Genomic DNA, 55,301 nt, shown 5'->3' on the forward strand with positions numbered 1-55,301 from the left:
TCTCCGCGTCGCGCACGACGATCTCCGCCGTCGGGTTCAGCGCAGCGATCCGCGCGTGCAGCATCTGCAGCCGGTTGGTGTCGGCAAGATCCGCCTTGGTGACGATCACCCGGTCGGCGAACAGCACCTGCCGGCGCGCCTCCTCGTGGGCGGAGAGGTCGGCGTCGGCGTGCAGCCCGTCGACGGTGGTGGCCACCGCCTGCAAGTCGAAGCGCTGGCGCACCCCGGGGTCGGCGGTGAAGAGCGACACCAGCGGACCCGGGTCGACCAGGCCGCTCGTCTCGATCACCACGTGGGAGAGCGGCGGCAGCGCCCCGGCCGCGACGCGCTCGGAAAGGGTCATCAGGGTGCTCCTGAGGTCGCCCCGCACGGCGCAGCAGGCGCAGCCGTTCTCCAGCACCACCGCGCCGTCGAGCGCCCGGTCGACCAGCAGATGGTCGAGGCCGACGGCGCCGACCTCGTTGACGATGACGAAGATGCCTGTCTGGGCAGGGTCGGAGAGTAGGGCGTTCAGGAGCGAGGTCTTGCCGGAGCCGAGAAAGCCGGTCAGCAGCGTGACGGGGATCCGTCCGGCCGCTGGCGCCGCCTCGGACCTCGCCCCCGTCATCCGAGTTCGACGGTGCCGGGCCGGATGTCGGGCACCGGAAAGAAGCACAGCATCACCAGCGGCTCGGTCCCGGTGTTGCTGGTGGCGTGCGGCTCGTCGGCCGGCACCAGGATGGTGTCGCCGGGACCGACCGGAAGCCGCGTGCCGCTGCCGGCCCGCATCTCGCCGCGGCCGGAGAGGATGTGGATGCACTCCTCGTAGCCCTGGTGCAGGTGCTGGGTGCGCGGCTTCGCGCCGGGGTCGGGAACCGGGATCTCGACGCGGCGGAACGTCACCTGGGCCGAGCCGCTGCCGCCCCAGACGATCTCGCGCGCGCTGCGGCCCGCAAGGCCGACCTGCGGCGCATCCTCGAGGCGGATCACCTTGGCCATGTCCGTGTCCCTCCGCCGGTGCGTCCGCACCGGTCCCATGCGGCGTGTCAGGCCGTCTTCTTCAGGTCGGCCACGCGGGTGCCGCCGCCCTGCACGCTGTCGAGCTGGCGGAAGATCTCGCGCGCCTCGGCGGCGATGGTGTCGGCGATGTCGACGATCATCTGGCGGCCGCGTTCCACGGTCGCCGGCTTCGGGTCGCCGTACCAGCCGCGCGGCTCGATCGACCGGATGTCGGTCAGCACCGGCTGATAGTTCCGGTTGCGGCGCAGCTTGTCCATCTTCGAGCCGAGCGTCTTGTTGCTGCCGTCCTCAGCCCGGTCCAGGTGGACGAGGTCGGGCCGGTGGGCGAGCACCGCCAGCGCCTCGATCTCGCCGGCGTGGGTCAGTCCCCCGCAGGTCGGACCGTAGAGGTCGGCGGCGACGTAGCAGGCCTGTACCGTCACCACCGACAGGCCGTGGTCGCGGTGGAGCGATTCCGCCGCCAGCGCCAGCGGCGCGCTGTTGCCCTCGTGCCAGTTGACGATGAGGAGCTGCTTGGCGCCGTGCCGGGCGGTGGAGATGCAGGTGTCCTTGACCACCTGCATGTAGGTTTCCGGCGAAAGGGAGATGGTGCCCTCGAACGGCATGTGCATGGGCGTGACGCCGAGCGGGCCGCCGGGCAGCACGAGGCCGTCCATCCGCTCGGCGAGCGCGTGGGAGACCTCGTTGGCCGCGTAGATGTCGGTGCCCGTCGGCAGGTGGTTGGAGTGCTGCTCGACGCTGCCGGCCGGCAGGATGACCAGCGGGTTCTTGGCGAGCTGGGCAGCGATCTCGGGCTGCGTCAGTTCGATGAAATAGCGCGTGGGAAGCGCGCCGGGTGCGGACGCCGTCATGCCGGTACCGTTCTCCTGGGTGTCCGGGGCCGGGGCGGGGGGCGGTTCAGCCCCGCACGCCGATCCGGCCTCGGGATTGGTCCGATCAGGCGGCGTCGCGCTCGGCTGCGACGTCGGCCCGGGCTTCGTCCATCACGTCCGACAGCGGGACGAGGGCGCCGTTGCGGTCGACCGAGCGCAGCGCCGCGTAGACGACGGCCAGCGCCACGTTGCCGTCCGATGCCGACAGCTCCTTGATCTCGCCGGTGCGGCAGACCTCCGCGAACATCTCCAGCTCGTCGACGAACATGTTCGCCTTCGGCATCTCGATGACCTCGCGCTTGCCGTAGCCGTCCTTGCCGCGCTGGATGTACAGCGTGGACGTCTCGTGCAGGTTCGACGGGTCGTCCCAGCTGCTGAAGTCGAGCTCGTAGTGCATCAGGCCCTTCGAGCCGAACACGCGGATCGAGTAGATGCCCGGCGAGGTCCAGCAGCAGCCGACATAGGCGACCTTGCCGTCGGCGAACTTCATCAGCGTCATCGACTGGTCGTCGACCTCCGCGCCCACCGGCGACAGCTTCGAGGCGATGGAAGACACCTCGGAAATCTCGCCGCCCAGATAGTGGAGCGCATCGAACTGGTGGATGCCGAGCTGCGAGAGCGGGCCGCCCGGCGCCTTGTCGCGGTACCATCGCCACGTCGACGGCGTCAGCTCGAGCGCGCGCTCGTTGGAGAAGTTCGCCTCGATGAAGGCGACGCGGCCGAGCTCGCCGGCGTCCATCGCCGCCTTGATCATGCGCGTGCCCTTCAGGAGCCGGGCGCTGTGGCCCACCATCAGGCGGATGTTGTGGCGCTTCTGGAGCGCGTCCATCTTCAGGCCGTTGGTCAGCGTGTTGGCGATCGGCTTCTCGGTGTAGATGTGCTTGCCGGCCGCGGCGACCTGCTCTGCCACCGGCAGGTGCTGTTCGTTCGGCACCGTCAGGATGCAGCCGGAGATCTCGGGGTTGGACAGCAGCTCGTCGAGCGAGGCCACGGTGGCGATCCCGAAGTCGGCCTCGTAGGAGGACCGCTTCTCTTCCGAGCGGCTGTGGCCCGCAACGATTTCGAACTTGTCGCTGGTCTGGGCTGCCCGCGTCAGGACCTTGGCCCAGCGGCCCAGTCCCACGATCCCGATCTTCACCGGCTTGGATGTCATCGTCTGCTCCCCGATCGATTGTCGGGCGCCGGATGCGTCCGGTCGCCCGTTCCGGCCGTTGTCCCGGCCTTTTGCGTACAAATATCAAACTCTGCATGCCGGTGATTCCACCGGGATGCGGGATGCTCTAAGGCTAGGGTCATGGTCTGACTGAAGCATACCATAATACCGTATTATGAAGCGGTCAATCAGCCGAAGGAGACACGCAGTGGCTGTGGAAGACACCAACGCTATCGACATCGTGAAAGCGGTCGCGCCGCTGCGGCTTCAGGTCGTCGAGGGGCTGCGGCGCGCCATCATCGCCGGCCGGCTGGCGCCGGGTCATCGCCTGACCGAGCGGGAGCTGATGGCGATGATGTCGGTGTCGCGAACGGTCATCCGCGAGGCGCTGCGGCAGCTGGAGACCGAGGGGCTGGTGGCGATCGTTCCGAACCGCGGCCCGATCGTGCGCGAACTCACCAAGGCGGAGGCCAACGACCTCTACCAGATCCGCTCGGTGATGGAGGGCTTCGCCGCCCGCCTGTTCGCCGAGAACGCCTCGGAGGCCGACGTCGCGCGGCTGGAGGGCGAGCTGAACGCGGTCGAGAAGGCCTACGCCGCCGGCGAGACCGAGACGATCCTGGAAACCAAGAACGCCTTCTACCGGATCATGTCGGAGGGGGCGGGGTCGCCGACGCTGGCGCAGATGCTGGACACGCTACACGCGCGCATCTCGCGCTGGCGTGCGCTGGGGCTCAGCCACCCGGACCGTCGGGGCGGACGCTCGGCCGAGACGGTCGACAATCTGCGGGCGGTGATCGCCGCCATCAAGGCGCGCGACCCGGACGAGGCGGAGGCGCGCATGCGCGTGGAAACCCGCCAGGCCGCCGAGGAGGTCCGCCGGCTGCTGGGTTGAGCCGCGCGGCAGGGCGCAGGACTGTCTCCGGTCGGGCGCGCCCGGCCGCGGCGATCAGCTCCGTCCGCGCAGCGGCCGTTCCTCCAGCTTGATGAGCGCGACGAGCGCCGCCGACAGCGTGACGGCGGCGACCGCGAAGATCCACCGGAAGGCCGACACCAGTCCGGCCGGGTCGTCGATCTGCCGGCCGAGGTTCTCGATGCTCGCGTCCTGTCCGGCGGCGGTCAGCAGGATGGCGCCGAAGACGGCGGCCATGATCGCCCCGCCGAACTGGCGGAAGAAGGTGGACGAGGCGGTGGCGGTGCCCATCTGGTGCGGCTCGACGGCGTTCTGGATGGCCACGATGGTGACCGGCAGGGCCGTGCCGATGCCCAGGCTGACGAGCCCGAGGGCCGCCGACAGCAGCGCCCCGGACATGTGCTGGAAGCCGAACGCCATCACCGCCATGCCGACCACCGCCCACGCGAGACCGATGATGGCGACGCGCTTGTAGCGGCGCAGGTAGTACATGCCGTGGCCCGCCACCGTTGCCCCGACGACGGCGCCGATCATCAGCGGGATGACCGCCAGGCCCGACTGGCTCGGCGAGTAGCCCAGCAGCGTCTCGAACAGCAGCGGGGTCACCACGGTCAGGCCGATGAAGCTGCCGGTGGAGAAGAAGGCGGCGATGGCCCCCGTGGCCACCACCGGGTTGCGCAGGATGATGACCGGCACCAGCGGCTCGGGTGCGACCCGCAGCCGAAAGGCGAACAGCCCCCACAGCACCAGCGCCGTGCCGAACAGCGTCAGCGTCGTCGACGACAGCCAGCCGTGGCTGTTGCCGGACCAGGTCAGCGGCAGCAGCATGGTCACCGTCGCGGCGATCAGCAGCACTGCGCCAATGCCGTCCAGCCGGTGCGGCCGCTCGTGGCGGGGCAGGCGTCCCAGCGCCGGCCAGCCGATCACCGCCGCCACCGCCGCCAGCGGCAGGTTGATCCAGAAGATCAGCGACCAGTCGAAGAAGTCGGTCAGCGTGCCGCCGATGACCGGCCCGGCCAGGCTGGCGAGCGCATAGACCGCCGTGATGTAGCCCTGGTAGCGGCCGCGATCGCGCGCCGGGATGGCGTCCGCCACGATCGTCATCGGCACCGCCATCAGGCCCCCGGCGCCCAGGCCCTGCAGGGCGCGCGCCAGCACCAGCGCCAGCATGGTCGGCGACAGCGCGCAGGCGACGGAGCCGACCGTGAAGATGCCGAGCGCCAGGAACAGCGCCACCCGCCGGCCGCGGATGTCGGCGTACTTGCCGTAGAGGGGCGCCGTCGCCGTCGCCATCAGCATGTAGGCCGTCACGACCCACGGCAGGTAGGCCTCGTCGCCGAGGTCCGCGGCGATCGTCGGCAGGGCGGTGACGATGACCGTCTGGTCGAGCGCCGCCAGGAACATCGCCAGCATCACGCCGATGAGCACGATCCGGAGGTCCCGGCCCTCGAGAAAGGATCCGTGTGTCGGGGCGGACGGGGAGGCGGGAGACGGATCGGACGGCATGGTCACCTGCGACTGCGAACGAGGGCGCTTCGGCCGATCCGCCGGTCCCGCGACCGGAATGGCCTTGCGGGAGCGGCAGGAAGACCGGTATTACGGTCATACGGTCTACGTCGGAACGCCGCGACCGGATCGGTGCCGCGGGCGGAGGCGTCGGCGCGCATTGCGGCGATCATCCGCAAAACAGCCGGACAGAAAAGCGGAGGGTGCGCGGTCCACGGGCCCTCCCGCAGGTCTCGAATCGCCCGGATCATAGCGCGATCGCGGGGCGGACGGGCGGCTTCGATGGCCCGCCATCCAAGCGGCCGCACGGCCGATCCGGCGTCGCCGGGACCGCAACGAGGGGGAACTGCCGAATGAGCTGCGATGTCGTCTGCCTGCGGCCGGAAGCCGATTTCCTGAAGGTCGGGGTGACACCGCCCGAAGGCCTCGCCGTCGCGTATCGCGCGCCCGACGCGGAGGATGTGCCCGCCCTCGTGGCGTCGGCGAGGGCGGTGCTGATCCCGGCGGTGGGCCCGGCGCTCGCCGCCTCGCTCTTCGAGGCAGGCAGCGTGCGTCTGGTGCAGGTGACCGGCGCAGGCGTCGACCGGCTCGACCGGGCCGGGATGGAGGCGCTCGGCATCGCCGTCGCCAACGTGCCCGGTGGCAGCAACGACGCGCTCGCTGAATACGCCATCGCGACGTCGCTGGTGCTGCTGCGCCGGTTTGCCCAGTCGACGCGCGCGCTCCGCGAGGGCCGCTATGCCGCCCACCGCGCCGAACTGGTCACGGCGCTGCCGCGCGGCCTGGGCGAGCTCACCGTCGGCGTCGTCGGGCTGGGCACCATCGGCCTCGACGTCGCCCGCGGCTTCCACCGGATGGGCGCCCGCATCCTCTATTTCGACCCGGCGCCGCGCGACCCCGACGGCGCGGCGGCGATCGGCGCCGAGAGCACCGACCTGGCGACGCTTCTGCGCAGCGCGGACGTGGTCACCCTGCACGTGCCGCTGCTGCCGGCCACCCGAGGGCTGATCGGCGCGGATGAGCTGGCATCGATGAAGCCCGACGCGGTGCTGATCCAGGCCTCGCGCGGCGGCATCGTCGACGAGGACGCGCTGGCGGCGGCGCTGTCGGCCGGCGCGATCGCGGGAGCGGCCGTCGACGTCTACGCCGAGGAGCCGCCGGCCGCCGGCCATCCGCTGTTCGCCCTCGACGGGGACGCCGCCGACCGGCTGATTCTCACCCCCCACATCGGCGGCGTGACGCGGCAGGCGTGGGCGAGCCTGTTCCGGACCGCCTGGGACAACGTGCAGCGCGCCGTCGAGGGGGGAGCGATCCGGCACCGGGTCTACTGACCGGCCGCGCGCGGGCACCGGCTTCGGTGGATCGGTGGCGCGGGGGCATCCAAGTGCCTTGACACGAGGTGCCGGCGCACCCTACATCCGCGATGCTTTCCGAGGCCAGACGCCTCGCGAAGCCCCGGGGGCCGTAGCTCAGATGGGAGAGCGCTGCAATCGCACTGCAGAGGTCAGGGGTTCGATTCCCCTCGGCTCCACCAATCCCCCAGGAATTCCCGGCTGACCTGAAGCCGTTGAGTCCGAAGGCCCGGGCCGTCCGTGGGCTGTGCGGACGCGTGAGCCCTGCCGGGCATGGCGGCCATTGACCGCGTTGCACGAGGCCTCCGGACCAGCCCCACCGGGCGACCGGGGCGGCCCTTTTCAGAAGCCGCTGATCCTGTCGATCACCCAGAAGGCCGCGGTGCTGCCGATGGCGTAGCTCGCCACCCGGGTGCAGCGCGGCCCTTGCGCCGTGAGTACGGGGATCATCGCGCGCACCGCGAAGCCCGCGGCGAGCACCACCGCGATGAACATGAGCTGCCCCAGTTCCACCCCGGCATTGAAGGCGAACAGGGCGAGCGGCACGTCGCCTTCCGGCAGCCCGATCTCGCGCAGAGCGCCGGCAAATCCGAGGCCGTGGATCAGCCCGAAGCCGAAGGCGACGATCCAGGGAAACCGGTCGGTGAGCGGATCGCGCCGCTCCGGCGGCAAGGCCAGCTCGTAGGCGAGGAAGACGATCGACAGAGCGATCACCGCCTCCACCGGCGGCGACGGGATCTTCAGCAGTCCGAGCGCGGCGGCGGCAAGCGTGATGCTGTGGGCAAGCGTGAAGGCCGTCACCGCCCACAGGAGGCCGCTCGGCGTGCGGATCAGAAGGATCAGGCACAGCACGAACAGCAGGTGGTCGACACCTTCGAGGATGTGCGTGATGCCGAGCACGACGTAGCTGGTGAGCACCTCCAGTACGTCGGCGTCGGCCGGGACGACGAAGGCGGTTTCGGTCGCGGTGAGCCGGCGGACCTGGGTCTTGCCCGGCTCGGGCTCGTAGCGAACCAGCGCGTCGGTGCCCGTCCTGTCCAGCCCGTCGATGCCGATCCTGCCCCCCGACAGCCCGCCGGGGCAGGTCACGATCCACGAAGTCAGCCAGGCGCGCCCGTCGAACGCCGCCGCAGCGAGGGGCGCGCCGGAACACCCATCCGGCAGCTGCGCGGCAAGCGCCATCGGGCTGCCCCCCACGTCGGGCACCCGCCATGTGACGCGCCAGCGGTCCTGGCCCAGCGCTTCGAGGTTGAGGTAACCGGGATCGAGTGCATGCGCGGACACCGCCGAGGGCAGCAACGCGTTGAAGGTGAGGAACAAAGCCAAGACGAGGCGGGTCATTTCCCCAGAACCTCCTCGGCCGGCGGCAACGTGACCGTATAGCGGCCGAGCAATTGCTTTCCGAACGCCTCTCGCGTCTGCCTGGTCTGATCCGCGCGCCACTCGCGTTCGACGAGCGTGCGAATTTCCGAAAGCGGCGGGAGCCGGGCGGCGCTACGTCCGGTCACACGCACCAGATGCTGGCCATAGCCGCTCTTGACCGGCCCCTGCCAGGCACCCACCGGCAGTTTGGCAAGCGCCGATGCAAACTCCGCTCCGAAAATCCGGCCTATGACCGGAACCTGCGTCATTGGCATCGACGCCGGCAGCAAGCCGACCTCGCCCATTTGCGCTGGGTTGGAGCCGCCATCGAGTGCGACCTTTATCGCGACGGGATCCTCGGCCGGCGACAGCAGGACTTGCGAGAACGCGACCTCGGCTGGCTGCTCAAACCTGTCGGGGTTTGCATCGACATAGGCTTGCAACTGGGCATCATCGGGCTTCTGCGTTGAAGCGCCGGACTCTGCCAGAAACTGCATCTTCAAGACCACCCGCTGCCGGATGACCGGATCGCCGCGGTCCAGGCCCAATGTCAGCCCCTCGCGCATCAGGGCCTCTTCCGTGGCCCACTTGTGCATGAGCTCTTTCAGTTCTTCCGCACTGGGAGGGCGGTTCCATGCCGAGTTGAACTGGGCGACCAGGCGCGTTGCGTCATCCCGGCTCATCGTGATCGCATCGGCGGGCGACACAGCGGGCTTCGGGTCGATCAGTCGATAAGCCCCGAAAATACAGGCTCCGAGGACAAAAAAGTGCACCAGCGGCGATCTGAGGAAGGACTTGACGGCCATCAAGTATTTGTTCCCTGGTCATCCGTCTTACGAGAAGGTCGGGGCGGTTGCTCGGCCGTCCCGCAGGACGAGGGAACTACATTGCCGGCGTGTACCAGATCGGCGAGGTGTAGGCGCGCTCGGTGACCTCCATGGTGGCGTCGGCCGGGAAGTCGGCGTCCTTGAAATAGGCCGCGTCGTAGGCGGTCCAGCGCGGCGTCGGGATCTCGATCACCCGGGCGTAGTAGAAGGCCTTGAGCGACGGATCGAACTCCGGGTCCTGCCACACGGTGATCAGTTCGGGCGCGCCGATCGTGTTGGTCCAGGTGGCGTTCGCAACGTCCACGGTGTTCCCCACCAGCGGCACCTTGCCGTCGGCGTCGGGGGTGCGGTCGCCGGACCAGGCGACATCGAAAATCTTCTCCTGCAGCCCGCCGTCCGCATCGACCCAGCCCTTGATGATCTGGATGCGATCGAGATTTCCGGAGAACGGATCCTTGAGCGCGGCCACCAGGAAGCTGGGCGCCCCGGTGGGCTGCGTGGGCGGCGTCAGGTCTCCGCCCATCGGCACGCCCTTGGCGTAGCCGATCGTGGCCGGCGTGCGCCCGAGCGCATCCTCGGGAACGAAATCCCAACCGCCGAAGAAGCGCACGAAGATCCGCGGGCCGGTCGTGCCGTACACCTCCTTGCGTTTCATCGCGTCCCAGATCGCGGCGCGGGTGTTCTCGCTCGCCCAGACGGCGGTGAGCCCCGAGGCGCCGAGCTGCCAGTCCTTCACCGTGCGGCCCTCGAAGTCGAAGGCGTTGCCGGTCGAGCGCTCCGGTCCCGGCTCGCTGGCCGGGAACTTGCCGAAGAAGTTGTTCTCCTCCGCCGACGAGATGCCGGTGTGATCGTCGGTGGAGCCGACGAGCCCGAACTTGAACGGGTTGGTGCCGAGCTCGTCCTCCAGCTTCAGCCCGCGCTTCAGCGCCTCGCGGGCGTATTCGTACTGGATCATGCCCGGCTGTTTGGGCATCACGTTGAGGTTGCCCTTGTCCCAGATCTCGAAGTCGGCGAACTCGTCCGCCGGCGCCAGCGAAGGATGCTGTTCGGAGGTTCCCTTGCTCTGGGTCACCTCGTAGAGCGGCTCCCACTTGTTGCGCCGGATGGCCCAGTCGGCGTCGATCGGCTTGCCGTCCGGCGTTTCGGTCGCGAACATCAGGCCGTTCGACAGGTTGCCGTTGTGCGGGATGGCCAGCAGCCGCCCCCCGGTGGTCTCCTCGTAGGACTCCATCCAGTCCCAGAGCTTGTTCGGGAGCTCGGTGTCGAAGGTGGTCAGCGGCCGGACCTGGTCGGCGAGCGCCTTGCCGTCGCGGTAGATGATGTTGCGGTGGAGGTTGTTGCCGCCGCCGTAGTTGGAGGTCCATTCGTAGCCGATCAGGGCGGTGAAGGTGCCCGGATCGTCGTGGCTCTCGACGATCTCCGTCATCTTTCGCCAAATATCGAACTGGGTGTCCTTGTCGGTCATCGCGGCGGGAAGCTTTCCCGCGCCCTGAAGGATGATCATCTCCATCACCACGGCAGTCGCCGCGTCGCCGCCCTTCTTCATGCCGTCGTGCCAGCCCTTGAGAACCGGATCGGCCAGAAGCGCCGGGTCGCCGCCGTAGATGTTCGCGACGACGCCGAGCGCGTCGGAATGGTCGGCGACCACCATCCAGTCGTAGGGGCGCGAAAGCTTGACCCGCTGGCCGGTGTTCGAGGTGATCTCCTCCCCCTTGGCGTAGCGCAGCGCCTCGTCCGGGCCGACGCGTGTACCGCCAGCGAAGGCATCCGGCGACCACGAGGTGTGCAGATGTTGCTCTCCCCACAGCGGGCGGGTCGGGAAGTCGCGCCCCGCGTAGGGGGAATAGCCCGGCTGCTTGAAGAAGCGCTCGACCTGGGACGCCTCGATCGTGCCGGCGTCGGTGGTCACCGCGTCCTGGGCGAGCGCCGGGCACGCGACGAAGGTGGAGGCGAGAACGAGGAAAATGGAGCGCCGTGGCATGTGCAAGTCTCCCGCGTCACAAGAGAGCTTCGATGTCTGACTTCGGCACGCGTCTTTCGGCTGGGAGGGCCTATCTATCGTTGCATTTTAGCACATTCGTGATTTAGGGCGATTCCATTCGCACGGCGCTGCCCATCGGGGACCGGCTGACGCGGTGCGCGGGCATCCCGCGCTCGGCACGCGGTTTGGGCGCCCTTGCGACCGCAGGTGCAGGGTTGCGAACGGCCGGTCCGGGGAGGCATGCCCGGAAGGGGGCCCGGGCGCGCAGGGGGAGCGGCGGACTACTTCTTTTCGACGATCTCGATCGTCCCTTCGGGGAAGGTGATGTCGGCGAACTCGGGGTAGGCTTCCTTCAGGATCGCCTTCTGCTGTTCGTTGTCGAGACGCACGAGGTACCATTTCCCGCCATCGGCGAAGGCCAGCGTGTGGGTCTTCGTCTCGACCTTGCCGACGGTTTCTGCCTGCATCACCGTATGCGTCGGCACCAGAAGATAGGTGCGCCCGGTGGCGCTCTCGCCGACCTCGGCCGTGTCCAGGTCCATGCCGAACGAGACGATGGTGACGTCGGCCATCGCCTGCTCGATCTGGGTGGCGAGCCCTTCCTTCAGCTTGTCGAGCGGCACGCCGGCCTTGTCGGCGATGAATGCCAGCACCTTCGGCGGCACGACGTCGACGATCTGGTCGGTGTCGTTGGCGCGGATCGCCGTGTCGAAGGTCTCGACGCGCGTCTCCAGCGCCGCCCGATCCTGCGCCGGCAGTTCGAGGGCGAGGGCAGGGCCGGCGAGAACGAGCAGGGTGAGAAGGCCGAGGCCGGGAGCGCGCATGAAGGATCCTTTGTCGCTTGCGGGTGCCGGGGCGGCAGGGCGCCGGCCCGGATCAGGGGCGCCCCGCCGTATGCCGTGGCGGGACGGCAGCCCTTCAAGCCGGAGATCGTGACCGGGGTAAGACGCGGCCCGATATCGACGGTCCGGCGCGTCTCGCGGCGCCTTTCGGCGAGGGACTTGAGATGGCGCAAGGACATCCGAGCCCTCTTGCGCCCAGGTTGCCGGACGGGCATTGAGTAAAACTTGCCCTTGACCACCCCGTGCGGAAGCATGACTTACCTTTTCAGGCGCGGGCAGCACGGTCTACAAGCGCACCACGCCTGCGCGGGTCCCGGGACCCGCGCGCGGGCCACGACATGACGGCCAGAGCACCGCACAGCCCGGGCAGGGCGGCGGACGGCCACAGCGGGCGAGCGGCCCGCGCGACCAGAAGGACAGATTGATGGCGGCCATCAACGAAGAACGCGTCCTCTCCGTCACCCATTGGACGGATTCGCTGTTCTCCTTCACCACCACCCGCAGCCCGACCTTCCGCTTCGAGAACGGCCAGTTCACGATGATCGGCATGAAGGTGGACGGCAAGCCGCTGCTGCGCGCCTATTCCATGGCGAGCGCCAACTACGAGGAGGAGCTGTCCTTCTTCTCCATCAAGGTGCCGAACGGCCCGCTGACCTCGCGGCTGAAGAACATCGCCGTGGGCGACCCGATCCTGGTCGGCGAGAAGGCCACCGGCACGCTGGTCCAGCACGCGCTGCTGCCCGGCCGCACGCTCTACCTCTTCGGCACCGGCACCGGCCTGGCGCCGTTCCTGTCGGTCATCAAGGATCCGGAGGCCTACGAGCGCTTCGACAAGGTCGTGCTGGTCCACGGCTGCCGCCAGGTGCGCGAACTCGGCTACGGCGAGAAGATCGTTTCCGAACTGCTCGAGAGCCCCTATCTGGGGGACGTCGTGCGCGACAAGCTGCTCTACTATCCCACCGTGACGCGCGAACCCTTCAAGCACCGCGGCCGCATCACCGAGCTGGTCGAGACCGGCAAGCTCACGTCCGACCTCGGGCTGGAGCCGTTGTCGCCGGAGGCCGACCGGGTGATGCTGTGCGGCAGCCCCGGCATGCTGGCAGACTGCGGAAAGCTCCTGGAGGGGCGCGGCTTCGACGAGGGGTCGAACGCCAACCCCGGCCATTTCGTCATCGAAAAGGCCTTTGTTGAAAAATAGCGGGCCCGTCCGTCGGCACCCCGCCAGCCACGAGGTGCCTCGCCCATGATCGCCCGCCTGTCCGTGCTTACGCTGCTCCTCTTCGCCGTGCCGGCGCACGCCCAGGAATTCCTCGGCCACTTTTCCACCGGGCCGAGCTGCCAGGGGATGGACGCCGAGATCTCCAAGTCGCGGGTGGCGATCGGTCCCTTCGAGTGCAAGGTCAAGGAGATCCGCTCCCGCGCCGACGGGATGTTCCGGGTCGAAGGCATCCAGTGCACCGACGAGGGTGATGCGGCGGGAAGCGCGACGCTGTTCGGCAAGACGGCCGGCGGCAAGGTGTACTTCTCCTGGAAGGGGGATCCGGACATCCGCCTCTATCGCTGCGACCGGTGACGGAGACCGGCGGGGACCGCGCCGCCGTCTGGCGCACGGACCTCGACGCGCTGGAATTCGCGGTCGGGGCAGGGGCCGCCCTCGTGCACCGACTCGCCTTCCGCGCGCTGCTCGACGGCCCCGCCACAGCCGAATCCTGCATGGCCTTCTTTGCCGCCAACCACGGTCTTTTCCGGGCTGCCGCCGAGGCGAAGATCGCCAGGGCAGGCCTGCCTTCCGACGCCCGGTTTCACCTCACCAGCCGCGATCTCAGACGCGCCGTTTACCCCCGCTCCGATTGACATGCTGCGGCGCACCGGCTTATCTCGTTGGTGCGTTGGTTCTCGCGGGACGAGAGTCCCCGGGATGAAAAGGGAACACGGTGAGGACGACCCAAAAGGGGCCGAGACCGTGGCTGCCCCCGCAACTGTGAGCGGTGAGTGTCCGTTCGTTTCTGCCACTGGCCATTGGCCGGGAAGGCTGAACGGAGATGGTGACCCGCAAGCCAGGAGACCTGCCAAGCGCGACACTGGCCGGACGTCCGTCCGGCCCGTCCTTGCTCATGCTTGACCGGGAGGGTCAATATGTCCCCGACTTCAGCTTCCGCCTCTTCCTCTTCCATCCGCGTCTCCCGCTCGTCCAGTGCCGTCGTCCAGGCGCTGTCGGCGATGCTCCTCGGCGTGTTCGTCATCGGCGTGGCCGGGTTCACCCAGCTGCCCGCCGTGCACAACGCCGCCCACGACATGCGGCATTCGAACGCTTTCCCCTGTCACTGACATCCGGTCACCGACCGGGTCTGAGATTTTCCTGACGTCCGGACGCCCCGTGCGGACCGGCGTCTCTCATGTCATGATGTCGGCCGTGCGGCCGGACGCTCCGGAGGCCTTCCCGGTCGGGCGATGACGCCCGGTCGTGCGAAAACGGGTCCCGGGCGAGCAGCTTGAGCCTGTTTCCGCGCTCGGATGATCCGGGGTGGAGACGGTCAGGGTGCGTTCGGCGCGCAAGGCGGCCACAGGGAGCCGTTCATGTCCATTTTCCGTCCCATCGTCTTCACCGCCGTCCTCGCGGGCCTTCTGGTCGGCCTCGCGGTGACCGTCGTCCAGCACTTCGGAACCGTGCCGCTGATCCTCGCCGCCGAGGTCTACGAGAACGGCGGGGAAGCCGCACACGACCACGGCGCCGCCGGCAGCGACCATGGCGCCGCGCCCGCCGAGACCGAGGCGGCCGCCCACCACGAGCCGGCCTTCTGGGCGCCGGCCGACGGGCTCGAGCGCACCGCCTATACGACGCTCTTCAACGTCATAACCCAGGTCGGCTTCGGCCTGCTGCTAACGGCGGGGCTGGTGTTGTCGCGGCGCGCGATCACCTGGCGCGAAGGCTTCCTCTGGGGGCTCGCCGGCTTCGTGATCTTCTCCTGGGCGCCGGCGCTGGGGCTTCCGCCCGAGCTTCCCGGCATGCCGGCGGCCGAGCTCGGCGCGCGCCAGGCGTGGTGGATCGGCACGGTGGTGGCAACCGCCGTCAGCCTCGGCCTGATCGCCTTCGTCCGCTCGCCGCTGGCCGCCGCCGCGGCCGTGGTCCTCTTCGCCGTCCCCCACCTGATCGGTGCGCCGATGCTCGCCGAGATGGAGACCGCCGTGCCGGAGGCGCTGGAGCACCGCTTCGTGGTGGCGGCGCTGATGACGACGCTGTTGTCCTGGTCGCTGCTCGGCGGGCTGGTCGGGGCGCTCTTCCACCGCTTCGCCGCCGGCGAGACGGCGGACGGCATCGCGCACGCCTGACCTCCGGGTCTCAGCCCGTCCGGAACCGGCGCACGGTCTCGGACGGGCTCTCGCCGTAGCGCGCCTTGTAGCTTCCCGCGAACTTGCTCAGGTGGTCGAAGCCGCAGTCGGTGGCGACGTCGGTCACCGTGCGGCCGCTGCGGGCCGCCTCCATCAGGTCACGTCGGGCGAGATCCAGCCGCACCTGTCGCACATAGGCGATCGGCGTCAGCCCCAGATGGTGCTGGAACGCCTTGTGCAGGGTGCGCGGCCTGACCCCGGCCGCCTCGGCGATGTCGTCGAGGCGCAGCGGCTCGCGGGCGTGCACCTTGATGAACTCCTCCGCCCGCGACAGCGCCTGCGGCCGGGCCGATCCGGCATGGATCAGCCACCCGCCGGCCGAATGGTCGAGCGCCGTCAGCATCAGGTCGGCGAGGACCGCGCCGGCCCGTTCCGCCAGCCGCGGATGGGCCCAGCCGACGTCGCCCGCGCGGGCATCGCCGGCGAGCGCCCTCAGGAAGGCGAACAGGCTCGCGGTGCGGGCCTCCTCGACGGTGGGTGACGGCGCGAACAGCACCGGTTCGAGCGCCGTCCGATCGGCCTCCGGCATCCGGCCGGTCTCCTCCGCGCGCCATCCGGCGACCGCGGTGTCCAGCAGCGAGCGGTCCAGCCGCACGATCAGCTGGGTGCAGGAAGCGTCCCACGTCTTCTCGGTGCGGCGGTCGGGGTTGACGACGAACAGGCCGCCGGCGCGCACCGTCTGTTCGAGGCCCTCCTGCCGGTAGGTCGCTGCCCCCTCCAGCGTCCACTGCAGCATGTAGAAGTCGCGCAGCGGCGGCATCCCGATCACCGTCTCGGTGCCATAGGTGAGATGGTTCAGCGACAGCCCGCCCACGCTGGCATGGCTGTGGCGGAAGCCCGGCAGGTCGGTCGCGGTCGTCAGGTCGTGTGTGCGGAAGAAGCGCGCCACGTGCCGCCTGGCCAGCCCGGGCGAGGCGCCTTCGACGGCGGCGTGGGCCGAAAAGGGCTGGGGCGGATTCAGGACGGTCATGCGCTTTCCGGTCTCCGGTCCCGTGGTCGCAAGGCGGCTTTCGAGGCCAATCCACCGGCCAAGCCTGCCGTGATCCTGTGCGATCTGGCGCAATCTATTGCAGCGGGCCGAATTGGGCTAGAGGGGCGCGATCGGGCTAGTCAGCGGGGGCTGCGGCCGACATCATAACGGTTCCAGAGTGTGCTCCGGGTCCGCGCGCCGGATCCAGCGAAAGGGCTTGAATGGATTCCGCCGCCGTCAAAGCGCTCGCCATGGAACTCGGGGCCGATCTTGTCGGCATCGCCAGCGCGAAGACGCTGAACGCGTTCCCGCCGGATCCGCGCTGGCCGCAGACGCCCGAGCGCATCTCGCCCCACTGCAAGAGCGTCATCGTCATCATCTCGCGCATTCCGGTGGCGGTGTTCCGCGCCAAGGCGTCGGCGGCGGTCCAGTACATGGACATGCTCGTGCTGCGGCGGATGGACATCATCGCCCACAAGCTCGCCGAGGCGCTGGAGCGGGACGGGCACCCGTCGTTCGTCACCGCCGCCCAGGAAACCGACTGGGACCTGAAGACCGCCTCCTACGGCCGGCTGTCGACCCGTCATCTGGGCATCGAAGCCGGGCTCGGCACGTTCGGCCTCGAGGTCAACATCCTGACGCCGGAGTTCGGGCCGCGCATCTACCTCACCGGCATCCTGACCGAACTGGAGCTGGAGCCGGACCAGCGCATCACCGAGCAGGTCTGCATCGGCGAATCCTGCTCGCGCTGCCTCTATTCGTGCCCGACCGACGCGGTGAAGCACTTCGGCATCGACAAGCGCGCCTGCGCCACCGCCGCCCAGGAATTCGGCTTCATGACGTCGCTGGGCGTCTTCGAGGAGATGATCGACACCGACGACGATGCGCGCCGCAAGGAGATCGTGGAAAGCCGCGACATCTACGGCTTCTGGCAGGGGCTGCTGCGCGTCGTGGGATCCTTCGGCGACTGTCCGCGCTGCCTCGCCGTCTGCCCGGTCGGCAACGACTACCATGCACACCTGGCCGGCCCGCAGAAGGTGATCCCGGAAAAGACTCCGGAGAAGGTCGATAAGGCGAAGGCCTTCAAGGAGGCGCGCAAGGCGGGCGAACCGATCGCCGGGCTCGACGAGTGGAACCGCCGCTGGGTGGGCGAGGACGGCTACCAGGGCCTCGTCGCCCGCCAGCTGCAGGCCTTCAAGGCGGCGCAGAAGGCCCGCGCCGACGCCCATGCCGAAGCGGCCGTGGCAGCCGATGTCGCCACCGACCCAGACGCCGAGCGCTGAGAGAGAACGCCAGATGGTCACCGTCTTCCAGGAGCCGATCACCGGCGCGGACGTCAAGGACAAGGCCCGCGCGCTCGGCGCTGATCTCGTCGGCATCGCCGATTCCGCCGCGCTCAACCAGAACCCGCCGGATCCGTCCCGCCCGAAGCGGCCGATGGACATTTCCGACTACGACGCCGACCGGGTGATCGTGCTGGGCAAGCGCCTGTCGGCCGGCACCACGCGGCTGCCGCGCTGGGACGAGCGCCACCAATACTACAACGACGAACTGGCGCTGACCGCCATCGAGGCCGTCTCGCTGGAGCTGGTGCTGTGGCTGGAGGACCAGGGCTATCCGGCCCTGATCGTGCCGCCGACCCACGTGGATCCGCTGGACTATCGCGGCGATGCGAGCGCCGCCCTCGGGCCGATCCTCTCGCTTCCCCATGCGGCGGTGGAGGCCGGTCTCGGCACCCTCGGCCTCAACCAGATGCTGCTGACGCCCGAGTACGGGCCGCGCGTCATCCTCACCGCGGTGCTCACGTCGGCGCCGCTGGAGGCCGACACCCGGCGCACCGAGGCGCTGTGCCTGGGGGCCTCGTGCGGACGCTGCCTCTCGGCATGCCCGGGCGATGTCATCCGCCATTTCGACCGCGACTGGGAGGCCTGCCAGACCTACCGCTCGCCGCACGGCTTCCACGCGCTCGCCGACCACATCGGCCGCATCATCGACGAGCCGGACCCGGCCAAGAAGAAGGCGATGCTGCGCTCCAAGGACCAGTTCTACCTGTGGCAGTCGATCCTGCGTGGCGCCGGCGTGGTGACCGGCTGCCGTCGTTGCCAGGATGTCTGCCCGGTCGGCGACGACTACGCGCGGCTGGCCGACGTGCTGGCCGAGATCGCCGAGGATACGCCGGAGAAGCGTGCGCGGCTGGCCGAGATGGTGGCGGCGGAACGGGCCGGCGACATGCCAGCGGCCTACCGGGCGGCCGAACGCTGGATCGGCGAACTGACGGCCGAGGGCGCGCTGACGGAGTGAGCACGGGCTGCGCGGCGGGCGCACGGCCCGCGGGCGCGGCTGCCGGATCGGGAGGGGAAGGCGGACGGGGGATGGGGAGATAGCCCGTCCGCCGCTTCTCCCGGCAGGGAAACCGGCGCTGGACGAGATGGGGAGGGGGACGGTGGACGGGCGTTGGGAGGCGCCCGTCCGCCACTTTTCGCGGAGGCACGGCGGACGATCCGTCTGTCTTCGGCGTGTAATGGATGCGGGCGGGACCTTAGGAGGGGCAGGCGGTGAACCAGGGTCTGATGCTGCCGGAAACGGCCGAGGCGCTTACCGCCACCCAGCGCGCCGGCAGGCGCCGCGCCGTGGAGCGCGCGCTGCGCGCGCCGTTCTGGCGCGCCCGCCTGAAGGGCGTGGACATCGACAGGCTGGACGAGCCGGGCGAATGGGCGAAGATCCCGATCCTCACCAAGGAGGAACTGCGGGCGCTCTCGACCGAGGCCTTCTACGCCGACTTCTGCACCGCCGGCCGCCGCGACACCGTGGAATACTGGCGCTCCGGCGGCTCCACCGGCCGGCCGCTGTTCTACCCCCGCACCGAGGCCGACCTCGCCGCCGCCATGGCGGGCTTCCGCCGGGTCTATGCCTGCGCTGGCGTCGGACCCGACGACCTCGTTCACATCTCGCTGCCGCTGGGCATCCACCCGGCCGGCCACATGTGCGCCCGCGCGGCCGAGGCCGAGGGCGCCGCGGTCATGTGGGTGGGCGCCGGCAACGCCGCGCCGTCGGCGATGCAGCTCGACCTGATCCGCAGCTTCCGCCCGTCGGTCTGGGTCGGCATGTCCAGCTACGCGATCCATCTCGCCAACCTCGCCGCCGCCGAGGGGCTGCGCCTGTCGGACTGCGGCATCCACACCGTCATCTGCACCGCGGAACCCCTTTCGGCGGCCAAGCGCGCCAAGCTGTCGGCGCTGTGGGGCGCGCGCGTGATCGATTCCATCGGCATGACCGAGATGATGATGATGGGGGCGGAAACGGCGCCCGACGGGGGCTTCCGCATCTGGACCGACTTCGTGTTCCCCGAGGTGGTGGACCCGGAGACGTTCGCGCCGGTCGCGCCCGGCGGGGAGGGGCTGCTGGTGGTGACCTCGCTTGCCACCAACGCGGCGACGCCATTCCTGCGCTGGAACACCGGCGACGTGGTGCGCATTGCCGAGCCGGAGCGCGCCGGGCCCGGCTGGAACCCGCTCTATCCGGCGGAGCTGCGCGCCGACAACGACGGCCGCCGCCCCGTCGACCCGCGCTTCGCGCTGTTCCCGGTAATGCGCCACGCCCACCGCACCGCCGGCTTCTTCAAGGTGCGCGGCGTCAACATCGGCCATGCCGACTTCGAGGACATGATGTTCGCCGAAGCGGCCGTGGCCGACTTCCGGGTCGAGGTGCTGGCGACCGACGGCAACGACGTGCTGCGCCTGCATCTGGAAACCGACGCCGACCCCGCGGCGCTGGGCACCCAGCTCGCCGCCCGCGTCCGCCGCACCTTCGAGGTGACGCCCGACCTCGTCTGGTGCGCCCCCGGCACCATCGCCCGCGCCTTCGAAAGCTCGGTCAAGGCGGCCCGGTTCGTGGACCTGCGCTGAGCAACCCCCTGGACAAGTGCTCTTGCGCTTTTCCGTCCGGGCGAAGCAAAGCCAGGCGAAGTGGGCACCGGTTCGCCGTCCGGCACCGCGTCGGGGCGACGGCTTCAGGCCGCCAATTTTATCCCCGGATGCAACGGCCTACCGCTGCAGGCCGCTGGTCGAGGCCCAGCCTTCCAGCCCGTTCCAGCGCACCTGGCACCAGGGCTTCCGGGTGCGTCCGTCGTCCGACTGCCGGCATGTCTCGACAAGCACGACCACCCGCTCGGCGCCGGCCGGAATCGCGCCGATCACCGGGTGACTGATCCCGGCGCCGCTGCGGACGTTGAGCTTGAAGTCCGAGACCTCGTCGGGGATGCGGGCGTAGACGAATGGCTGGTCCTCAGATGCCGCGGCCGGCACATCCTGCGGCAGGATCAGGCCCGACGTGGACGCCCAGCCTTCCAGGCTGTTCCAGCGCACCCGGCACCACGGCTTCCGCGTGCGTCCGTCGTCCGACTGGCGGCACGTCTCCACGAACACGACCACCTGCTCGGTGCCGGCGGGGATCGCGCCAATCACCGGGTGATCGAGCCCGGCGCCGGTGCGAACGTTCAGCTTGTAGTCGGCGGATTCGTCGGGGATGCGGGCGTACACGAACGGCTGGTCATCGGATGCCGCGGCCGTCGCAACCGGCGGCAGGATCAGCCCCGACGACGAGGCCCAGCCCTGAAGCCCGCGCCATGTCACGGGGCACCACGGCTTCTGGGTCCGACCGTCCGGTGCCTGCCGGCAGGCCGTCTCGTCGACCACGACGCCGCTCGCGCCGGCCGGGATGGAGCCGATCACCGGATTGCTCACTCCGGGTCCGCTCCGCACGTTCAGAAAGCCGTTGCCGATCCGCTCCGGAACCCGGGCGAGGCGGCCGGAAGGGGCGGCGGCAGGGGCCGGTTCGCTCACGCCTGGCAGCGACACCGGCTCCGGCGCGGGCTCCTCCGGCGGCGTCAGGGGCATCGGATTCTGGCGGGCAACGGCGGCGGCCGGCTGGTCCAGATAGGGCGCGATCCGTTCGTAGACCGCATCCATTGCCGTCGCGGTGTTGAAGGACGACCGGCTGTCGCCGGTCAGGCCGCCCGAATGATGCAGGGCGACGACCTGGAATTCGGTCGAGAGGACGAGTGAGCCGGAACTGCCGCCCAGCGTGTCGCAGCGGTGGCGGAACTCCGAGCCGATATACGCATCTCCCGCGTAGGCCTTGCAGCGGAAGCGCGACAGCCGCAACGGGAGCCCGGCCGGGTGATGATAGATGAACAGCGACTGGTTGGGCACGACCCGCACGGGGGTGAGGTCCACGAAGCCGTAGGTGTCGCCGGGATGGCCGGACACCCTGACCAGCGCGAAATCGAGCTCGCGGCTCGTCACAACCGTCCGCGGGTCGACGCTGTAGGCGTCGACGTCGTCCTGGTCCTGCCGCAGGTATCCGAGATGGAGCAGCGCCTTGTGGACGGTGCCGCTGAGGCCCGGAATGCAGTGGTAGTTGGTGAGGGCGAGGTCGCGGCCGACCAGCGTCGCGGTGCAGGTGCCCGTGCCGGTGCTTCCGTCTTCGTCCTCGATCAGCATCTGCAGCCTGCCGACCGGGCGCGAGCGCTGGCGGAAGAGCTCGCTCTCGTTGAAGTCGGCCAGCGGTTCGAAGGCCGCGTTCTGCTGGGCGCGGATGAAGTCGTCGTTGCCGCCGAGCGATTGGTTGAAGCGAAGGTTGACGTTGCCGAACTGATCCGCCGAAAACCGATCCTGCGCCACCGCCGGGCCGGCGGCGATACCGATGGCGACGGCCGCCGCCATGGCCGTGGATGGCGCGCTCGCCCCCCAAAGTCCCTTCAGCATCGCACTGTGCTCCCCAGCCGTCGCGATTCCGCCGACAGTTTACGAGGGCATAGTCTGTGGGCAACAGGTTCCGGCGCACAGCCCCCAGATGGGGAACCGGGAGAACGACGCGTCCACCTGAGAGCGGGTGTCGTTCGGGCGATGCCGCCCGGCCACGATGGGCTTACGTGTCGGAAGCGCCCAGCACGATCGCCTCCGTGTCGCCGGTCTCGATGAACTCCTTGAGGCTGCCCTGGATGAGCCTGGACCAGGAGTTCGTGCACGTGTCGAAGCATTCGACCGCCGGTGTCAGCCCGACATGGGTGAAGGTGACCTCGGTTTTCGGGCCGGCTTGCCGGATGTCGAACGCGATCGACGTGCCCGCCCATTCCTTGACGTCATCGAGGTAGTTGAGCTGGCAGTCGACGACCGTCCAGACGACCCGCTTGCCGGGCACGAGCTCGGTCACCTGCTGGGTGGAGTGATGGAGGTCTTCGTAGCGGTAGACGAAGATGTCGCCGACGGCCTTGGGGTCGCCCTCGTGGTCGCCGCTCCACCAGCAGCGCGGGCTGCTGATGGCGGAGAACACGGCATCCGGGCTCTGGTCGACGGCAAAGCGCGTTGTGAAATGGGTGGTCTTGTCCATGGGGGATCTCGCTGGCTGCCTGACTGCGGCGCGACGGGCGCCTCGGACGACGGGACCTAGCCCGGCGGCATCGTCTCGAACGTGGGGAGCGACGGGTCGAGCGTGTCCCACGGCAGGCCGCGGAACGCGTAGGTGACCGCCTGCGGCTTGAACTGGCCCGGATCGTCGAGGCTCGCCGCGTGGACCGCGATGACGTCCGGCATCGCGCCGAGAGTCAGGTAGACCGGGCTGCCGCAGACCGGACAGAAGGCGTGAACCTTGTCGTTGCCGCTGTCCGCCGTGCTCCGCCAGGAGCCGACCGCGCCCGAAAGCGTCACCTCGGCGCGTCGCGGGAAGGTCAGGTAGGACCCATGGCCGGTGCCGCTGCGCTTCTGGCAGTCGAGGCACTGGCAGTGGTTCTGGAAGATGGGGTCGCTCGTCGTTTCGTAGCGCACCGCGCCGCACGCGCAGCCGCCCTTGTAGGTCGTCGCCATGATGTCAGCTCCCGTTCCGATCAGGGGTGGGGAGGGTCGGCTCGCGGCCGGGCCGCGCGCGCCTCCCCGCAGGCGGTCCGGCAAAGACCGCCCGACGCTCCGCCATCGCGAGGGGCGCGACAGCGGCAACCGGTTCGCAGTCAGTGTCCGCTCGCCCGGCTCACTCCGGGATGCGGCGCTCGTAGTCCGCCTTGAGGCCGGCCCAGGCGTCCCAGAAGGGCGTCGGCCTGCGGTCCTCCAGCCGGGCGGCGAGGACGTCGAGATGGGCGTGCCAGCCCGATGAGACGCCGACCAGCATGGAGCGGCGCGGCAGCCGCCGGTGGACGAGCGTCAGCAGCACCTTCTTGCCGCGCGGCTCCAGCGCGATGGAGACGTCGCCGCTTTCGTCCCAGGTGAAGGCCAGCCGGCGTGGCGGATCGTACTCGGTGATCGTCGCCTTCATCCGGTGTTCCGCGCCGAAGCCGTCGGGCTTCGCGCCGGGCGGGTCGGTCAGCTCGTCGTTGCGCCAGACGAACTCGAACTCGGTGCCCGCCGCCTCCTGCATGAGGCCGCCGGCGAGCCACTGGCGGCGCTTGTCGGCATCGGTGAGATAGCTCCAGACCCGCTCGATGGGGCCGGGCAGCAGGCGCTGGATCTCCAGCGTGGCCGGTTCGATGAGGCGGCCGTAGGCGTCAGGCGTCGCCGTTCCGCCTGCGGGGGCGGTCTGTATCAGTGTCTGCGTCATGGGTCTTCTCCCTGTCGGATGATGGGCGTCCGGCGTCCTCCTCGCGCAGCAGGCGATCGAGGGCGTCGAGGCGTCCGGTCCAGAAGTGCTCGTAGAAGCTCAGCCACTCGGTGGCGGAGGCCAGCGGCCCCGGCTCGAGCCGGCAGTGATGGGTGCGCCCGCGCACCTCGCGGCGGATCAGCCCGGCCTTCTCCAGCACCTTGATGTGCTTGGAGGCGGCCGCCAGCGAGATCGCGAACGGCTCGGCCAGCTGCCCCACGGTGCGCTCGCCATCGGCGAGCGCGCGGAGCATCCGCCGGCGCGTGGCGTCGCCGAGGGCGTGGAAGACGGTGTCGAGCGGGGATGTCTGTAATTCAACCATGCGGTTGAACGTAGCCGTGTCCGTTCAGACTGTCAACCATCTGGTTAAATGATGATGCGCGAGCGTGCGCGGGCACACGAAAAAGGCCCGCATCCTGCCGGGCGCGGGCCTCTCGATTGTCAGTGCAACGCCGGACGGACACCCGCCCGGCCTGAGGAGTAGACCACCAGCGCGCGACCGCGCGCCGGCCGGCCAGGCCGCCCACCCGGAGCCGGTTCGCGCAGCGAACCCGGCGTGAGGGGAAAAGCCTCCACCCGCGCGCGACCGCGCGCCGGCCGGTCAGGCCGCCTCCACGGAGCCGGTTCGCGCAGCGACCCGGCGTGAGGGGAAAAGCCCCCCACCAGCGCGCGACCGCGCGCCGGCCGGTCAGGCCGCCCCCCGGAGCCGGTTCGCCCAGCGAACCCGGCGTGAGGGACAAGAACCAACCCCCTCAGTCGAAGCGGGCGCCCTCGCGGATGAACGTACCCTTCTGCAGCTCGGTCACCGCCTGGATCAGCTCCTCGCGGGTGTTCATGACGATGGGGCCGTGCCAGGCGACGGGCTCCTGGATGGGCTTGCCGGAGACCAGCAGGAAGCGCACGCCTTCCTCGCCCGCCTGCACCACCACCTCGTCGCCGCTGTCGAACACGACGAGCGTGCGGTCGCCCGACTGGTCGCGCAGCGTCATCTCGCGGCCCTGGAACTCCTTCTCCACCTTCACGCCGATCGGCGCGGAGGCGTCGCGGAAGGAGCCGGAGCCGGCGAACACGTAGGCGAAGGCCTTGCGGTAGGTGTCGACGGCGAAGCGCTTCTTCACCCCCGGCGGCACCGAAATGTCGAGGTACACCGGCTCCGCGGCGATCCCGTCGACGGGGCCGCTCTTGCCCCAAAAGTCGCCGGTGATGACGCGCACCACGGTGCCGTCGTCGTCGATGACGACCGGGATGTCGGCGCCCTTGACGTCCTGGTAGCGCGGGCTGGTCATCTTCAGCGACGACGGCAGGTTCGCCCACAGCTGGAAGCCGTGCATGCGGCCGTCGGCGTCGCCCTTGGGCATCTCCTGGTGCATGATGCCGGAGCCCGCCGTCATCCACTGGACGTCGCCGGCGCCGAGCTTGCCGGTGTTGCCCAGGCTGTCGCCGTGGTCGACGGTGCCGGCCAGCACGTAGGTGATGGTCTCGATGCCCCGGTGCGGGTGCCAGGGAAAGCCCTTGAGGTAGTCCTCGGGCCGGTCGTTGCGGAAGTCGTCGAACATCAGGAACGGGTCGGTCAGCGACGGATCGCCGAACCCGAATGCCCGGCGCAGGTGCACGCCGGCCCCCTCCAGATGCGGCTCCGCCAGGCTCTCGTGGCGGACGGGACGAATGGACATGGAAATCTCCTTTTCCAATGGCGGCGCGCCGGGCGGCAGCCATGACCTCCGCTCACTCCAGCGAAGTCTGAACTCCAACCCTTCGGCGCCCGCGCCCTGCGCAGCAATCCTGCTGTCGCGCGTTGTCCCGATAGATAGGGGCGGGCGGGGACACCGTCACCGGAGGGGGGAGTGACGGTGTGTTCGCGGATCGGAGACGGTGGGGGAGGGTGGATTGCAGGCGGCGCGCAGGAAGCGAAAGTCGGGCCTTCCGCAAACAGGCTCCCTTGTCGCCATCGCACTTGGGGCCTGCCGGCCGGTGCCCAAGCGTAAGCCCTATCCTCCGCTCATTCCCGCGAAAGCGGGAATCCAGGGCGGTTGGCTGGGCAGATATGTCCACCGGGCACACTTTGGCCGTCAAAACTTAGTGGACAGCGCACAAAAGTGGACCACCTAGTCGTCGGATGGCGTAGCGGTGTCTATCGGACGGTCCGGCATACCGCAGGCCGCATGCCGCAAATAACGCCTAGATGTAGTACTTGAATGGAAGCGGCGGCGTGTTGTCAGTCGGTCCTGCGGTCAGAATTTCCCCAACCAAGTCCGCGAACCTCAGTGTCACCGGGATTCCGTCCGAGAATCCAGCGTTGTTAAAGTTAAGCTTTGTCAGTGCCAAAACGTCAGCCAGAACGCGTTCAATGTCTGCGTCCCCGCGAACGATGTCGATGGTCAGCGGGTTGGGCACCTCTCTGCCAGGATAAGTATTGAGGCGAGGCGTAAATCCGACGCTCCAGAGATAAGCCTTGCGGCTGCCGGAAATCATCGCTGTGCCCCGCAATACGGGACGGTCGCCGAAGCGGAAAAGTTTGATCTCAGATTGCCGTTTGATCCGCACACCGACTAGTTTGGTGTCTTCTGGAACCGTACTTGAGAAGCCGGCCCATTCATCGGCCCCGAAGGCGGCCTGACCGTGGATAAAAAGCTCAGCGGGCGGGCAACCGTGCATCTCCGTGTAGGTTCGAACAATCATATCCATCAATTCTGCGGCTTTTTCCTTCGAGAGTTGATATTGTTTGTTGGTTTGTGAATACCAGGGACCTACCGCGCCTTTGAAAACGACGCCGTCGCCGCTCGATAGGAACATTTGCGCACCGCAACAGGCATTGTCGTGCCCGTTTGCATTTTCGATCCGCTTGTAAACTAGCCCAACATAGCAAACATCTTCGCGTACATCGGCGATACGCCATGGTCGACCGCCGGATTTATAGAAACTTGTTGTCGCTAGGTTCCAGGCAACCGAAGCCGGGTCCTGCAACGATCGCCGGCTATCTTCCTCAGCGAGAAGCGGCGCTAGCGTCGTCTCGCGAACGACCTGGATCACCTGTTTGGTGTCTAGGAGCCGCGCCTTAAGCTGGTTGTGGAAATTTAGTTCGTAACCATACATTTCGGCAGCCTCGACCTCTTCAGTAAAGAGGGAGCCTGTATGAAGAATCTTCCGCGCTACGCGCTTACCGAGCCCTCGTTTTGCGGGCTCGCGAATACTACGTGGTACACTCGACTGCGGTCGCCCGTATCGGAATATTTCTTCGGGAACAATCGCGTACCACAGTTGCGGACGGGCTTCCTCTTCACGCATGTAGCGGCGCAGGGCTTCCCCATAAAGATCGACCGCTCGATAGATGGCCTCATGACGATCAGCGCCGCGTATCCGGCGGCTTAGTTCCGCAGCGTCGATCTGACACAACGCAAAGGGCTTGGTGGGCCAAGGGATGCCAAAAACGGCCTGAAAACCCGGCCACATCATCTTGTTTTCGGGCTTTCCTTTTTCCGGTTCCGCAATCGTTGTCTGTATAGACTGAACCCAACTTTCATAAATCGGTGCCGCCCGTTCAGTGCCGATAATACCTATATCCATACGAGCGGGATTCTGGTTGGAGGCGGGAGGGCCGAACAGGAACAAGCCGTCTTTCGGATGTTCAGCTTTCTGGGCAAAGCCAAAAGTCAGTTGCGGCTCGTTGATGTGGACTAGCCGCCACTCTTTCATTCGATTACCTCCGACGTATCTTCGTCGGCCTCCTCAAGCGGGAAGTCGTCATCATCGTACTCGACAGTTTCCGACTCGTCGGGGTCTTCAGGGTCTTCGGGCTCCATCAGCGCCAAATCGTCCGGCATCCGGCGGGCTGACACCAACTCAAGCAGGGCCCCGCTGAGGATGAGCTCGTCATCGCCCAGACTGATCTGAATCTCCTGACCGCCAGCGACAAGGAACGCGCAGAATGCCTGCTGCAACTGCCGCCATTGCTTGTTCCACCAATTCATACAAAACCGCCGACGGATGGCGGACGTCCTTTTTGCATCGACGATTGCGGAAAAGCCGTCTTCCGAGAAGCAGATATAGGGCTTGAATCGCACGAACGGTGTATCTCCAAGCATTAAATTGACCCTCATGGCCAGATGCCAGAAAACTTTATTACGTTCGCTCCGTCCAACGACGTTTTTATTCGTTATTTTTCCTGATGCTGCTAGGTATGAGACCTTATCATTTATGATTAAATCTTTAGGAAAATAGTATGCGGCGCCTCCCGATGTTTCGTGGCGCTTGAGTCCGCGGCTAACGAGATAGCTTTCAATATGGTCGCGCAGAAGATGGGTGGCGATATTACGTGCGTCTCCAGCGCGCGGTGAAGTGACGCCCACCGTATTGCCTGACAGAAAATCGTCCAGCTGCACCCTCGCCCGGAGCGAAACTGTGATGGTTGGCGGCATATTGGCTTGGAGGCTAGCCAGGTCGAGAAAAGAAATAATCAGCCGATGGAATGGCCGAAGTGGCAGCCCCGTGTCTTCCAGCACCTTTCTGATCAGATCATTTGACCCGGTATACTCGTAGAAATTTACGAAACGGGGCAGAGCCGATATAGGCAACCAGTTTGTCAGAACCGGTTCCTCGGTCTCGGCTACGAAAACAGCCTTGCTCGTGAAGCTGTCGCGCCATGCATCGAACTCAGCTGTGCGATCGTCTTGATGCCTGACGACATTGGCCGCCTCTAATGTGTCAAGTAGCTCGACGAGTTTGAGGCCCCAGTCGGGCGAAAAGTCGATGGCATTTAGCTGATGTATCTGTATCGGAAATTCACTGAATGGAACGTCGTCGATCCTCAGTGGAATTATGAAATCCGGATCGCCTAGTGATTTCTTTAGGGAATCGGCTACTGAAAGCTCGCTTCGGACGCCAGATCGCGCCGGATCTACGCTCTGTCGAGAAACTACGAAAATGAACTTTATCGTACGTTGACGTAGCGCTTCTTCGATTGTGAGCCAAAAGGGTGTCCCACCCTTGAGTTCGAAAAGGTCCGCCCAGACGCGATAACCATGGCCGCTTAGCCGCGCGCCGAGCCACCTGACGAATGTATTGTCGTCGGGAGTAGCATGACAGATGAAGACCGTATCGCGCATCATATCGCTTCTACGTTCCCTAAGCTCTACGATTATCTACTAATTTTTGCGGTGGCGGACCCCGAAAAGCCTCTGATCGGTGGTTATCCACATTCGTGTTTTTCTTTTGTTCGCAGGCCTCCTTTGTGGATCAGCCTCGATTGAGGTGATGCTCTTGCTATTGCTTGTTGATGAACCCCAGTGGGGGAGGCGACCACGTCCGGCTAAAGAGTAGCTTCGAAATCGACAGTTTGCTTGAGAACCGTCGTTGAAGATATCCGGAGATTAGTGGCACCTCATCGACATCGGTCGACTCGAATCCGCTAGTCCGTTTGTGGCCTGCTACTTTCCCCACCCCCCTCCATTGACTCCTTCCCGCCTCCCGCCTGACATCGGGCCTTCCGTTTGGTCCGCGCGAGTCCCTCCCATGCCCCGCTCCGACACCCCCTCCGCCCCGTCCTCCCGCACCGGCGGGGAGATCCTGGTCGACTGTCTGGCCGCCAACGGCGTCGAGCGGGTGTTCTGCATTCCGGGGGAGAGCTATCTGGCCGCACTCGATGCGTTCTTCGATGCCGAGATCCCGGTGACCGTCGGGCGCCAGGAGAGCGGCGTGGCCTTCATGGCCGAGGCGTGGGGGAAGATGACCGGGCGGCCGGGGATCGCCTTCGTCACCCGCGGCCCCGGCGCCACCAACGCCGCCGCCGGCGTTCACGTCGCCCAGCAGGATTCCACCCCGATGATCCTGTTCGTCGGCCAGATCGGCCGGGGGATGCGCGGCCGCGACGCCTTCCAGGAGGTCGACTTCGTTCGGATGTTCTCCGGGATGGCCAAGTGGGTGGCGGAGATCGACACGGCCGACCGCATCCCCGAGATGGTGGCGCGCGCCTTTGCGACCGCGATGGCCGGGCGGCCGGGGCCGGTGGTGCTGGCGCTGCCGGAGGACATGCTGCGCGAGCGGGCGGCGGTCGCGGCCGTCGCCGCCGCCTCGGTGCCGGCGCCGGCGCCGTCCGCCGCCGAGATCGGCCGCTTCGCCGAGCTGCTCGCCGCCGCCGAGCGGCCCATCGCCATCGTCGGCGGCTCGCGCTGGGACGCCGAGGCGGTGGCTTCGCTCGCCGCCGTGGCGGAGGCGTGGGACCTGCCGGTCGCCACCTCGTTCCGCCGCCAGGAGCTCATCGACAACCGCCACCCGAACTACGCCGGCGACGTGGGCATCGGCCCGAACCCGGCGCTGAAGGCGCGCATCGACGCGGCCGACCTGGTGATCCTGGTCGGCGACCGCATGTCGGAGATGCCGTCCCAGGGCTACACGCTGTTCGACATCCCGGTGCCGCGCCAGCGCCTCGTCCACGTCCATCCGGGCGCCGAGGAGGTCGGCCGGGTCTATCAGCCGACGCTGGGCGTGGTGGCGACGCCGGGGGCGTTCCTGGAGGCGTGGCGGGGGCTGCGGCCGCCCAACGCGCCGGCCTGGGCGAGGGAGGCGGCGGCGGCGCACGCGTCGTTCCTGGCGTGGTCGGAGCCGACGCGCTCGCCCGGCGCGGTGCAGATGGGGGCGGTGATGGCGGTGCTGGAGCGGCACCTGCCGGAGGACGCGATCGTCGCCAACGGCGCCGGCAACTTCGCCGGCTGGGTGCACCGGTTCCACCGGTACCGCCGCTTCGGCACGGTTCTGGCGCCGGCGTCGGGCACCATGGGCTACGGCCTGCCGGCGGCGGTGGCGGCGAAGATCCGGCATCCGGAGCGGATGGTGGTGTGCGTGGCCGGCGACGGCGACCTGCAGATGACCCTCCAGGAGCTCGGGACGGCGGCGGAGGCGGGGGCGGCGGTGATCCTCATCGTCGTCGACAACGGCATCTACGGCACCATCCGCATGCACCAGGAGCGGGAGTATCCCGGCCGGGTGTCGGCGACCGGGCTGGTCAACCCGGACTTCGCCATGCTGGGGGCGGCCTACGGGGCGTTCACGGCGCGGGTGGAGACGGACGCGGAGTTCGAGCCGGCGTTTCAGGCGGCGGTGGCGTCGGGGCGGCTGTCGCTCCTGCACCTGAAGACCGATCCGGAGGCGATCACGCCGGCCACCACGCTGGCCGCGATCCGCGCCGCGGCGATCGCCAAAAGGCAAGCGAACACATAGGGTTGGCCGCGCGCCGGCTGCGCGCGCGCAAGCCCGCGCGGGCTTGCGCGTTCTTGCGCGAAACCGGCCTTTTCCTGCGCGATTTCGCGCGCGGCCGCCGCGCGTACGCAAAGCGCAACCATCTGGAATCGCTTTGCAACGCGCGCTGGCGGCGGTCACGAAAAAGAGATAGGGCAGGGCGATCCCCGGCGGGGGTTCGCGCGTTGACAGCACAGGTTGGGGGCACCGATCGTCACCCGTCGCAAGGAAGCGCAGTCCCCATGCTTGTCTCCCTCCTCGTCCTTCTCCTGTTCCTCGCCGCCGTGGGGGCGGCGGCGGCGACCGGCGCGGTGTTCCGTCCGGACGGCTGGTACCGGACGATCGAAAAGCCGAGCTTCACGCCGCCCGACTGGGTGTTCGCGCCGGCCTGGACGCTGCTCTACCTGATGATCGCCATCTCCGGTTTCGTGGTCTGGTACAAGGTGGGCTTCGCCGGCGCGCCGTGGGCATTCGCGCTGTATTTCCTGCAGATAGTGCTGAACGGGATGTGGTCGCCGGTGTTCTTCGGGGCCAAGCGGCCGGATCTGGCGACGCTGGTCATCGCCGCGCTGTGGATCGCGATCGTGGCCACCATCGTGGCGTTCTCCAGGCTCAGCCTGACGGCGGCGTTCCTGCTGGTGCCGTACCTGCTGTGGGTGACCTTCGCCTCGGCGCTGACGGTCTCCATCTGGCGGCTCAACCGCGGCCGGAGCCTGCCCGCCGGCGAGTAGGCCGGAGGCTTCTCGCCAGGGGACGCGGTGGCGCTTCCGGACGCCCATGTCACCGAGGTGTGAGCGGTCGTGACGCGACGCAGCATCGCGGTGTTTCTACGTTAGCCGAACACGCCGGTCGCCTCGCGCCGGCGCGTCGATTCGCCCGCACGCCGGGCATCCGGTCGGCGCGCTGGCCCGTATGCTGCACCGGGGGAGAATGGGGCCGTTCGGCCAGCCATTGGTCAGGTCAGGGAAGTGTCGATGCCGGTCGCGGATCTCTTCGGGTGTGCCCTCACGATGTCGGACGGGCAGGCGGCGGCGTCGTGGTCGTCGACCGCGCGGACCTTCCTGGCGCATGCCGACGCCACCCCCGGCCACCTCGCCGACACGATCGACCGCGCTCCCGACTTCGCCCTCGGCCATGCCGCCCGCGGCCTGTTCTGCCTGCTGCTGGCGCGCCGCGAGATGGTGCCGCCCGCCCGCGCGGCCCTGACGGCGGCCCGCGCGGCGACGGCCAGGGCCGGCGCGACGGCGCGCGAGACCGCCTACGTGGAGGCGCTCGCCGACTGGCTGGACGGCCGGCCGAGCGCCGCCGCCGCCCGGCTCGACCGCACGCTGCGCGACAATCCCCGCGACGCGCTCGCCCTCAAGCTGGTGCATCAGATCCGCTTCATGCTGGGCGACGCCGGCGGCATGCGGCGCTCCATCGAGGACGTGCTGGAGGCCTACGACGACGGCCATCCGGCGGCCGGCTACGTGCACGGCTGCCACGCCTTCGCGCTGGAGGAGACGGGCTCCTTGGCGGCCGCCGAGTTCGCCGGGCGCCGGGCGCTGGAGCTTGCCCCCGACGACGCCTGGGGCCTGCACGCCGTAGCCCACGTGCATGACATGACGGGGCGGGCCGCGGCCGGGGTCGCCTGGCTCGATGGGCGCCACGCCGCGTTCGGCCACTGCAACAATTTCCGCTACCACGTATGGTGGCACAAGGCGCTGTTCCACCTCGACCTCGGCGAGATCGACGCGGTGCTGGCGCTCTACGACGAGGCGGTGCGGGCCGACCACACCGACGACTTCCGCGACATCGCCAACGGCGCCTCGCTGCTGTCGCGCCTGGAGATCGAGGGCGTCGACGTCGGCAGCCGCTGGGAGGAGCTGGCGGCGATCAGCGAGGGACGGACCGACGACGGCTGCCTGGTGTTCGCCGACCTGCACTACCTGCTGGCGCTGTGCGGCGGCGACCGGACCGAGAGCGCGGCGCGGCTGGTGGCGCGGATGCGCGCCGATGCCGACCGGGCCGAGGACGAGATGGACCGGGTGACCGCCGACCCGGGCGTGGCGGTGGCGACCGCGCTTGCCGCCTTCCGCGCCGGCGACTACCGGGCCGCCCACCGCGCCTTCCAGAGCTGCCGGCCGCGCATGCAGTCGATCGGCGGCAGCCACGCCCAGCGCGACGTGTTCGAGCGGCTGGCCATCGAGGCGGCGATCCGCGCCGGGCTGCTGCACGAGGCGCGCGGGCTGGTCAGCGACCGGGTGACGTTCCGCGGCGCGGTGGATGCCTTCGCCACCTCGCGGATGGGCCGCATCGACGCCGCGCTGGCGGAGGCCGCGAGCGCGGAGCCCCGCCTGCACGCGGCCATCTGAGGCCGGCGGTCCGGCGCGCCGCCCGGCCGACCTCGCTGGATGCGGGGCGGCGTGATCGGGCCGCGCCCCAAGGGCCTTCGGCCGCCGGTGGCCGCGGATCGGCATCCATGCCCGCGCGGAGGGAAGCGGGGATCACGAGAGCCCGGACATTGAAGCCAGGACCGCGATCCGGCAAAAGCAGCATTCGAGACGCCCGCATCGCCGTTGGCCGCTGACCGGCCGCGCCTGCGGATCTCGCCCCCGGAGAGGCCGTTGACCACACCCGTTCCATCCCGCCCGCGCGACCCGAGACTCGATTTCTTTCGCGGGCTCGGCATGTTCATCATCTTCATCGCCCACGTCCCGGACAACGCCTGGGCGCTGTGGATCCCGGCGCGCTTCGGATTCTCCGATGCGACGGAGATCTTCGTGTTCTGCTCCGGCATGGCCTCGGCGATCGCCTTCGGCGGCACCTTCCTGAAGCACGGATGGTGGATGGGCACGATGCGCACGCTGCACCGGGTGTGGCAGGTGTACTGGGCCCATATCGGGCTGTTCTTCGTCACCGTGTCGCTGCTGATCGTGTTCAACCAGCTCGATACCGGCATCCTCTATACCGACCGGCTCTACGTGCTGCCGTTGTTCGAGGACACCGCCAGCGCGCTGTTCGGGCTGATGACGCTGACCTACGTGCCCAACTATTTCGACATCCTGCCCATGTACCTGGTCATCCTGCTGATGATGCCGATCGTCGTCGGGCTGGCGCGGATCTCGCCGCTGGTGGCGATGGGGGCGATCGTGGCGCTGTGGCTGGTGGCGACGACCGGACATGCCGACCTGCCGGCGGAGCCGTGGTCGGACCGGGTGTGGTTCTTCAATCCGTTCGCCTGGCAGCTGGTGTTCTTCACCGGCTTCGCGTTCATGACCGGCTGGCTGAAGCCGCCGCCCGTCGACCGGCGGCTGGTCCTGCTGTCCGTCGCGATCATCGTGGTGACGGTGCCGTTCGCCCACTACACGGGCTGGCAGAACTCCCAGTGGATCTACGACGCGCGCGACGCGGTGTGGCCGGCGCTCGACAAGACCGACTTCGGCGCACTGCGCTACGTCCACTTCCTGGCGCTCGCCTACGTCGCCTGGGTGGCGGCGGGCGAGGGCGGCCGCAGGCTGACGGGCGCGGGCGCCTGGGCGCGCGTCGTCACCGTCACCCGCAAGGTCGGCCAGCAGTCGCTGGCGGTGTTCCTCGCCAGCATGGTGCTGGCCCAGACGGCGGGGATGGTGCTCGACGTCACCGGCCGGACCATGTTCACGGTCGGGCTGGTGAACGGCGCCGGCTTCCTCCTGCTCATCGCCGTCGCCTATTCGGTGGCGTGGTTCAAGTCGCAGCCGTGGCGCAAGCCGGTTTCCCCTCCCGCCGCCGCGGGAAAGCCCGCCCCGGGTACCGGCCAGCCGGCGGGGGCGGAGGGCGCTCCTTCACCACGGGCCCGGCTGGTGGCCGGCGAATAGCGGACGGTGCGCCGGTTCGTCCGCTTGATTGCCGGGCGCGGCTGTGAGACCCAGATCATGGAAGCACGCGCCGTTCGGGCCGGATGGATCCGACGGGCGCAGGCTTTCGTACTGAAGCCGGAGCCGGATCCGATCGGTCAGGTGCGTTCACCTGCATGACGAGGCTCCAGGGCGCATCCGCCCTCCTATCCCGAGGCACGTGACCAATGGCGATCGTCGACGATCTCTCCGAAGCCCGAGCCGTTCTTGGCGACCTCGTCGCCGGGGCGGGCAGGGTGGTGGTGTTCACCGGCGCCGGCATCTCCACCGAATCGGGCATTCCGGATTTCCGCAGCCCGGGCGGCATCTGGTCCCAGCGCGAGCCGGTCTACTACGACGACTTCCTGGCCTCCGAAGAGGCCCGGCTTGAGGACTGGCACCGCCGCTTCGACATGCGCCGGCTTCTGGAGACGGCCCGGCCCAACGCCGCCCACCGCGCCATCGCCGGGCTGATCAAGAGCGGCATCGCCAGCCACGTGATCACCCAGAACATCGACGGACTGCACCAGCGCTCGGGCGTGCCCGACGATCGGCTGATCGAGCTGCACGGCAACGCCACCACGGCGGGCTGCCTCGACTGTGGCGCGCCCATGACCCTGGACGAGGCGCGCGTCGAGCTGGAAGCCAGCGGCCACGCGCCGCGCTGCTTCTCGTGCGGGGGACTGGTGAAGGCCCGGGTCATCAGCTTCGGCCAGCCGATGCCCGTCCGGGAGATGGAACGGGCGGAGATTGCAACTGGTGATTGCGACCTCTTCGTCGCCGTCGGGTCCTCGCTGGTGGTCTATCCGGCCGCCGGCTTTCCGCTCGCGGCAAAGCGCAACGGGGCGACGCTCGTGATCGTGAATCGCGACCCGACGGAGCAGGACCAGGTCGCCGATTATGTGCTGCGGGGGGCGATCGGCCCCATTTTCGAACCGCTTTCCGTCGGGGAAGCCTGACTCGGCGCCCTCGGCCGCGGCCCGAAAAGACGTTTGCAACCAAACGTTTGCCAATCGCCCGACGGCCGTGCACAGAGTGCGATTATGACACGCTGTCGCATTTTCAACACAGTTCGCCCGGAGTGCGAATCCCCATATCGCGCCTGACAACCGGGAATGGTATCCTCGTTAAAGATTCGTTATCGACGGTTCGCGGTGTCGCGGTTGGCGGACACGGGGGCTCTGCCGAATGAGTGGAAAATTTGCGTCGTCGACTGATCTGGACCTGATCGTCAACGACGCGGGTGAAGAGACAGCATTCGACCTGATCGAGGTTGCGGGCCAGATCAAATGGTTCGATGTCTCGAAGGGGTACGGGTTCATCGTGCCGGACAACGGGATGGAAGACATCCTGCTGCACGTGACCTGCCTCAGGCGCGACGGCTTCCAGACGGCCTACGAAGGCGCCCACGTCGTGGTCGAGGTGCTCGACCGGCCGAAGGGGCTGCAGGCGTTCCGCATCCTGTCCATGGACGAATCGACGGCCGTCCACCCCTCGCAGCTGCCGCCCTCGCGCACCCATGTGCAGGTGACGCCCACCCAGGGGCCCGACAAGGCGTGGGTGAAGTGGTTCAACCGGACCAAGGGTTACGGCTTCCTGACCCGCGGGGAGGGGACCGAGGACATCTTCATCCACATGGAGACGCTGCGCCGCTTCGGCCTGACCGAGCTGCGCCCGGGCCAGGTGGTGATCGTGCGCTACGGCGACGGCCCGAAGGGCCTGATGGCGGCCGACATCCGCCCCGAAAGCGGCGGCAACATTCCCCAGTCGCACTGAGCCGACAAGACCGACGCCACCGATCGCTCAGAGGTCGCCGGCCTCGAAGGCGGCGAGCCATTTCGCGAGCAGGCGGTCCAGGTCGGCCCGTTCGTCCGCGCTCAGCGCGGCCAGCAGCCGGTGCTGGTTGGCGGCGTGCGCCGTGACCGCCGCGTCGATCAGCCGAAAGCCGTCCTCCGTCAGCCCGACGACGAAGCCGCGCCCATCCTCGGGATTGCGGGTGCGCGTCACCATTCCGGCGCGCTCCAGGCGGTCGATCCGGTTGGTCATTGTTCCGGAGGTGACCATGGTCCACTCGACCAGGGCCGACGGGGTGAGCGCGTAGGGCGGGCCGGATCGCCGAAGGGTGGCGAGCACGTCAAAGCTCGCCGGGGTGAGCCCGTGCTCCGCGATCACCCGCTCCACCTCCTGGGACAGGTGCAGGGTCAGGCGATTCAAGCGCCCCATGGTGCCCATCGGGGCGACGTCGAGCTCGGGGCGCTCGGCCTGCCACTGGGCGAGTATGCGGTCGACCTGATCCATATTTTTCGATGTGCCCGCACTTTGTCTTGACGTCAAGATTTCCCATTCTATCTTGACGTCAAGATAAATGGAGTGCGTCGATGAGTCGTCCGAGCGACCTGATCCTTGCCGCGTCCGCCCCGGCGATCTGGGGCAGCACTTACGTGGTGACCACCGAGCTGTTGCCGCAGGGCTATCCGCTGACGGTGGGGCTTCTGCGGGCGCTGCCGGCGGGTCTGGTGCTGCTCCTGATCGTGCGCCAGCTGCCGCCGAGGGAGTGGCTCGGACGGGTGCTCGTGCTCGGCACGCTGAACTTCGCGGTGTTCTGGACAGCCCTCTTCGTCGCCGCCTACCGGCTGCCCGGCGGCGTTGCCGCGACCCTGGGCGCCATCCAGCCGCTGCTTGTGCTGCTGCTCGCCCGCGCCGTGCTGGGCGTCCGCATCCAGGCGGCCGGCGTGATGGCCGCCGTTGCCGGCATCCTCGGGGTGGTGCTCCTGACCCTCGGGCCGTCCGCCACGATGGATCCGGTGGGCGTGGCGGCCGCACTGATCGGCGCCGGGTCGATGGCCGCGGGCACCGTTTTGACCCGCCGCTGGCAGCCGCCGGTTTCGCCGCTGACCTTCACCGCGTGGCAGCTCACCGCGGGCGGGCTGCTGCTCGCCCCCGTCGCGCTGCTGGTCGAGCCGGGGTTCCCGATGCCGTCCGTCACCAACCTGGCCGGCTTCCTGTGGCTGGGGCTGGTGGGTGCCGCGGTGACCTATTTCTTCTGGTTCCGCGGCATCGCGCGCCTCGGACCGGCGACGGTGACGGCGTTCGGCTTCCTGAGCCCGCTGAGCGCGGTGCTTCTGGGCTGGGCGATCCTCGGCCAGCGGCTGGCGCCGGTGCAGGCGGCCGGCGCGGTTGTCGTGCTGGCGAGCGTGTGGCTGGGCCAGCGCGCCGGGCGGAAGGCGCTGGCGCAGGCCCGGGCGACGGCCGGCGACGGACCCGCCGCGGCTCCGGTGCGCTCGGCCGCCTGAGCGCCGGCCCGGCGGGGCTGTGTCACTGTCGCGCAGGCAGGACGACACGCAAGGGATTGCCTGCGGAAGGCCCGCTGTATACAAACTGGACCGCACGCAGAAAGCACGGGGACTGTCGGCTCCCGGCCGGTTGAACCCCTTGATTCCAAAGAGCAACACGATCCTGACGCCGGCGTTTGCCGCCGGTCGCGGATCCGTGCTGTCGACGGGGAGCTCGCCCGTCCGGCGAGGCGCTCGGGGGATCGCAACAAGACGATGCACTGCGGCAGGGGAAATGTCGGAGGAGGCTGTGTTTGACCGGGCCCGGCCACGGCCGCCGTCCGTTGGGGGACCACCGATGATTGACCTGGAAAGCATCCGCAAGGCGCTGCCGGATTCGGCGCGCGACATCCGCCTCAACCTCGGTTCCATGCTCGGCAACGACGGGCTTCCGGAGCTGGAGACCGACCAGAAGTGGGGTGCCGCGCTGGCCGCCGCGATCGCCGCGCGCAACGTTGCCCTGACCCGCGTGGTCGAGGCGCTGGCCGCCGAGAACACCAGCGCCCAGGTGATCGAGGGTGCCCGCATCTCCGCCGCCATCATGGCGATGACCAACATCTACTACCGCGCCCTGCACATGGCCGGCGACGCCGACCTGAGCGGCCTGCCGGCCGGGCTGCGCATGAACGGCCTCGCCAAGCACGGCGTCTCCCAGCGCGACTTCGAGCTGTTCGGCCTCGCCGCCTCGGCGGTGAAGGGCTGCGAGAACTGCATCGCGGCGCATGTGTCCGGCGCCCGCGAGCACGGCGCCAGCGTCCAGGCGGTGCAGGCGGTGATCAAGCTCGCCGCCGTGCTGCACGCCACCGCGACGGTGCTCGACACCGTGCCGGACGCGCCCGCCGAAGCGGCGTGATCCCGCCGCACCGTTTGCCTTCCAATCCACCTCCCAAGCCCTCGAAAGGAGCCTTTGCCATGCGCACCGTCGGCGACATGCTGCCCGAATTCGATCTCCAGGCCGTGGTCTCGATCGATCCGAAGTCGGCCTTCACCCGCATCACCTCCGCCTCCGATGCCGGCAAGTGGAAGATCATCTTCTTCTGGCCGAAGGACTTCACCTTCATCTGCCCGACCGAGATCGCCGCGTTCGGCAAGATGAACGACGAGTTCGAGGACCGCGACGCGGTGGTCTACGGCGTGTCGACCGACAGCGAGTACGTCCACCTCGCCTGGCGCCAGAACCACCCGGACCTGAACGACCTGCCGTTCCCGATGCTGTCGGACCTGAAGCGCGAGTTCTCCCAGGCGCTGGGCGTGCTGCACAACGCCGAGGGCGTCTGCCTGCGCGCCACCTACATCGTCGACCCGGAGGGCATCATCCGCTTCGTGTCGGTGAACGACCTCAACGTCGGCCGCAACCCGCACGAAGTCCTGCGCGTGCTCGACGCGCTGCAGACCGACGAGCTGTGCCCCTGCAACTGGCAGAAGGGCGAGCAGGTCCTCACCGCGGCCTGATGTTGGTCTGAGATCGAAATGTTATGACGGCCCGCGGTCCCGGCGATCGCGGGCCGTTGGCGTTTCGGCGCGCGCGGGCGCGGGCGGCTTGAGGAACGGCGCGGGGGCGGGCATTGTCGGCGCGTCGGGGACGGACGCGGGTCCGCCCGCCGGTCCATCAGTTGTCGGAGCCTTCATGTCGGTCCTCGCGCGCGCCGTTCTCGCCTTCCTGCTCCTCGCCACGCCGGTCGGCGCCTTCGCCGCCAGCACCGACCTCACCATCGTCACCGCCGACGGGGCGACGCACGCCTTCACGGTGGAGATCGCCGACGATCCGATGGAGCGGGCGCGCGGGCTGATGTTCCGCGAGCAGATGGCGCCCGACCACGGGATGCTGTTCGACTTCGCCCGTGAGGACGAGGTGTCGTTCTGGATGAAGAACACGCCGCTCTCCCTCGACATGCTGTTCGCCAAGGCCGACGGCACCATCGTCAGCATCGCCGAGAACACCACGCCGCAGTCGACCGAGGCGATCCCGGCCGGCGCGCCGGTGCGGTTCGTGCTGGAGGTGGTGGGCGGCACCGCGGCGAAGCTCGGCATCGCGCCGGGCGACCGCATCGAGCATGCCCGGGTGACGCCCGCGCAGTGAGGCTTCGGGCCGACCGGCGGGCGTCGTCGCGTCGCGGCCCGTCTCTCCGGTTGCCCGGCCGGGGCGGTGCGTGTATCGGAGAGGGGCCGTCGGGGTATAGCTCAGCCTGGTAGAGCACCGGCTTTGGGAGCCGGGGGTCGCAAGTTCGAATCTTGCTGCCCCGACCACGGACACACCGGTCCGGCGCATGCCGCCCGGGACCGCAGATGGGGACGCAGATGAGCGCACGGATCTACAGACCCTCGAAGACGGCCATGCAGTCCGGCCGGGCCAAGACGCACCTCTGGCTGCTCGAGTTCGATCCGGAGATGCCGCGCACCATCGACCCGCTGATGGGGTGGACCTCGTCGCGCGACATGAAGAGCCAGATCCGGCTGCGCTTCGAGACGAAGGAAGAGGCGATCGCCTACGCCGAGAAGCACGGCATCGCCTACCACGTCCAGGAGCCGCAGGAGCGCACCCCGCGCAAGATCGCCTACGCCGACAACTTCAAGGCCGACCGCCGGGTGCCCTGGAGCCACTGAGCTTATCCCTCACGCCGGGTCCGCTTCGCTCACCGGCTCCGGGCGGGCGGCCTGACCGGCCGGCGCGCAGTCGCGCGCTGTTGGGGGCCTGGTCCGCTCACGCGAGCTCACTTCGTTCGCCGCTGCGCGGGCGCGGCATGGTCGGCCGTCGCGCCGTCGCGCGCTGTTGGTGCGATCCCTTGGGTGAGGGATCGCTGACGTCTTTCCGGGACTGATCCACGACGACGGGTGCAGGTCGCTGCCGGCTGCGGCAGGGCGGCGGGGCGTTCAGGCCCCGTCCTGCAGGCTGGCGTCGTTGAGGAGCGCGATCTCCTCGTCGGCGAGCGACAGCCGCGCCGAGCGGATCAGGCTGTCGAGCTGCTCGGCGGTGGTGGCGCTGGCGATTGGCGCGGTCACGCCGTCGCGCGCGATGATCCAGGCGAGCGCCACCTCGGCCGGGGTGGCGTCGTGGGCGTCGGCCACCACGTCGAGTGCCGAGAGGATGCGCAGGCCGCGCGGGTTGAGGTACTTGCGGACCATGTCGCGCCGCGAGGCGCCCGCCAGGTCCGCCTCGCTGCGGTACTTGCCGCTGAGGAAGCCGGCGGCCAGGCCGAAATAGCTGACGACGCCCATCTTCTCCTGGCGGGCGAGGTCGAGCAGCGGCCCCTCCAGCGACGTGCGGGCATAGAGGTTGTACTCCGGCTGCAGCACCTGGTAGCGCGGCAGTCGGTTGTGGAGGCTCGCCTTGAGGGCTGCGCCGAGCTGCTCGGCGTCGAAGTTGGAGGCGCCGATGGCGCGGATCTTGCCGGCGTCGAGCAGCCGGCCGTAGGCGGCCAGCGTCTCCTCGTGGGGGGTGTCGGGGTCCGGCCAGTGGGAGAAATAGAGGTCGATGGTGTCGGTCCGGAGCCGGCGCAGGGACGCCTCGACGGCCTTCTCGATCCACTCGGCCTTCAGCGTCTTGCCGCCCTGGCCCATGTCGCCGCCCACCTTGGTGAACAGCACGATCTTGTCGCGCCTGGACGGATCGGCGGCCAGCCAGTTGCCGATGATCGTCTCCGATTCGCCGCCCGAATGGCCCTCGACCCAGCGCGAATAGACGTCGGCGGTGTCGATGGCGTTGCAGCCGGCGTCGACGAACCGGTCGAGGAGCGCATGGCTCTCCCGCTCGTCGACGGTCCAGCCGAAGACGTTGCCGCCGAAGACGAGGGGCGCGATGGCATACCCGGTGGTGCCGAGGGGACGTGTCTGCATCGGGAAACTCCGGAAGGGATCGGCGAGGGGCGCCGTACGGGGAGGGGCGCCCGGAAGGGGGCGCTTTGGGTGCGAGGATAGGACGGCCGGACGATCCGGGAAAGACCCCGGGCGGGGGCGGGCGCGCGGCGGCCGGGTCCGCGGCGGGCGGCGGCGCAACCGGGTGCTACCCATTCCCGCGCCGATGGGGTAGGGACTTGCCAGTCCGCGTTTTGCGGCTGTCCGGCGGCTGCCGGGCGCCCGGACGGCCCCGTAGCTCAGTGGATAGAGCACCGGCCTTCTAAGCCGATGGTCGCAGGTTCGAATCCTGCCGGGGTCGCCAAGCCTTTCCGGATGCACGGCGCGCGCGTTCCGCCCCGCCCGAAGGTCCGCCGCCACACCCATCCCTCTGCCTGCCCTGCGTCTTCCGCGTCCGGTCCGCGCCTATTGCGGGCGGGAGGTGAGGTCCTGGGCGATCGCGAAGAGCTCCGCGTCGCGGTGCTCGAAGCCCATGAGCTGGACGCCGAGGGGCAGGCCGTCGACGGACAGGACGGGGAGGTTGACGGTCGGCGCGCCGACGACGGAGGAGGCATCGTTGTACCAGGGCGTGCCGACCTCCGGGTCGCCGTGCTGGCCCGGGCCGATGTGCGCCAGCGTCACGAAGCCATCCACCTGTCCGCTCAGCGCGCGATGCAGATGGCGCAGGCGGTCGCGCCGGTCGAGGGCGCGGCGGTAGTCGTCGAGGCTGAGCGCCGCGGCGTTGTCGAGGTGGCGGTGCATGACGTGGCTGAACTTCTCCGGATGCGCCTCGCGCAGCGCGAGCCACGGCCAGCGGATCTCCCAGAAGAGGTCGAAGAAGAACTCCTGCACGGCGGCCGTCGCGGCTTCGTAGGCAGCCAGTTCCGGCGCGCTCTCGGGTTCCAGGATCTCGATCCCGTCGGCGCGCAGGCTGGCAAGCCAGGCCTCGAACGCCGCCCTGGACCGGTCGTCGGTCTTCTCCCAGCCGATGGTGTATTGCCGCGCCAGCCGGGCCGGGCGTGCCGGCGCGGGCAGGGGATCGGGCCGGAACGGCGGATGCCCCGGATCGCCACCGACGCCGCGCGCGATGGCGCAGGCGGCGTCCCAGATATCGCGGAACGTCCCGCCGAGAAGCCCGAGATGGTTGAGCCCCGGCGAGGGATCGATGCCGCCGCGCGCGCTGAGGGCGCCGAAGGTCGGCTTGTAGGCGGGAATGCCGCAGATCGACGCCGGCCGGATCACCGAGCCGCGCACCTGGCTGCCGGTGGCGAGCGGCAGCATTCCGGCCGCGACCGCCGCCGCCGACCCGGACGACGACCCGCCGGGCGTGTGCTCCGTGTTCCAGGGATTTCGCGTCGGGCCGGGCAGCGCCATGGTGAATTCGGTGGTGACCGTCTTTCCCAGGACATGGGCGCCGGCGCCGCGAAGGGCCTCGACATGGGCGGCATCGAACTGCGCCGGCGGCGCATCGTCGAAGACCGGACTGTTGACCCGCGTCGGAAGGCCCGCGACGTCGAAGCAGTCCTTCACCGCGAACGGCAGGCCGTCGAGCGCCGACAGCGGGCGGCCGTCGCGCCAGCGCGCCGATGCCGCATCGGCCGCGGCGCGCGCGGCCTCGACGTCGAGGGAGACGAAGGCCCTGATGTCCGATTCCCGCGCCGCGACGCGGGTCAGGCAGTCCTCGAGGAAGTGCCGCGGGGTGTAGTCCTGAGCGAAGCGCTCGCGCGCCGCCGCGAAACTACGGAAGCGCGCGGTGGAGGGGCTGTACGTCATGCCGCCTCCCACCCGGGCGAAACGACGATCGCGGTATCGGCGCCCGGCCGCAGCATCTGGCTGCACGCGACCGGCTGACCGGCGACCCGGGTCACCCACCAGATCGACAGCAGCGGCGCGCCCGGCCGGGCCTTGAGCAGCATGGCAAAGCGCGGCTCGGCCAGGATGGCCTCGACCCAGACGGGGTCGGTGGACACCGCGCCGTCCAGCAGTTCGCCGAGGCCGGCATCGAAATCACCCGCCTCGGAAAGCGCCTTCTGCAGGTGCGCAAAGCGCGGATGGAGGTAGCGCTTGATGGCGACGGGACGCTGGCCGCCGGCCGATGTCCGAATGAAGAAGGGACAGTCGCCGCCGGCCCTGAGGCCGAGGGCATCCTGCACGACCGGGGGCGTCGGGCCGGTGCCGCTGCGAAGCAGCCGATCGGCCAGCGACGCCGTGCCGAGCGCCTCGGCCGCCGACTGGCGCGGCCGCGTCTGCCGGCCCGACGGGGAGCGGCGGACGAAGGTGCCCCGGCCGGGCTGGCGCAGGATCAGCCCGTCGCTCTCCAGTGCCTCCAGGGCCTGCCGGATGGTTCCGCGGCTGACCTTGTGGGCGGCCTGCAGCGAGGCTTCCGACGGCATGCGCATGCTCGGGGCGAAGACGCCGTCGGCGATCTGGTCGCGCAACACGGCCTCCACGCGGCGGTAGAGATTGAGCGCCTCGCGCGCTGGGGATCGTGCCACGGGGGATCCTTCCCATAAACATGTAAATGTACTTAACAATAGACGTTTAATATGCAGTAAGAAAAGAGAAACTTGTGATGGAGCCAGCGGATTGAGCGCGTCTGAGACCCCCTCCTACGGCAGTGACGTCATCGCCGACCTGTTGCACGCGCTTGGCGTTCCGCACATGGCGATCAATCCGGGCGCGAGCTTCCGGGGGCTGCACGACAGCCTGGTCAACCGGACCGCGCCCGCCAACCCCGATATCATCCTCACTCTGCACGAGGCGCAGGCCGTCGCCATCGCGCACGGCTACGCCAAGGTCACTGGCCGGCCGATGGGTGTGGCGCTGCATGCCAATGTCGGGCTGATGAACGCCGTGATGGCGATCTACGACGCCTGGGCGGACCGCGTGCCGATGCTGATCATCGGGGCGACGGGCGCCGTCGATGCGGCGCGGCGCCGGCCGTGGATCGAATGGATCCACACCAGCCGCGACCAGGCCGCGATGGTGCGCCAGTTCGTGAAATGGGACGACCAGCCGGCGTCGGTCGCAGCCGCGCAGGAGTCGCTGCTGCGGGGATGGGCGATGACGCGGACGGCGCCCCATGCGCCCGTCTACATCTGCCTCGACACGGCGGTTCAGGAAGATCCTCTCGCCGAGGTTCCCGACAGCCCGGATGTCGCGCGCTTCGCGCCGCCGGCCGAACCGGCGCCGGACACCGCCGACCTCGCCCGGGTGATGGAGCGCGTCGGCGCGGCGAAGCGGCCGTTGCTGCTCGTCGGACGCCACGAGCGAAGCGAAGCCGCGTGGGCCGACAGGATTGCGCTGGCGGAGGCGATCGGCGCCGCCGTCCTCTGCGACCAGAAATGCGGCGTCGGCTTCCCGAGCGATCATCCGGCCTTCATCGCGGCTCCCGCCCAGTATCCCGATGCCCGCACCGCGCGGCTCCTGGCGGAGGCCGACCTGGTCATCTCGCTGGACTGGCTCGACCTGAAGGGGCTGCTGGGGCTGCGGCCGGACCGGGGGGCGGGCCTCGCGACCGTCGTCGTCTCGGCCGACGAGCGCCTGCACAACGGCTGGTCGCTCGACCACTTTCCCTATCCGGCGGCGGACCTGCGCCTGTCGGTCCGGCCGGAAATCTTCACCCGGGCCCTGCTGCCGCATCTGGACGGCACGGCGCGGGAGCCCTGGCCGATCCCTCCGGCGCCGAAGCCCGGTGTCCCGGTCGCCGGTCCGGTCACGCTGCCGGCGCTCGCCGCGGCGTTCGACGCGGTGCGGGGCGACCGGCCGGTCTGCCTGACCCGGCTCGCCTTCGGGCTTCCGGACGCGCTCGTCCGGTTCACCCATCCGCTGGACTGCATCGGATACGATGGCGGCGGCGGCATCGGCTCGACCCCCGGGATCACCGTGGGCGCGGCGCTGGCCCTGCGGGAGGCGGAGCGGCTTCCCGTGGCGATCCTGGGTGACGGCGATCTGGCGATGGGAAGCCAGGCGCTCTGGACGGCCGCGGCGCAGAAGCTGCCGGCGCTGTTCATCGTCAACAACAACCGCGCCTTCCACAACGACGTCGAGCATCAGGAGGCCGTCGCCCGCCGGCGCAATCGTCCCGTCGAGAACAAGTCGATCGGCATGGCGCTGGAGGATCCGCCGCTCGATCTCGTCGCCATCGCCAAGGGGCACGGCTGCCGCGCGTTTGGCCCGGTGCGCCGGATCGAGGACCTGGCGGCCGCGCTCGAAGAGGCGTTTGCCGCGGCGCTGGCCGGCGGACCCGTCGTCCTCGACGTCGAGGTCCTTCCGCCGGCCCCGCGCGCCTGAGCGGACTACGCGGCCCGCGTCGCGGCGGGCCGGCGGATCAGCGTCGCGACCTCGGAGCGGATGTGGACGAAGTCCTCGCGCTCCTTGGTCTCGATCTGGTCGCGCGGCAGGGGCAGGGGCACCGGGATGTTGGCGACCACCCGGCTCGGCGAGGCGGACAGCACGATCACCCGGTCGGCGAGATAGACCGCCTCGTCGATGTCGTGGGTGACGATGAGGGTGGTGATCCCGAACTTCTGGTGCACGTCGAGCACCAGGTCCTCCAGGTCGGCGCGCGTCTGGGCGTCGACCGAGGCGAACGGTTCGTCCATCAGCATCAGCTTGGGCCGGTAGGCGATGGCGCGGGCGATCGCGACGCGCTGCTGCATGCCGCCCGACAGTTGCCAGGGGTAGCGCCCCGCCGCGCCGGTCAGGCCCACCGCCTCCAGGCTTTCGTCGACGCGCGCCCTGCGGGTCGCCGCATCGATCGGCTGGTACTTGAGCGGCAGCTCGACGTTCTCGCGGACCTTCAGCCACGGCTGCAGCGACCGGCTGTACTCCTGGAAGACCATGGCGAGCCCCTCCGGCACGTCGGTCACGACGCGCCCTTCCAGCGCGACCGACCCGGAGGTGGCCTTCAGCAGGCCGGCCAGGACCTTCAGCAAGGTGGTCTTGCCGCACCCCGACGGGCCGACGATGGAGACGAACTCGCCGGCGTAGACCTCGAAGCTCTGCTCGGCGATGGCGGTGGCGCCCGGCGCGTAGGAATGGTGGAGCTTGACCACCTCGAGGACGGGGACCTGGCTGTTGGGGGTCATTTCGCAAGCCTCCTGGCTGCCCGGTGCCAGTAGAGCACCTGGTTCTCGACGAGCGAGAAGAGACCGTTCAGGGAAATGCCCAGAACGGCGATGAGCAGCACGTTCGCCCACATCTCCGGGAGGCGGAACGTGTTCTGCGCGTCGACGATCGCGTGGCCGATGCCGCTGGAACTGGCGACGAGCTCGCTCACCACCATCAGGATGATGGCGATCCCGAGCGAGACCCGTATCCCGGCGAAGATGCGCGGCATGGCGGCGGGGATGATGATGCGGAACAGGCGCGCGTACGGCGGCAGGCGGAACACCCGGGCCATGTCCATCTGCCCCTGATCGATCGTGCGCATGCCGTCGATGCTGTTCAGCAGCACCGGCCAGATCGAGCCCATGACGATGAGCGTGATGCGCATGGTGGAATCCGTCCCCAGCAGGATGAGGAAGACGGGGATCAGCGCCGGGCTCGGGAGGGCGCGCAGGAATTCCAGCACCGGCTGCGCGGCTTCCGCCAACCGGCGCATGCCGCCGATGGCAAGCCCCAGCGTGACGCCCAGCACGACGGCGATCGCCCAGCCGGCCAGCAGCCGGCCGATGCTCGGAAACACGTCGCTGAAGACGGCGTCGGTAAGGAACAGCCGCGAGGGCTCGCCGCTGAACCACAGCCTGCCGGCGGTCGCCAGGATGTCGATGGGGGTCGGGAAGAAGAAGGAGCCCGCCCACATGGTGGCGAGCTGCCAGAGGACCAGCAGCACGGCGATCCCGCTGTAGCGGCGCAGCACCGTCAGCCGGCGCAGGGCGGCGCGGGGCGCGGCCGGAGGGCCGGCATCGATCGCGGTCATGAGCCCACCTCGCTGCGGCTCCAGCCGAACCACCGCCGGTCCAGCCTGGCGAGCACGGCGTTGGCGATCACCCCGAGCATGCCGGCGTAGGCCGCGCCCGCGAGCACGGAATCCATGTTCCCGCCGCTGCTCGAGACGCGGAAGATGAAGGCGCCGATCCCGGAGCTGGTGGCCGCCAGCAGCTCGGCGCTCACCAGCACGACCAGCCCGATGGAGACGGAAATCTTGAGCCCCGTGAAGATCATCGGCGCCGCCTGGGGCAGGACGATGCGCCGGAGGATCGCGCCGCGCGGCAGGCCGAAGCAGCGCGCCGTGTCGGTGGCGACCGGATCGGCGCCGTGCACCCCGTAGATGGTGTTGATGAGGATCGGCCAGAGGGCCGCGTAGCTGACGAGCAGCAGCTTCATCGACAGCCCTTGGCCGATCACCAGGATGGCGAGCGGGATGATGCAGACCGAGGGGATCGGGCGCAGCAGGTTGACGATCGGAAGGCCGATCTCGTGGGCCGTCGGCGACAGCCCCAGCCAGAGCCCGAACACGACGCCCAGGATCAGCGCGATGGCGATGCCGAGCGCCCAGGCGCCGAGGGTGGCGCCCACGTCGGCCAGGAACACCGGATCGTAGGCGAGCTGCACGAACCGCACGACCACGCCGGTGGCGTGGGGAAGATACTGCTCGGGCACCCCGGCGAGGCTGGTCAGCAGCTCGAACAGGCCGAACAGGACGGCGCCGCCGAGGAGGCCCAGAGCGAGCTTCCGGACCTGCGGCGGGAGCCGCAGGTCCGTCAGGGATCGGCCGGCGCCGGGGGCGTGCCTGTCGGCCGCCGTGGTGCCGGTCGTATCGATCATTGCTGGGGAACCTTGACCGGGCCGTCGACGACGTCGAGGCGGTCCATCAGGTCGGCCACCACCGACAGGTCGCCGATGCCCTCTCCCACGGGATAGGTCGGCAGAACCGCCGTCTTGGCGACCTCCGGGCTCACCCGCGTGAAGACCGAGAGCACGCCGCGGGCGCGCTCGGGATCGTTGTGCGCGATCTCCAGCGCCTTGGCCATCGCGCGCTTGACGGCGGCGAAGGTGTTCGGGTTCTGGTCGCGGAAGCGGGTGGTGGTCGAGTAGCCGACGATCGGCATGTCTTCGTAGGGGCCGGTGAACAGGTCCAGCACGTCGCGCAGGTTGTTGGCGGTCATGGCCGGGGTGCGGAGCGGTTCCGGCAGGCAGGCCGCGTCGATGCCGCCGGTCATCAGCGTCGAGACCAGCTCCGGCACGCCCAGCGCAACGTACTCGATCGACTTGTAGTCCTTGCCCTCTTTCAGCAGGACGTCGTTCAGCGTCAGGTCGCAGGCGCCGTTGGTCGACAGCACGCCGACCTTCTTGCCCATCAGGTCCTCCGGGGTCTTCACCGGCGAGTCGCCCTTGACGGCGATGGTGGCGTAGCCCGGCGTGCCGCGGTCCAGCTCGCTCGCCGCCACCAGGGGAAGCCCGCGGTTGTAGGCGGTGAGGAAGGCGAACCAGGTGATCCCGGCGAAATCGTAGGTGCCGCCGAGCACGCCGTTGAGCGAGGCCGGCGCGGTGGTGACCTGATAGGTCACGTCGAGGCCCTCGTCCTTGAACAGCCCGTCCTCGATGGCGATGACGACCGGCACGTAGTCCATGGTCGGCAGGATGGCGACGGTCAGTTCGGTCTTCTCCAGCTCCTGCGCGGCGGCCGGAGCGGCGGCGGCGACGGCAAGCGACGTCGCGAGAAGGGCAAGCAGGCGTCGGGAGCGTGCGCCGGGGCGCCATGTCTGAAGGAGGGCAAGGTCTTTCATCGGAGTTCCCCTGTTGGTTTCTCTGTGGTGCTTATTCTTGTGAGAGTACGGCCTCGGCCCAGCGGGCGACCGACACCAGCCGCGCGTCGTCCAGGAACCGGCCGACGAGCTGCACGCCGAGCGGCAGCCCTTGCGGACCGACGCCGGCGGGAAGGGTGACCGCGGGAAGCCGCAGGACCGACCAGAGCCGGTTGAAGATCGTGTCGCCGGTGTTCTCCAGCCCGCGGGGCGCCTCGCCAGGGGCGCTGTAGGTGAGGATCGCGTCGGCCGGTCCGAACAGCTCGCCGACGCGTGCCCGCGCCGCCTCGACCTGGCTCCGCGCCGCGAAGTAGCTGTCCGGCGTGATGCCCCAGCCGGTTTCGATGTAGCCCTGCAGCAGCGTGCTGATCTGGTCGCGACGGGTCTGCCACTCCCAGACCATGGAGCGGGACATCTCGTAGCAGAGCATGGTGATCTGGGCGGCGCAGGCGGCGTCCAGCAACGGGTCGTGCGGGAAGGCGCCCACCTCGGCGCCGGCCGCGGCGAAGCGCTCCGCCGCGCGGTCGAGCGCGGCGACGGCCGGGGCCTCGGCCTTTTCGGGGGCGGGTCCGCGGAAGATCGCGAGGCGCGGCGGCGCCGTCGGCAGCCCCTGCCAGGCGGTCGCATCCACGGTGGCGATCAACGCGGCGATGCGGGCCGCATCGTCGACGCGCCGCGCCATGACGCCCACATGGTCGAACTCGGCGACCTGCGATTTCATGCCGGCCGGACTGATGCGGCCCCAGCTCGGCTTGAACCCGACGACGCCGCAGTAGGCCGCCGGCCGGATCAGGGAGCCCATGGTCTGGCTCCCCAATGCGACCGGCACCATTCCCGCCGCGACCGCCGCGGCCGAGCCGCTGGAGGAGCCGCCGGGCGTGTGCTCGGGATTGTGGGGATTGCGCGTCGGGCCGGGGTAGGGTGCGGCGAATTCGGTGAGCGCCGTCTTCCCGACGATGAGCGCCCCCGCCGCCCGAAGCAGGGCGACGCAGGCGGCGTCGGCGCGCGGGCGGTAGCCGGCGTAGATCGGCGAGCCGTAGGCCGTCGGCATGTCGCAGGTGTCGATGGAATCCTTGATCCCGACCGGCACGCCGGCGAGGGGACCGCCGGCGCGCGAGGCCTGGAGCCCCTCTGCCTCGGCGCGCACCTGGGCCGGATCCAGATGAGCCCAGGCCTTTATCCGGTCGTCCCCGGTCTCGATGCGGCCAAGCACCGCTTCCGCCACGGCGGGGCAGGTCACCCGCCGGTCGCGCACCGCATCGACCAGCTCCACGATCGGCCGGTCGAGCAGCGCCGCCGCTTCGCTTGAGGAGATCGTGCTGGCTGTGTCCTGCATGGGTCGGTGCCGTCACATGGCGTCGAGAGGAGCGGGGCGGCAGGCGATCTGCCGAGCGTGATCAATTCATATAAATATCTGATTTCACGTTATTTATCTGACCAAATGTTATGGCTAATGCACATATTTTGAGCGCGGTTTTCCTGTCCGTCGAGAGGTGTCCGACATCGGGTCGGGGCCCCCCGTTCGCGTCGGCCGGTCCCCGCATTTGCGGATGCGCGGCGGCCGGCCGATTTCACTCGCCGGCCGGGCTACGAGGCCGCCTTGCTCAACTGGTCGGCCGAGTAGCCGGCAAGGCGCGAGTAGCCGTGGACGATCTCCGCGCGCTCGTCCCTCGGAATGTCGGAGGGGGCGATCCCTTCGGCGGCCACGCGGGCCTCCACCATGTCGATGACGCGCTCGGGGCCGCCCTGCCGGTTGGTCATCACGACCTGATAGACGCGCTCGCGCCGTTCCTCGTCGTAGAGCGTCAGGGCGCGCACCGGATCGCGCTCCGCGGCCAGCGCACCGGCCAGGGCCTTGGCGTCGAGGATGGCCTGGGCGGCGCCGTTGCCGCCGAACGGATACATCGGGTGGGCGGCATCGCCGAGCAGCGTCACCCGCCCGAAGCTCCAGCGGGGCAGCGGGTCGCGGTCCGACATCGGGAACTCGAAGATCTCCGTCGCGGCCCGGGCCAGGGCGCGGATGTCGAGGTCCGGCAGGTCGAACGGCTCAAGCGCCTTCAGGCATTTGGCCGGGTCGGCCTTGCCCTGCCAGTCCTGCGCGGGAGGCAGGGCCGTGCCGTCGTCGGCAGCGCGATGGACGAGCACCCAGTTGGTCAGCCTGGTTTCGGGCGTCTTGCCCCGGGCGATCGGGAACAGCACCAGCCGGGTGTCGATCGAGCCGGAAATCACGAAGGTCTTGCCGTCGCCGAAGGCCGGCCAGTCGGCGGTGCCGCGCCACATGACGCGGCCGCTCCAGCGCGGCGGTCCCTCGTCGGGAAAGAGGATGCGGCGGAGCGCGGAATGGATGCCATCGGCGCCGATCAGGGCGTCTCCCGTGGCGGTGTGCATGGTCCCGTCCGTCGACCGGAAGGTCGCGGTGACGCCGTCGGCGGTCTCCTCGTAGCCGACGAACTCGCGATCCGTATGGACGGTGCCCGGCTTGCGCGCCTCGAGGGCCCGGTGGAGGATTGCCTGCAGCCGGCCCCGGTGGACCGAGATCTGGGGAACGGGCAGACCCGCGGCCCGGCCACGCGGCTCGTCCCAGGCGGTGAGGCCGGAGAACGTGCGGTAGTAGAGGTGCTCCGGCGCGATCCCCTCGGCCTCGATGTCGTCGAGCAGGCCGATCTCGGAAAACGTGGCGATCGCCTGCGGCATCAGGTTGATGCCGACGCCGAGTTCCTGGATCTCCGGCGCCCGCTCGTAAACCTCGCAGTCGATCCCGTACTTGTGCAGGAAGAGGGCCGTGGTCAGCCCGCCAATTCCCGCGCCCACGACGATTGCCTTCATGGCCGGTCTCCCTGTTCCTGCCGGCTCACTCGTGATCGTCCGGTACGGTGCGACTGTCGGTGCCGAGCCAGCCATGGTGCGAAATGTCGAAGACGATCCCGTCGGGATCCTTGAACTTGCGTTCGAAGTTGCCCTTTCGGGCGTCGCCCAGATCGAAGTAGAACTTGCCGCCCAGCTCCTCGATCCGCGTCCGCATGGCGTCGATGTCGTCGACCTGGACGCCGAAATGGTCGGTTCCGACGCTGCCGACGGCGTCGTCGGTGGCCGCGCCCTCCTGGCCGAAATACTTGATCAGCGCGAGGTTGATGACGCCGTCGCTGAGGTAGACGGCCGCCCCGATCGGGATCTCCTCCCGGCCGACGCGTTCAAGGCCGAAGACCTCCTGGTAGAAGTCGGCGGATTTCTCCAGATCCTGAACCCTGAGGGCGATGTGGCGAAGGCGGGGGCGCATGGCCTGTCTCCTGTCCGTCAGTCGTTGGCAGCCAAAGTCGCCGCACCGGCGCGTCCCAGCCGCAACGGCGGCTGCGGCGCGTCGTCGTGTGTGGCCAGTACCTCGTGGACGTATCGGCCGGCCTCGGAGGAGGTGGCGGCGACGTCGTCGAGAATTTCGAAATGGTTGACCCCTGCGATCTCGGCGCAGCCGGCAAGCAGGCCCGCCCGATCGAGGGCGGCGGCGAAGGCGCGCGCCTGGCGGCGGAACTCGGGGGACTCGTGCTCACCGTAGAGCAGATGCAGCGGCAGGCGAAGCTCGGCGGTGCGCCGGATCGGGCTGAGGTCGGCTGCTTCGTCGGGGCTGAGGTCGATGTAGTGGCGCCGCGCGCTCAGCAGCACCGGCTCCAGGTCATAGGAGCCGCTGATGCAGACGACGGCGCGGAGCGCGCCGTCCGGGAGGAGCTTGCCGGCGGCATTCTCGGCCGCCAGCAGGGCCGCCAGATGGGCGCCGGACGAATGCCCCGACATGACGATTCCGGTAGCGTCTCCCTCCACCACCAGGCGCCGGTGGGTCCACGCGAGCGCGCGCTTCAGCTGGTCCAGGAGGACTGGCATCCGCACGTCGGGCAGCTTGGAAAACTCCGGCAGGACCAGCGTTATTCCGGCGGCGGCCATCGACGGGGCGAGGAAGGCGCTGTCGTCCTTTGACTGGCCGCGCCACGCGCCGCCGTGGATATGGAAATGAACCAGCGGACCGTCGGCGGGGAAGACGTCGATCCGCTCGTCCGGGTGATCGCCGTAGCGGAACTCGGAATGGCCGGGATGAGCCGCCTTCACGCCCGGCGCGGCGGCGGACCAGCGATGCAGGATCGCTTCCATGTTCGCGGCCCATTCTTTCTGGGAATAGGCGCGATCCAATTCTGCCTGGGTGTAGCCGGGATAAATCTCGTCAGACAAGGAAATCTGTCCTCGTTGGCAGCCGTGGCTGCAGGCATATGGCCAGCTAACACCCTGTTGGCGCGATCGGGCCATTGCAAAATGAAGCCGTGCCTATGCCTTTTTGTAATGGGACTTCGAGGCGCCACCCGCCGGCTGCTGGCTGTTCCGCCAGGGGCCGGTGCGGTACCGCTCGACCCGTCCCGCCGGCTTGTCACCCGCGACGGATGACGGCATGAGAGGGGACCGTCTCCGGGAAGGCGTCGGGACGGATGCCGAGAGAGATCTCGGGCGAGAGGCGGCTGAGGGCGCTCCTCGCCCAACCTGTCGAGGAGCGGAATTCCACATGGCTGTTCAGTCTCAGTCCGCGGGCGTCGACGCGGTCATCGCGGACCTGGTGGTCGCCAACCACATCCTCCACGCGCGGGGCATCGTCGACGGCTTCGGCCACGTCAGCGCCCGCCATCCGGACCGGCCGGACCGGTTCCTGCTGTCGCGCAACCGCGCGCCGGCGCTGGTGGAGGCCGGCGACATCCTCGAATACGACATGGACGGGGAGCCCACCGATCCCGACCATCCGCCGGTCTACCTGGAACGCTTCATTCATGCTGCGATCTTCCGGGCGCGGCCGACCGTCGGCGCCGTGGTCCACAGCCATGCCCGCTCGGTCATCCCGTTTGCCACCGCCAAAGGGGCGAGCCTGCAACCGCTGTCGCACATGGCGAGCTTCCTGGGGGAGGGGTGCCCCTGCTACGAGATCCGCGACAGCGTCGGGCCGGCCTCGGACCTGCTCATCCGCGACAACCGCCTGGGCGACGACCTCGCCGGGGTGATGGGCGGCGCGCCCGTGGTGCTCATGCGCGGGCACGGCTACACCGCCGTCGGCGAGACCGTCCGCCAGGCGGTGTTCCGCGCCGTCTACACCGAGTGGAACGCCGGCATCCAGATGGACACCATGAAGCTCGGCGAGCCGATCTTCATGACGCCGGAGGAGGCCGCCGCCTCGGCCGCCGCCAACAACAGCCAGATCACCCGGGCCTGGGACTACTGGGCCAGAGAAGCGGAGAGCCGCTGAACCGGCCTTCTTCCACCCGTCCGGCGCCGTCAGCGCCGGCGCGCCCCGGGTGACGTGACGGCGCGGGCGGTGGAGAGAGCTGCGGGCGGCGCTGCCGCGCGCCGCCGCCGGCTTCCGTACCGGGCCGCGGTTCCGCATCTACCGTTCCCCCTTCCTGCACACCCCGATCCGCCGGGTGCGGCCACCCGGCCCAGCGGCCTCCGGCCGCAGCGTCGCCGTCCCGATTGCGCCCGGCGGATAA

53 protein-coding genes, 3 tRNA genes and 1 riboswitch (1 of these 57 cut by a window edge) are annotated in these 55,301 nt (G+C 69.1%); of the genes, 26 read left to right on the forward strand and 30 right to left on the reverse strand.

What is annotated here, in order from left to right:
• From AB7M35_RS20830 to AB7M35_RS20845, 4 genes are all read right to left on the reverse strand, one after another.
• Positions 1-607, reverse strand: partial view of a CobW family GTP-binding protein gene (locus AB7M35_RS20830; protein ID WP_453962412.1) — the 5' portion only. It extends 440 nt beyond the left edge of the window; only the first 607 of its 1,047 coding nucleotides appear in the window; its start codon is at positions 605-607; the stop codon falls past the left edge of the window.
• Positions 604-978 (reverse strand): cupin domain-containing protein, encoded by a 375-nt coding sequence (locus tag AB7M35_RS20835; RefSeq protein ID WP_453962413.1) that lies wholly within the window; start codon positions 976-978, stop codon positions 604-606. The genes AB7M35_RS20830 and AB7M35_RS20835 overlap by 4 nt, the downstream gene beginning before the upstream one ends.
• Positions 979-1,025: 47 nt before the next feature.
• On the reverse strand, positions 1,026-1,850 hold the full coding sequence (locus AB7M35_RS20840; RefSeq protein WP_453962414.1) for a creatininase family protein: 825 nt from the start codon (positions 1,848-1,850) through the stop codon (positions 1,026-1,028).
• Positions 1,851-1,935: 85 nt separating this feature from the next.
• Entirely contained in the window at positions 1,936-3,024 is a 1,089-nt protein-coding gene (locus AB7M35_RS20845; protein ID WP_453962415.1) for a Gfo/Idh/MocA family protein, read from the reverse strand.
• 208 nt (positions 3,025-3,232) lie between these two features.
• Here AB7M35_RS20845 and AB7M35_RS20850 point away from each other — a divergent pair, with 208 nt between their 5' ends.
• Positions 3,233-3,919 carry a GntR family transcriptional regulator gene (locus AB7M35_RS20850; protein ID WP_453962416.1) on the forward strand — a complete coding sequence of 229 codons (687 nt, stop codon included), beginning with the start codon at positions 3,233-3,235 and terminating at the stop codon, positions 3,917-3,919.
• Positions 3,920-3,973: 54 nt separating this feature from the next.
• Here the strand turns inward: AB7M35_RS20850 and AB7M35_RS20855 are convergent, their stop codons facing one another.
• On the reverse strand, positions 3,974-5,365 hold the full coding sequence (locus AB7M35_RS20855) for an MDR family MFS transporter (protein WP_453962417.1): 1,392 nt from the start codon (positions 5,363-5,365) through the stop codon (positions 3,974-3,976).
• Between the two features lie 431 nt (positions 5,366-5,796).
• Between AB7M35_RS20855 and AB7M35_RS20860 the strand changes: the two genes are divergently transcribed.
• Together AB7M35_RS20860 and AB7M35_RS20865 are read left to right on the forward strand one after the other, a co-directional pair.
• On the forward strand, positions 5,797-6,774 hold the full coding sequence (locus tag AB7M35_RS20860) for an NAD(P)-dependent oxidoreductase (RefSeq protein ID WP_453962418.1): 978 nt from the start codon (positions 5,797-5,799) through the stop codon (positions 6,772-6,774).
• Between the two features lie 127 nt (positions 6,775-6,901).
• Positions 6,902-6,977 (forward strand) — tRNA-Ala (locus AB7M35_RS20865).
• Between the two features lie 160 nt (positions 6,978-7,137).
• On the opposite strand, the gene AB7M35_RS20870 is transcribed toward AB7M35_RS20865, so the two are convergent.
• The 4 genes from AB7M35_RS20870 to AB7M35_RS20885 all read right to left on the reverse strand — a co-directional run bounded on the left by AB7M35_RS20870 (position 7,138) and on the right by AB7M35_RS20885 (position 11,789).
• A complete protein-coding gene (locus tag AB7M35_RS20870) occupies positions 7,138-8,136 on the reverse strand; it encodes a HupE/UreJ family protein (RefSeq protein ID WP_453962419.1) in 999 nt (332 codons plus the stop codon).
• Positions 8,133-8,963, reverse strand: a complete 831-nt coding sequence (locus tag AB7M35_RS20875) for a peptidylprolyl isomerase (RefSeq protein ID WP_453962420.1) — start codon at positions 8,961-8,963, stop codon at positions 8,133-8,135. The genes AB7M35_RS20870 and AB7M35_RS20875 overlap by 4 nt, the downstream gene beginning before the upstream one ends.
• A gap of 76 nt (positions 8,964-9,039) precedes the next feature.
• Positions 9,040-10,965, reverse strand: a complete 1,926-nt coding sequence (locus AB7M35_RS20880; RefSeq protein WP_453962421.1) for a DUF3604 domain-containing protein — start codon at positions 10,963-10,965, stop codon at positions 9,040-9,042.
• A gap of 281 nt (positions 10,966-11,246) precedes the next feature.
• Positions 11,247-11,789 carry a hypothetical protein gene (locus AB7M35_RS20885; protein WP_453962422.1) on the reverse strand — a complete coding sequence of 181 codons (543 nt, stop codon included), beginning with the start codon at positions 11,787-11,789 and terminating at the stop codon, positions 11,247-11,249.
• Between the two features lie 442 nt (positions 11,790-12,231).
• On the opposite strand from AB7M35_RS20885, the gene AB7M35_RS20890 reads away from it, so the two are divergent.
• The 5 genes from AB7M35_RS20890 to AB7M35_RS20910 all read left to right on the forward strand — a co-directional run bounded on the left by AB7M35_RS20890 (position 12,232) and on the right by AB7M35_RS20910 (position 15,137).
• Positions 12,232-13,005, forward strand: coding sequence for a ferredoxin--NADP reductase (locus AB7M35_RS20890; protein WP_453962423.1), 774 nt, complete (start codon positions 12,232-12,234; stop codon positions 13,003-13,005).
• 45 nt (positions 13,006-13,050) lie between these two features.
• On the forward strand, positions 13,051-13,380 hold the full coding sequence (locus tag AB7M35_RS20895) for a hypothetical protein (RefSeq protein ID WP_453962424.1): 330 nt from the start codon (positions 13,051-13,053) through the stop codon (positions 13,378-13,380).
• Positions 13,377-13,661 (forward strand): hypothetical protein, encoded by a 285-nt coding sequence (locus tag AB7M35_RS20900; protein ID WP_453962425.1) that lies wholly within the window; start codon positions 13,377-13,379, stop codon positions 13,659-13,661. Before AB7M35_RS20895 ends, AB7M35_RS20900 begins: the two co-directional genes overlap by 4 nt.
• A 19-nt stretch (positions 13,662-13,680) precedes the next feature.
• Positions 13,681-13,896, forward strand: a riboswitch (cobalamin riboswitch).
• A 47-nt stretch (positions 13,897-13,943) separates the two neighbouring features.
• On the forward strand, positions 13,944-14,135 hold the full coding sequence (locus AB7M35_RS20905; RefSeq protein ID WP_453962426.1) for a CbtB domain-containing protein: 192 nt from the start codon (positions 13,944-13,946) through the stop codon (positions 14,133-14,135).
• 249 nt (positions 14,136-14,384) lie between these two features.
• Complete coding sequence (locus AB7M35_RS20910) at positions 14,385-15,137, forward strand: CbtA family protein (RefSeq protein ID WP_453962427.1); 753 nt, start codon at positions 14,385-14,387, stop codon at positions 15,135-15,137.
• A 10-nt stretch (positions 15,138-15,147) separates the two neighbouring features.
• On the opposite strand, the gene AB7M35_RS20915 is transcribed toward AB7M35_RS20910, so the two are convergent.
• The gene (locus AB7M35_RS20915; protein WP_453962428.1) at positions 15,148-16,167 is read right to left on the reverse strand and encodes an AraC family transcriptional regulator; all 1,020 of its coding nucleotides are present in this window, start codon (positions 16,165-16,167) and stop codon (positions 15,148-15,150) included.
• A 221-nt stretch (positions 16,168-16,388) separates the two neighbouring features.
• On the opposite strand from AB7M35_RS20915, the gene AB7M35_RS20920 reads away from it, so the two are divergent.
• The 3 genes from AB7M35_RS20920 to AB7M35_RS20930 all read left to right on the forward strand — a co-directional run bounded on the left by AB7M35_RS20920 (position 16,389) and on the right by AB7M35_RS20930 (position 20,072).
• On the forward strand, positions 16,389-17,450 hold the full coding sequence (locus AB7M35_RS20920) for a hypothetical protein (protein ID WP_453962429.1): 1,062 nt from the start codon (positions 16,389-16,391) through the stop codon (positions 17,448-17,450).
• 13 nt (positions 17,451-17,463) lie between these two features.
• On the forward strand, positions 17,464-18,468 hold the full coding sequence (locus tag AB7M35_RS20925) for a hypothetical protein (RefSeq protein ID WP_453962430.1): 1,005 nt from the start codon (positions 17,464-17,466) through the stop codon (positions 18,466-18,468).
• A gap of 254 nt (positions 18,469-18,722) precedes the next feature.
• Positions 18,723-20,072, forward strand: coding sequence for a phenylacetate--CoA ligase family protein (locus AB7M35_RS20930; protein WP_453962431.1), 1,350 nt, complete (start codon positions 18,723-18,725; stop codon positions 20,070-20,072).
• Positions 20,073-20,210: 138 nt separating this feature from the next.
• Here AB7M35_RS20930 and AB7M35_RS20935 read toward each other — a convergent pair whose 3' ends face one another.
• The 8 genes from AB7M35_RS20935 to AB7M35_RS20970 form a co-directional block, all read right to left on the reverse strand.
• Entirely contained in the window at positions 20,211-21,932 is a 1,722-nt protein-coding gene (locus AB7M35_RS20935) for an SH3 domain-containing protein (protein ID WP_453962432.1), read from the reverse strand.
• Between the two features lie 163 nt (positions 21,933-22,095).
• Positions 22,096-22,557 (reverse strand): SRPBCC family protein, encoded by a 462-nt coding sequence (locus AB7M35_RS20940; RefSeq protein WP_453962433.1) that lies wholly within the window; start codon positions 22,555-22,557, stop codon positions 22,096-22,098.
• 56 nt (positions 22,558-22,613) lie between these two features.
• Entirely contained in the window at positions 22,614-23,030 is a 417-nt protein-coding gene (locus AB7M35_RS20945) for a GFA family protein (RefSeq protein ID WP_453962434.1), read from the reverse strand.
• Between the two features lie 160 nt (positions 23,031-23,190).
• Complete coding sequence (locus tag AB7M35_RS20950; protein WP_453962435.1) at positions 23,191-23,754, reverse strand: SRPBCC family protein; 564 nt, start codon at positions 23,752-23,754, stop codon at positions 23,191-23,193.
• Positions 23,702-24,115 (reverse strand): ArsR/SmtB family transcription factor, encoded by a 414-nt coding sequence (locus AB7M35_RS20955; RefSeq protein WP_453962436.1) that lies wholly within the window; start codon positions 24,113-24,115, stop codon positions 23,702-23,704. The genes AB7M35_RS20950 and AB7M35_RS20955 overlap by 53 nt, the downstream gene beginning before the upstream one ends.
• A gap of 430 nt (positions 24,116-24,545) precedes the next feature.
• Positions 24,546-25,466: a pirin family protein gene (locus AB7M35_RS20960; RefSeq protein WP_453962437.1), complete on the reverse strand. Its 921-nt coding sequence runs from the start codon at positions 25,464-25,466 to the stop codon at positions 24,546-24,548.
• A gap of 505 nt (positions 25,467-25,971) precedes the next feature.
• Positions 25,972-27,486, reverse strand: coding sequence for an argonaute/piwi family protein (locus AB7M35_RS20965; RefSeq protein WP_453962438.1), 1,515 nt, complete (start codon positions 27,484-27,486; stop codon positions 25,972-25,974).
• The gene (locus AB7M35_RS20970) at positions 27,483-28,895 is read right to left on the reverse strand and encodes a toll/interleukin-1 receptor domain-containing protein (protein ID WP_453962439.1); all 1,413 of its coding nucleotides are present in this window, start codon (positions 28,893-28,895) and stop codon (positions 27,483-27,485) included. The genes AB7M35_RS20965 and AB7M35_RS20970 overlap by 4 nt, the downstream gene beginning before the upstream one ends.
• 406 nt (positions 28,896-29,301) lie before the next feature.
• On the opposite strand from AB7M35_RS20970, the gene AB7M35_RS20975 reads away from it, so the two are divergent.
• The 6 genes from AB7M35_RS20975 to AB7M35_RS21000 all read left to right on the forward strand — a co-directional run bounded on the left by AB7M35_RS20975 (position 29,302) and on the right by AB7M35_RS21000 (position 36,653).
• Positions 29,302-31,005, forward strand: a complete 1,704-nt coding sequence (locus AB7M35_RS20975; protein WP_453962440.1) for a thiamine pyrophosphate-binding protein — start codon at positions 29,302-29,304, stop codon at positions 31,003-31,005.
• 260 nt (positions 31,006-31,265) lie between these two features.
• Positions 31,266-31,754 carry a TspO/MBR family protein gene (locus tag AB7M35_RS20980; RefSeq protein WP_453962441.1) on the forward strand — a complete coding sequence of 163 codons (489 nt, stop codon included), beginning with the start codon at positions 31,266-31,268 and terminating at the stop codon, positions 31,752-31,754.
• Positions 31,755-31,997: 243 nt separating this feature from the next.
• Complete coding sequence (locus tag AB7M35_RS20985; protein ID WP_453962442.1) at positions 31,998-33,377, forward strand: tetratricopeptide repeat protein; 1,380 nt, start codon at positions 31,998-32,000, stop codon at positions 33,375-33,377.
• A gap of 252 nt (positions 33,378-33,629) precedes the next feature.
• A complete protein-coding gene (locus AB7M35_RS20990; RefSeq protein WP_453962443.1) occupies positions 33,630-34,859 on the forward strand; it encodes an OpgC family protein in 1,230 nt (409 codons plus the stop codon).
• A gap of 206 nt (positions 34,860-35,065) precedes the next feature.
• Positions 35,066-35,836 (forward strand): SIR2 family NAD-dependent protein deacylase, encoded by a 771-nt coding sequence (locus AB7M35_RS20995; protein WP_453962444.1) that lies wholly within the window; start codon positions 35,066-35,068, stop codon positions 35,834-35,836.
• A gap of 229 nt (positions 35,837-36,065) precedes the next feature.
• Entirely contained in the window at positions 36,066-36,653 is a 588-nt protein-coding gene (locus AB7M35_RS21000; protein ID WP_453962445.1) for a cold-shock protein, read from the forward strand.
• 27 nt (positions 36,654-36,680) lie between these two features.
• On the opposite strand, the gene AB7M35_RS21005 is transcribed toward AB7M35_RS21000, so the two are convergent.
• The gene (locus AB7M35_RS21005) at positions 36,681-37,175 is read right to left on the reverse strand and encodes a MarR family winged helix-turn-helix transcriptional regulator (RefSeq protein WP_453962446.1); all 495 of its coding nucleotides are present in this window, start codon (positions 37,173-37,175) and stop codon (positions 36,681-36,683) included.
• Positions 37,176-37,255: 80 nt separating this feature from the next.
• Here AB7M35_RS21005 and AB7M35_RS21010 point away from each other — a divergent pair, with 80 nt between their 5' ends.
• From AB7M35_RS21010 to AB7M35_RS21035, 6 genes are all read left to right on the forward strand, one after another.
• Entirely contained in the window at positions 37,256-38,170 is a 915-nt protein-coding gene (locus AB7M35_RS21010; RefSeq protein WP_453962447.1) for an EamA family transporter, read from the forward strand.
• Between the two features lie 337 nt (positions 38,171-38,507).
• Positions 38,508-39,062, forward strand: coding sequence for a carboxymuconolactone decarboxylase family protein (locus tag AB7M35_RS21015; protein ID WP_453962448.1), 555 nt, complete (start codon positions 38,508-38,510; stop codon positions 39,060-39,062).
• A 59-nt stretch (positions 39,063-39,121) separates the two neighbouring features.
• Complete coding sequence (locus AB7M35_RS21020) at positions 39,122-39,661, forward strand: peroxiredoxin (protein ID WP_453962449.1); 540 nt, start codon at positions 39,122-39,124, stop codon at positions 39,659-39,661.
• 175 nt (positions 39,662-39,836) lie between these two features.
• Positions 39,837-40,289, forward strand: coding sequence for a DUF192 domain-containing protein (locus tag AB7M35_RS21025; RefSeq protein ID WP_453962450.1), 453 nt, complete (start codon positions 39,837-39,839; stop codon positions 40,287-40,289).
• A 90-nt stretch (positions 40,290-40,379) separates the two neighbouring features.
• Positions 40,380-40,456, forward strand: a tRNA-Pro gene (locus AB7M35_RS21030).
• Between the two features lie 51 nt (positions 40,457-40,507).
• On the forward strand, positions 40,508-40,813 hold the full coding sequence (locus AB7M35_RS21035; RefSeq protein WP_453962451.1) for an ETC complex I subunit: 306 nt from the start codon (positions 40,508-40,510) through the stop codon (positions 40,811-40,813).
• A gap of 267 nt (positions 40,814-41,080) precedes the next feature.
• Here AB7M35_RS21035 and AB7M35_RS21040 read toward each other — a convergent pair whose 3' ends face one another.
• Entirely contained in the window at positions 41,081-42,043 is a 963-nt protein-coding gene (locus tag AB7M35_RS21040; protein ID WP_453962452.1) for an aldo/keto reductase, read from the reverse strand.
• Between the two features lie 246 nt (positions 42,044-42,289).
• On the opposite strand from AB7M35_RS21040, the gene AB7M35_RS21045 reads away from it, so the two are divergent.
• Positions 42,290-42,365, forward strand: a tRNA-Arg gene (locus AB7M35_RS21045).
• Positions 42,366-42,466: 101 nt separating this feature from the next.
• Here the strand turns inward: AB7M35_RS21045 and AB7M35_RS21050 are convergent.
• Positions 42,467-43,813, reverse strand: a complete 1,347-nt coding sequence (locus tag AB7M35_RS21050) for an amidase family protein (RefSeq protein WP_453962453.1) — start codon at positions 43,811-43,813, stop codon at positions 42,467-42,469.
• Entirely contained in the window at positions 43,810-44,535 is a 726-nt protein-coding gene (locus tag AB7M35_RS21055) for a GntR family transcriptional regulator (RefSeq protein ID WP_453962454.1), read from the reverse strand. Before AB7M35_RS21055 ends, AB7M35_RS21050 begins: the two co-directional genes overlap by 4 nt.
• Positions 44,536-44,626: 91 nt before the next feature.
• Between AB7M35_RS21055 and AB7M35_RS21060 the strand changes: the two genes are divergently transcribed.
• Complete coding sequence (locus AB7M35_RS21060) at positions 44,627-46,333, forward strand: thiamine pyrophosphate-binding protein (protein ID WP_453962455.1); 1,707 nt, start codon at positions 44,627-44,629, stop codon at positions 46,331-46,333.
• Between the two features lie 5 nt (positions 46,334-46,338).
• Here the strand turns inward: AB7M35_RS21060 and AB7M35_RS21065 are convergent, their stop codons facing one another.
• From AB7M35_RS21065 to AB7M35_RS21100, 8 genes are all read right to left on the reverse strand, one after another.
• Positions 46,339-47,130 carry an ABC transporter ATP-binding protein gene (locus tag AB7M35_RS21065; protein ID WP_453962456.1) on the reverse strand — a complete coding sequence of 264 codons (792 nt, stop codon included), beginning with the start codon at positions 47,128-47,130 and terminating at the stop codon, positions 46,339-46,341.
• Complete coding sequence (locus AB7M35_RS21070) at positions 47,127-47,963, reverse strand: ABC transporter permease (protein ID WP_453962457.1); 837 nt, start codon at positions 47,961-47,963, stop codon at positions 47,127-47,129. Before AB7M35_RS21070 ends, AB7M35_RS21065 begins: the two co-directional genes overlap by 4 nt.
• Entirely contained in the window at positions 47,960-48,811 is an 852-nt protein-coding gene (locus tag AB7M35_RS21075) for an ABC transporter permease (RefSeq protein WP_453962458.1), read from the reverse strand. The genes AB7M35_RS21070 and AB7M35_RS21075 overlap by 4 nt, the downstream gene beginning before the upstream one ends.
• Complete coding sequence (locus AB7M35_RS21080; RefSeq protein ID WP_453962459.1) at positions 48,808-49,773, reverse strand: ABC transporter substrate-binding protein; 966 nt, start codon at positions 49,771-49,773, stop codon at positions 48,808-48,810. Before AB7M35_RS21080 ends, AB7M35_RS21075 begins: the two co-directional genes overlap by 4 nt.
• A gap of 31 nt (positions 49,774-49,804) precedes the next feature.
• A complete protein-coding gene (locus AB7M35_RS21085) occupies positions 49,805-51,127 on the reverse strand; it encodes an amidase (RefSeq protein WP_453962461.1) in 1,323 nt (440 codons plus the stop codon).
• Positions 51,128-51,378: 251 nt separating this feature from the next.
• Entirely contained in the window at positions 51,379-52,617 is a 1,239-nt protein-coding gene (locus AB7M35_RS21090) for an FAD-dependent monooxygenase (protein WP_453962462.1), read from the reverse strand.
• Between the two features lie 25 nt (positions 52,618-52,642).
• Entirely contained in the window at positions 52,643-53,068 is a 426-nt protein-coding gene (locus AB7M35_RS21095) for a VOC family protein (RefSeq protein ID WP_453962463.1), read from the reverse strand.
• A 17-nt stretch (positions 53,069-53,085) separates the two neighbouring features.
• Positions 53,086-54,006: an alpha/beta hydrolase gene (locus AB7M35_RS21100; protein WP_453962464.1), complete on the reverse strand. Its 921-nt coding sequence runs from the start codon at positions 54,004-54,006 to the stop codon at positions 53,086-53,088.
• A gap of 325 nt (positions 54,007-54,331) precedes the next feature.
• Here AB7M35_RS21100 and AB7M35_RS21105 point away from each other — a divergent pair, with 325 nt between their 5' ends.
• Positions 54,332-55,060 (forward strand): class II aldolase/adducin family protein, encoded by a 729-nt coding sequence (locus AB7M35_RS21105; protein ID WP_453962465.1) that lies wholly within the window; start codon positions 54,332-54,334, stop codon positions 55,058-55,060.
• Positions 55,061-55,301 lie beyond the last annotated feature (241 nt).

The sequence above is a fragment of the Amorphus suaedae genome, from assembly GCF_053629675.1.

What these genes read in the sequence shown, in the direction of transcription:
- AB7M35_RS20835 (WP_453962413.1), bottom strand. Translation starts at nt 978, where the DNA reads ATGGCCAAGGTGATCCGCCTCGAGGATGCGCCGCAGGTCGGCCTTGCG.
- AB7M35_RS20840 (WP_453962414.1), bottom strand. Translation starts at nt 1,850, where the DNA reads ATGACGGCGTCCGCACCCGGCGCGCTTCCCACGCGCTATTTCATCGAA.
- AB7M35_RS20845 (WP_453962415.1), bottom strand. Translation starts at nt 3,024, where the DNA reads ATGACATCCAAGCCGGTGAAGATCGGGATCGTGGGACTGGGCCGCTGG.
- AB7M35_RS20860 (WP_453962418.1), top strand. Translation starts at nt 5,797, where the DNA reads ATGAGCTGCGATGTCGTCTGCCTGCGGCCGGAAGCCGATTTCCTGAAG.
- AB7M35_RS20870 (WP_453962419.1), bottom strand. Translation starts at nt 8,136, where the DNA reads ATGACCCGCCTCGTCTTGGCTTTGTTCCTCACCTTCAACGCGTTGCTG.
- AB7M35_RS20875 (WP_453962420.1), bottom strand. Translation starts at nt 8,963, where the DNA reads ATGGCCGTCAAGTCCTTCCTCAGATCGCCGCTGGTGCACTTTTTTGTC.
- AB7M35_RS20880 (WP_453962421.1), bottom strand. Translation starts at nt 10,965, where the DNA reads ATGCCACGGCGCTCCATTTTCCTCGTTCTCGCCTCCACCTTCGTCGCG.
- AB7M35_RS20885 (WP_453962422.1), bottom strand. Translation starts at nt 11,789, where the DNA reads ATGCGCGCTCCCGGCCTCGGCCTTCTCACCCTGCTCGTTCTCGCCGGC.
- AB7M35_RS20890 (WP_453962423.1), top strand. Translation starts at nt 12,232, where the DNA reads ATGGCGGCCATCAACGAAGAACGCGTCCTCTCCGTCACCCATTGGACG.
- AB7M35_RS20895 (WP_453962424.1), top strand. Translation starts at nt 13,051, where the DNA reads ATGATCGCCCGCCTGTCCGTGCTTACGCTGCTCCTCTTCGCCGTGCCG.
- AB7M35_RS20905 (WP_453962426.1), top strand. Translation starts at nt 13,944, where the DNA reads ATGTCCCCGACTTCAGCTTCCGCCTCTTCCTCTTCCATCCGCGTCTCC.
- AB7M35_RS20910 (WP_453962427.1), top strand. Translation starts at nt 14,385, where the DNA reads ATGTCCATTTTCCGTCCCATCGTCTTCACCGCCGTCCTCGCGGGCCTT.
- AB7M35_RS20915 (WP_453962428.1), bottom strand. Translation starts at nt 16,167, where the DNA reads ATGACCGTCCTGAATCCGCCCCAGCCCTTTTCGGCCCACGCCGCCGTC.
- AB7M35_RS20920 (WP_453962429.1), top strand. Translation starts at nt 16,389, where the DNA reads ATGGATTCCGCCGCCGTCAAAGCGCTCGCCATGGAACTCGGGGCCGAT.
- AB7M35_RS20925 (WP_453962430.1), top strand. Translation starts at nt 17,464, where the DNA reads ATGGTCACCGTCTTCCAGGAGCCGATCACCGGCGCGGACGTCAAGGAC.
- AB7M35_RS20935 (WP_453962432.1), bottom strand. Translation starts at nt 21,932, where the DNA reads ATGCTGAAGGGACTTTGGGGGGCGAGCGCGCCATCCACGGCCATGGCG.
- AB7M35_RS20940 (WP_453962433.1), bottom strand. Translation starts at nt 22,557, where the DNA reads ATGGACAAGACCACCCATTTCACAACGCGCTTTGCCGTCGACCAGAGC.
- AB7M35_RS20945 (WP_453962434.1), bottom strand. Translation starts at nt 23,030, where the DNA reads ATGGCGACGACCTACAAGGGCGGCTGCGCGTGCGGCGCGGTGCGCTAC.
- AB7M35_RS20950 (WP_453962435.1), bottom strand. Translation starts at nt 23,754, where the DNA reads ATGACGCAGACACTGATACAGACCGCCCCCGCAGGCGGAACGGCGACG.
- AB7M35_RS20955 (WP_453962436.1), bottom strand. Translation starts at nt 24,115, where the DNA reads ATGGTTGAATTACAGACATCCCCGCTCGACACCGTCTTCCACGCCCTC.
- AB7M35_RS20960 (WP_453962437.1), bottom strand. Translation starts at nt 25,466, where the DNA reads ATGTCCATTCGTCCCGTCCGCCACGAGAGCCTGGCGGAGCCGCATCTG.
- AB7M35_RS20965 (WP_453962438.1), bottom strand. Translation starts at nt 27,486, where the DNA reads ATGAAAGAGTGGCGGCTAGTCCACATCAACGAGCCGCAACTGACTTTT.
- AB7M35_RS20970 (WP_453962439.1), bottom strand. Translation starts at nt 28,895, where the DNA reads ATGCGCGATACGGTCTTCATCTGTCATGCTACTCCCGACGACAATACA.
- AB7M35_RS20975 (WP_453962440.1), top strand. Translation starts at nt 29,302, where the DNA reads ATGCCCCGCTCCGACACCCCCTCCGCCCCGTCCTCCCGCACCGGCGGG.
- AB7M35_RS20980 (WP_453962441.1), top strand. Translation starts at nt 31,266, where the DNA reads ATGCTTGTCTCCCTCCTCGTCCTTCTCCTGTTCCTCGCCGCCGTGGGG.
- AB7M35_RS20985 (WP_453962442.1), top strand. Translation starts at nt 31,998, where the DNA reads ATGCCGGTCGCGGATCTCTTCGGGTGTGCCCTCACGATGTCGGACGGG.
- AB7M35_RS20995 (WP_453962444.1), top strand. Translation starts at nt 35,066, where the DNA reads ATGGCGATCGTCGACGATCTCTCCGAAGCCCGAGCCGTTCTTGGCGAC.
- AB7M35_RS21000 (WP_453962445.1), top strand. Translation starts at nt 36,066, where the DNA reads ATGAGTGGAAAATTTGCGTCGTCGACTGATCTGGACCTGATCGTCAAC.
- AB7M35_RS21005 (WP_453962446.1), bottom strand. Translation starts at nt 37,175, where the DNA reads ATGGATCAGGTCGACCGCATACTCGCCCAGTGGCAGGCCGAGCGCCCC.
- AB7M35_RS21010 (WP_453962447.1), top strand. Translation starts at nt 37,256, where the DNA reads ATGAGTCGTCCGAGCGACCTGATCCTTGCCGCGTCCGCCCCGGCGATC.
- AB7M35_RS21015 (WP_453962448.1), top strand. Translation starts at nt 38,508, where the DNA reads ATGATTGACCTGGAAAGCATCCGCAAGGCGCTGCCGGATTCGGCGCGC.
- AB7M35_RS21020 (WP_453962449.1), top strand. Translation starts at nt 39,122, where the DNA reads ATGCGCACCGTCGGCGACATGCTGCCCGAATTCGATCTCCAGGCCGTG.
- AB7M35_RS21025 (WP_453962450.1), top strand. Translation starts at nt 39,837, where the DNA reads ATGTCGGTCCTCGCGCGCGCCGTTCTCGCCTTCCTGCTCCTCGCCACG.
- AB7M35_RS21035 (WP_453962451.1), top strand. Translation starts at nt 40,508, where the DNA reads ATGAGCGCACGGATCTACAGACCCTCGAAGACGGCCATGCAGTCCGGC.
- AB7M35_RS21040 (WP_453962452.1), bottom strand. Translation starts at nt 42,043, where the DNA reads ATGCAGACACGTCCCCTCGGCACCACCGGGTATGCCATCGCGCCCCTC.
- AB7M35_RS21050 (WP_453962453.1), bottom strand. Translation starts at nt 43,813, where the DNA reads ATGACGTACAGCCCCTCCACCGCGCGCTTCCGTAGTTTCGCGGCGGCG.
- AB7M35_RS21065 (WP_453962456.1), bottom strand. Translation starts at nt 47,130, where the DNA reads ATGACCCCCAACAGCCAGGTCCCCGTCCTCGAGGTGGTCAAGCTCCAC.
- AB7M35_RS21070 (WP_453962457.1), bottom strand. Translation starts at nt 47,963, where the DNA reads ATGACCGCGATCGATGCCGGCCCTCCGGCCGCGCCCCGCGCCGCCCTG.
- AB7M35_RS21075 (WP_453962458.1), bottom strand. Translation starts at nt 48,811, where the DNA reads ATGATCGATACGACCGGCACCACGGCGGCCGACAGGCACGCCCCCGGC.
- AB7M35_RS21080 (WP_453962459.1), bottom strand. Translation starts at nt 49,773, where the DNA reads ATGAAAGACCTTGCCCTCCTTCAGACATGGCGCCCCGGCGCACGCTCC.
- AB7M35_RS21085 (WP_453962461.1), bottom strand. Translation starts at nt 51,127, where the DNA reads ATGCAGGACACAGCCAGCACGATCTCCTCAAGCGAAGCGGCGGCGCTG.
- AB7M35_RS21090 (WP_453962462.1), bottom strand. Translation starts at nt 52,617, where the DNA reads ATGAAGGCAATCGTCGTGGGCGCGGGAATTGGCGGGCTGACCACGGCC.
- AB7M35_RS21095 (WP_453962463.1), bottom strand. Translation starts at nt 53,068, where the DNA reads ATGCGCCCCCGCCTTCGCCACATCGCCCTCAGGGTTCAGGATCTGGAG.
- AB7M35_RS21105 (WP_453962465.1), top strand. Translation starts at nt 54,332, where the DNA reads ATGGCTGTTCAGTCTCAGTCCGCGGGCGTCGACGCGGTCATCGCGGAC.